The sequence below is a fragment of the Marinomonas profundi genome, from assembly GCF_020694005.1.
Classification (GTDB): domain Bacteria; phylum Pseudomonadota; class Gammaproteobacteria; order Pseudomonadales; family Marinomonadaceae; genus Marinomonas; species Marinomonas profundi.
Map to the genome: position 1 here is coordinate 2,708,708 of NZ_CP073013.1, position 57,671 is coordinate 2,766,378.

The window sequence follows — 57,671 nt, forward strand, 5'->3', positions numbered from 1 at the left end:
GAGTGGCCGAGTAGGTAGAAAGAGTCGATTTTATTAAGCGCTGTCCAGTCTAGTACGGCTCTTGCCATTTTCGGGTAGCTGGCGTCTGGCATGGCGTCTGATTTGCCATGATTGGGCAGATCAATACAGTATACCGTAAAGTGTTCAGCTAAGGCTTGGGCAATCGAGTGCCAGTTATCGGCGTTGCCAAATAAGCCGTGAATGACAATAAGATGGGGGCCTGATGAGCCATATTGTTTTGCGTGTATCATAGGAACCTTATTATGCTGCATAGTGAGTCGGTGACAGACGCTATTGAACGTCAGTATGTTTACATTGTATCAAGAGTTGGAAAGTTTCGTCCCTATAGAATCAAGGTAGTGATTGGCATGTTAGATCGATTTTTTATTAAACGTTTGAAACATCCCTTGCGATTGACCGCAAAGGGAATCGATAAATTGGGCATAAAAGCCAATTGGATCACCTTGTTTGGCTTTGCGCTGGGGATGATGGTGCTGCCTGCGTTGTATGCTGAAAACACCTCGTTGGCGCTGCTGTTGGTGATCATTAATCGTGCTTTAGATGGTTTGGATGGCGCGGTGGCACGAGTGCAAGGGCCAACGGATTTGGGCGGTTATTTAGACATTACCTTGGATTTTATTTTTTATTCGGCGGTGATTTTTGGTTTTGCTTTGATGAACCCCACTGATAATGCGTTGGCGGCGAGTTTTTTGATTTTTGCCTTTATGGGCACGGGCAGCAGCTTTTTAGCGTTTGCCATTATGGCGGAAAAACGCAAAATCGAGCGTTTAGAATACGGCCGTAAATCTCTGTATTTCTTGGGGGGATTGGCAGAAGGCACAGAAACCATCGCGTTTCTGGTATTGATTTGTTTACTGCCTAGTTACTTTGCGGTTATGGCGTATGGCTTTGGTGTGATTTGCTGGATAACCACGGCAACCCGAATTTATGCAGGCTACCGTACGTTACGTTAAAGCAGTAATAAGTCGTCAAAAAAATCAGTCGAAAAAAGCGATTTCAATGTCGCTTTTAACGATGGCGCAACAGGCCAACAAATAACCACTTTGTACCCATGCTAGAGGCTCGAAAGGGTAACAGACGTTACCCCACAAGAGCTTGATAGAGCAAGAAGAGCAATAACCCTCACGACACTGGTATTCAACGTGAATGCCAGCACGTTCAAGCTGTATCAGTAAGGGTTCATCTTCTGTTACCAGAATTTGCTTTTTCCCTAACAGTACTCGATGAACGACGTCGCTTTTGGTGTGTGTTGGGGGGTTAGAGATCGAAGTCATCGAAGTCTGAGTCGTCTAAATTGTTGTCCGTTTGACCAACCAGATAAGAGCTGATTTCCGCTTCTTGTGGTGCCACTTGAACATTGTCACTCACCAACCAAGCGTTGATCCAAGGGATCGGGTTGTGCTTAGTGGCAAAGCAAGTTTCTAGGCCAACCGCTTGCATACGCACGTTGGTAATGTATTCCACATACTGAGCTAGGATTTGCGCATTCAAGCCAATCATCGAGCCGTCTTTGAATAGGTAAGTGGCCCATTCTTTTTCTTGCTCAGCGGCTTCAATGAAAATCTGGCGAACGTCGTCTTGGCATTCTGTCGCAATAACGGCCATTTCTGGATCGTCTTTGCCCGAAGCCATCAGGTTCAACATGTGTTGAGTGCCGGTTAAGTGCAAGGCTTCATCGCGAGCAATAAGCTTGATGATTTTAGCATTGCCTTCCATGAGCGTACGTTCTGCGAAAGCAAAGCTGCAAGCAAAGCTCACGTAAAAACGAATCGCTTCTAATACGTTGACTGACGCAATCGTGAGGTAAAGCGCTTTTTTGAGCTTAGGCATGGAAATTTCGATCTCGCCTTTACCGGGAATAGTAAAGGTTCCCATGCCCATGGTGTTATACAGATTGACCATTTCGATGAGTCGATCATAGTATTTAGACACGCTGTCGGCGCGTTTGGTGATTTCCTCATTGGTGATGATGTCATCAAAAATCTTCGTTGGGTCGTTAACAATATTGCGGATAATATGCGTATAAGAGCGGCTGTGAATGGTTTCGCTGAAAGACCAAGTCTCGATCCAAGTTTCTAATTCAGGCAACGAAACAATCGGTAATAATGCGACGTTTGGTGAACGACCTTGCACACTGTCAAGCAAGGTCTGGTATTTCAGGTTGCTGAGAAAGATGTGTTGCTCATGTGCTTCGAGGCGTTGAAAGTCTTTGCGATCGGTTGAAAGGTCGACTTCTTCCGGGCGCCAAAAGAAAGACAATTGTTTTTCGATTAGCTTTTCAAAAATAGGATGCTTTTGTTGATCATAGCGAGCAACGTTGACATTTTCGCCAAAGAACATAGGTTCTTTCATACTATCGAAGTGCTTACGGTTGAAAGTCGAGTAACTCATGTCTTAGGGTATTCCTCAAAAGCGTAAGGCATTTCTTTGAAGAGCATGCCTTAAGTTATTAATAGATGTCGGTATTTCGTTGTATTGCGTTAAAGCCGTAAACGTAGCAAAGCCTCATGACGATGAGGCTTTGCTGGATTTGATAACGGCAGGGTTAGATCTTGCAAGCACCGCCGGCGCAATCATCCATGTCTTCTTGCTTATCATCGGCACCATCACGAGTATTGTGGTAGTAAAGTGTTTTCACGCCGAGTTTATAAGCCGTTAGTAGGTCTTTCAAAATCACCTTCATCGGGACTTTTTGTGACTCAAATTTTTGTGGGTCATAGTTGGTATTGGCAGAAATCGCTTGGTCGACAAACTTCTGCATGATGCCCACAAGTTGTAGGTAGCCATCGTTTGATGGAATGGTCCACAACAATTCATAGCTGTCTTTTAGACGTTCGAACTCAGGCACCACTTGTTTCAATATGCCGTCTTTACTGGCTTTGACCGACACAAAACCACGCGGAGGTTCAATGCCGTTGGTCGCGTTGCTGATCTGAGAAGAGGTTTCTGATGGCATCAATGCCGTTAGCGTTGAGTTGCGCAGACCGTGAGTCACGATGTCGCTACGTAAGGTTTCCCAATCGTAGAACAGTTCCTTAGAAACGATGTTATCGATTTCTTTTTTGTAAGAATCGATTGGCAAAATGCCTTTAGAGTAAGTGGTTTCGTTAAAGGCTAAACAAGGGCCAAACTCTTTGGCTAACTTGTTAGAGGCTTTCAATAAGAAATACTGAATCGCTTCAAAGGTTTTGTGAGTTAGCGCGTTGGCACTGCCGTCAGAGTATTTAACGCCATTTTTCGCCAAGTAGTACGCGTAGTTAATCACGCCCACACCCAATGTACGACGTAGTTCTGTGGCGCGTTGTGCCGCTGGAATCGGATAGTTTTGATAATCTAACAGGCTATCCAAGGCGCGAACGATTAGCTCAGCCAGTTCTTCGAGTTCGTCTAGGTTATCAAGGGCACCTAGGTTGAATGCCGACAAAGTACACAGGGCGATTTCGCCTTCTTGATCGTCAATGCTGTGTAGCGGTTTGGTTGGCAGTGCGATTTCCAAACATAAGTTGCTTTGTTTAACCGGCGCGACTTTAGGGTCGAATGGGCTGTGAGTATTACAGTGATCGACGTTCTGTAAGTAAATACGGCCAGTACTGGCGCGTTCAGACGCAAACAGGGTAAATAGCTCTGTGGCCTTGATGGTTTGCTTGCGGATAGACGGGTCTTGCTCATACAGGGTGTAGAGGCGATCGAACTCTTCTTGGTCGGCAAAGAAAGCGTCGTATAGACCGGGTACGTCCGATGGGCTGAACAAGGTGATGTTGCCGCCTTTGATCAAACGTTGGTACATCAAACGGTTAAACTGCACGCCGTAATCCAAATGACGTACGCGGTTTTCTTCGACGCCACGGTTGTTTTTCAGTACCAATAGACTTTCGACTTCCAAGTGCCAGATTGGATAGAAAACGGTCGCCGCGCCACCACGAACCCCCCCTTGAGAGCAGCTTTTTACCGCGGTTTGGAAGTGTTTATAGAATGGAATGCAACCTGTGTGGAAAGCTTCACCGCCACGGATTGGGCTACCGAGCGCGCGAATGGCCCCTGCGTTTACGCCAATGCCTGCGCGCTGGCTAACGTATTTGACGATGGCGCTGGAGGTGGCGTTAATAGAATCTAATGAATCGCCACACTCAATCAATACACAGCTGCTGAACTGGCGAGTAGGGGTACGGATACCAGACATGATAGGCGTTGGTAATGAAATTTTGAATTTAGAGACCGCATCATAAAAACGACGGATTAGGTTCAAACGTTCGGTTTTGTCATAACCAGCAAATAAACACGCTGCAACGAGAATGTAGATAAACTGCGGGCTTTCGTAAATGGCGCCCGTTACTCGGTTTTGTACAAGGTATTTGCCTTCAAGCTGTTTGACCGCCGCATAAGAAAAATCCATATCACGGGAGTGATCAATGAAGGCGTTCATTTTGTTGAAATCTTCTTCCGTGTAGTCTTCGAGAAGATGCGAGTCGTAGCGCTTTTGTTGAACGAGGCTTTTTACATGCGCATAAAGGTGTGGCGGCTCAAAATCACCAAAGGCTTTTTTACGTAAATGAAAAATAGCTAAGCGCGCGGCTAGGTATTGGTAATCCGGCGTGTTTTCAGAAATTAAATCGGCAGAGGATTTGATTAAGGTCTCATGGATATCTGTGGTACGAATGCCTTCGAAAAACTGAATTCGTGCCTTTAATTCCACTTGGGAAACAGAGACATTGTCTAAACCTTCAGCGGCCCACGCGATGACTTTATGAATCTTTTCTAGATTGATGTTTTCGGTCGACCCATTACGTTTAGTAACTGTGAGAGTGCTCATGCCTTAACTTCCCATTAGCGCATTTGAAAAAAGAGGTGATCTACACTATATAAAGAGACGATCTACACTATATAGTGTGTGTATTCTGTCTGACACTACTATATGTAGTGCTTTGTTGAGAATCTGTAGCGAACAATAGTGTGCATTGGATTGAAAATCAAGGCTTGAAAAAAACTCGAAAACAAGAAACAGAGGATGGCTAAGTGGTCACTTACTTTGCTTGCCAGAAGAAGCTTAAAGTTAGCAATTGGCAAGGCTATAAAATCAAATTTCATCTATTTTTTCAGGGGCAAGAGTGAAGGTTTGAGATGCACGAAAAGCGATCAAGAAAAAGCCATAAGCAGCATTTTGAACGCAGCAACCAGAGCAAATAAAATAAGTTGGTGACTCAGATAAATCGGCAGAGCATGGCGACCCATAAAAGCCAAAATAGAGATAGCAAGGTTATTTGGAGTCGGGCATTTATGCCAATTCAGATAGCCGAGCAAAGGGCCGATAAAAACCACGCCTATCCATGGGAAAGGAAAGACAATATCCAGCGTTCTTTCTGGCAGCGGGATATAGTGGGTAATGGTTGCGAAAGCATTAGGAAACTGTAGCCAGTGGGTGAGGTGATAAATCACCATGATAATGCCACCGACTAAGGCGCAAGCGATTGGCCATTTTGCCATGGGTCTGATGATCAGCGAGGCGACAAAAATAAAATGCAGAATGCCGAAATAAATCCATTGATTCGGCATGGCGAGGTAAGTGGCCAGTGAAATGGCGCCAGCGGAAATGAGCAGCTTGATGTCGCGTTGCCAAAATGAAAAAAACGCATGCGGTGTTTTGTTTAGGCTGATATAAGTAGACCAGCCGACGGCACTGAGAAACAGGGTGAGAATAAGGCTGCGAAAAGACAGCCAAAAAGGGCTGTAAACATCGAATTCGATAAAGCCAAAATGCCGTAAGTCCCAGCATAAATGGAATATCATCATTAACAATACAGCGGAGCCACGATAAACATCTAAAAATGCACTGCGTTTGACGGGCTCATAAATAGGTAAAGTTTGCATTGAAATCCAAGGAGAGTCATTAAGTGGAAGCTCGGCCATCATACCGATACTCATTTTCCAGCTCAAGTCCGCTGTCTCTTGTGCCGTGCCTTAAAGCGAATTTAGTGTGGGAGCGAGAGAGCTTATTGATGTTTGGTCGTCATGTGTTAGTGCCGCGACAAGTGGCGTTTGTGGCCGATCTTGGTGTGTGCTATCGCTACTCAGGAAAAGATCACTATGGTGCGGGTTGGCCTGATTGGTTACTGGCGATCAAGGAGGAAGCGGAACGTCTTGCCAAGCAGCCTTTTAATGCGCTGTTGTTGAACTGGTATCAAGATGGTGAGGAGTACATGGGTTGGCACGCCGATGACGAAAAAGCGTTAGGCCCAGCACCTGTGGTGGCGATGTTGAGCCTAGGTGCACAGAGACCTTTTGTGTTTCGTCTAAAAGCCAATCATCAGATCAAGCACAGCGTGGCGTTAGAAGATCAAAGTTGGCTGATCATGTCGGCTTCAACTCAAGTATTGTGGCAACACTCTTTGCCGGTGCGAAAACGCATCAAAGAGCAGCGAATCAGTTTAACCTTTCGGCTGCTTCTTTGAGGTGAGTGCGTTTGTTTTAGGCGTTTTCTCTGAAAGACTGAGGCTTAGTAGACTTATTCGCACTTTCTTTAAGGGGCCTTGCGTGTTCTTAACCAATCGCTGTCTTGCTGTGTGAAGCAGATTCGATCATGCAGTCGGCTTGGTCTGCCTTGCCAAAATTCAATAAACTTAGGCTTTAGCACATAGCCGCCCCAGTTTTCTGGGCAAGGCACTTCTTGCTCGTGAAAGGCTTGCTCTTCTTCGTTAAAGGCTGCTTGTAATACTTCACGATTGGCAATAATGGCGCTTTGTTTCGATGTTCTGGCCGCGAGCTGGCTGCCGCGTGGACGGCTGGCAAAATAGCTTTCAGAAACATCGCGAGCAACTTTTTCAACCGTCCCTTCAATGCGAACTTGGCGAGACAAAGCGGGCCAGAAAAAAGTCATACTGGCCTTATTGTTCAGGGCAAGTTGTTGGCCTTTTTCACTGTCGTAGTTGGTGAAAAAGGAAAAGCCAGAGTCGTTGCGTTGTTTTAACAACACCACGCGTGAGTGAGGCCAGCCATCACTATCGACCGTGCTCAATACCATGGCAGTTGGGTCATCAGGGCTGGCTTCTATGGCTTTTTCGAGCCAAGTATCAAACAGGGCAAGTGGGTCATTTCCTGCGTGCTCTTCTAGGAGTCCGTCGAATTGATAGTCGCGGCGAATAGAATGAAGGTCTCGATTCATGATTAAATCCGGTAAGTTGAGGTGGTCATGATTTTGGATACTTGGGTCATAATCGCCATAATAGGGGGTGGAAACTCGTATCCGCCAGCGTCCAACGCCATGGCTTTGTGTTTGGCTTCATCAATATACATTTGAGCCAAAACGGCTTTGCTTTTTTCATCCTGTGCTGGTAGTTGCGTCATGTGTTTACCAAGGTGTAAGCAGACTTGGTCTTCCGTGGCCGCCACGAAGCCTAAACTTAATTTGTCACTGATTAATCCCGCCCCCGCGCCAATAATAAAAGACGCGCTATAAAACAGAGGGTTTAAAAGACTGGGTCTGCTGCCAAGGTCGTATAACCTTTGCTCGCACCATACCAGATGATCTATTTCTTCGTCAGCCGAGTGTTGCATTTCTTCACGCACTGCGGGGAGCTTTGCGGTAGTGGCTTGCCCTGCATAAAGTGCTTGGGCACAGACTTCCCCAGTGTGATTGATTCGCATCAACCCCGCCGCGTGTTTGCGTTCATGGGTGTTTAATTCCGCTTCCTTTAAGGCGTTTGCCGGGGAAGGGCGCTGTGCCTTCGCCGCATGAGGAATCAAGGTTTGTAACGCTCGATCAAATTGTAATACGGCATTGTCTAAAAAAGAGATCATCTTGTTTCCTCTCGCTTAACCTGGCGGCCATGTCATCGCGCGGCCACCCAATACATGCATGTGAATGTGATAGACAGTTTGTCCGCCCATTTCGTTGCAGTTCATCACAACTCGGTAGCCCGCCTCGCTGATGCCTTTTTCTTTAGCTACTTTTGCGGCGGTAATAGGCAATTTTCCAACCACGGAAGCCTCGGCGTCAGTGAGGTCGTTTAGGGTACTAATATGACGCTTAGGAATGACCAGAAAATGTGTCGGCGCTTGCGGCATGATGTCTTCAAACGCAATCACCTCATCGTCTTCATATAAAATGGTGGCCGGAATGTCACCTTTTATTATCTTGCAGAATAAACAGTCCATATTTTCTCCTTTCATTGGCATTATTCAAGGTTGCTGGTATTGCTTCAAGGTCTTTTACGCAAAGGGTTGATCCGTGACAAGGCGCTATTTTTGAGTCTGTCTCCTTTTTGGATTAGGCGCGAAATTTGTGGGCCAAGCTGGCTTTCTAATTCGGCGCTGGACAGTAGCTCATCAAAGCCAAGTTTTTTGGCGTAATCATGGGACATTCTAACATCGTTACTGATTAGCAAGCATTGGTCTTCAATACGCATTAAAGGTAGTAGCTTTTGTTGGCTGATGTGAAGGATATGACCGCCGTTATCAAACATCAAGATGATGGAGCCGCATTTTCTTTTTTCGGGTAAGTCCAAATACTCTAAGAGATGCTCCAATCGGGTGAAGTGCTCTATTTTGTTGGGATAACTTTGCAGCAGTGTGAAGGTGTTTTGTAAATCGTCATCTTTTTGACCAAATAATATGATGTCGAAGTGACCTTGCTTAGTGGTGTCGATATTTGTATGGCGCACATGAGCACGGATCGGAATCTGTATTGTAAGGCGGCGTTGATGAGCGTCGTCTGACAAGTGGATTTTTCCATTCAGAGATTGAACGAGAAGGTGGATGTAGTTGATGCCAAGGTCAAACTCCATCTGGCTGTTGTGTATTCGTGTTGGAATCGGAAAACAGTTCAAATCAAGCAAGGTGATGCCGTCTCTTGATGCTTCATGACACGCGGCCTCAAGGGTGAGTGTTTGATCGGTGAAATGTTTGAATTCTTGCAAGATAGATTCTATTAAGTTTTGTAATGTGATGGCATCTTGTAACACTTCAATGTGCTCTGTTTTCTCGACGTTTAATTCAATAGAGGCGTTGTCTTGGTCCAAGCGCTGGATATTGTGATGGGCGTTGTTTAACAGTAGATAAAGGGAAATGGGGGCGTGTTGCTCTGGTAGCGTGCCGCTTTTTATATCGCTGAGTAGGTCGATTCTTTCGATGAGATTTTGGATATTGCTTTTGGCGGTAAGGCTACTGGTAATGAACTGTCTGGTGTCGTTTGACACCGCAGCTTGCTCGAGGTGGGTGAGGCTGCCAGAGATGATGTTTACCTGACGACGCAGGCGGCTGGATAGATCAAACAGAAGATCAAAGGTTTCAGTTTGAGACGAGTTGAGTGTATGAATGTGTTTTTTCAGCAAGGGCGTGGTTTGCACTATCATGCCAATAAAATGGATCATCGCTTCAATAATAATGGTGAGCGTTAACCCCCATTGGAATAAAAGCTCGCTCGGAATAACGCCGTATACAGACAATAGCCAAGTAAAGTAACCGGTAAACAGTATCAGCCTCGCAATCAAATAATAACCAGAGAAGGGCACTTCTTTGACAAAAGCAAGCACCGCATGCAAGGTTAATAAAATGAGCGTGCTCGCACTGATGACGGAGAGCACAGCAATGTTCAGGCTGTCTGGTGAGAAGGTGAAAATAACAGCAAAAAGCGCACAGATAGCCCCTGTTGCTATGAGTGCCGCATCCATTTTGGGTAGGTACTTTTTAGTGTCTAAATACAGTCTAGAAAATAGCACAATGGCGCATAAGCAGGATAAGGCCGCAAAGTTATAAATACGCTCTTGGATGCCTATAGTATTGGGAAAAAAGGGAGACATTAACCCGTGTAAGGAAAGGTGTAACGTGCCTATACCGATGAGCAAACCGCCGTATATGAGGTACATGGGGTGAGATGTTTTAATGAAAAAGAAAATGTTACTGATAAAAAGTGTCACCAAGACTCCAACGAGAAGCCCAGTTGTGACTGAATCTTGTTGGGCGTCGATGCTCATTTGTGACAGCGTTTTAATTTCAATTCCAGCGTTAATAGGTAGATGGGAAGATAATTTAATATACAGACTGAAAACGGGTGGCGCATTAGGGGGAATTGAGAAGACATAATTCGCCGATTTTATGGGTCTATTGTTGTAAGGTCTGGCGTCACCTAACTCTGCTTGAATTTGATTTTCATACAGATTGGGTAAATAAATGTCTAAATATTGCAGTCTAGGGGCGCTTATTTCCAGTAAAACGGGCATGTTGTCGGTGACTCTTATCGCAACATCGCTGCGAATCCACACGTTACCTTTGACCAAGCCAAACTGTAAGTAGTCCTTGTTGATAGGGCGAAAGCGCTTTGCGTAGTCATCCGACATGATGGTACTGAGTGAAAGGTTTTGTTCCTCATCAATAAAGTAGGCGCCACTTTTACCAATATTGAAAACACTATTTGTGTCGCCAATGATCGCAATAGTGCCTGAGCCCAACGCAGAGTTGGAGATGCTGAGTAAAAATAGTAAAATTAATTGATAAAACAAAACACTAGCCCAAGCAAATTCAATGAAGGCTATCATTATTAACTAGATAGGGGATCAAATGCTATATCCAATTTTGGTGGAGTATTATGTTTGGTTTAGCATGTTGTTGTTGGGCGTAACATGGTTTACGAGACAAGCAAAACCTAAAACACGGACGAACCTGATGTACGGCTATGGAATGATTGCTGCGTTGGGCTTTGTACTGGGGTTAGACTGGGTTTCGGGTGTTATATTTGGTTTGCTGGTATTGGAGATTGGACGCTTGTTTAAAGCCTGGCTAGACAAAAAAGAGTCTCAGTTGAAAAAATAACGTCTCATTTTACTTTAATGCTCAAACATAAAAAGGCCTCAATCGAGGCCTTTTTATTAGCTGCTTGCTATCTTATGTAACAGGTTGGTTACTGTTGCTCACGAGCAATGGCGCGGTGGCCAATGTCGGTGCGGAAGTAAACCTTATCCCAAGACAGTGTTTTAACCACCTCGTAAGCCGCGGCTTGGGCTTGTGCCACGGTATCGCCAAGGGCGACAGCACAAAGGACACGACCGCCGTTGGTTACTACTTGGCCATCTTTTAATGTGGTGCCCGCTTGAAAGACCTTCTGGCCTTCAGGTAGCACAGTGTCTAAACCAGAAATCACATCGCTTTTCGGGTAATCAGCAGGGTAGCCGCCAGCGGCCAGAACCACGCCTAAGCTGGCGCGAGGGTCCCAATCGGCTTCAATGGTGTCTAGCTTGCCATTAATGCCTGCTAAACACATTTGTGCCAAATCAGAACGCAAACGCATCATGATAGGCTGGGTTTCTGGATCACCAAAGCGACAGTTATATTCTAGTGTTTTTGGTGTGCCATCGGGTGCAATCATCACGCCCGCGTATAGGAAGCCACGGTAGCGATTGCCTTCCGAGTTCATGCCTTTCACCGTTGGCATAATGACTTCATTCATAATGCGATCATGGATTTCTGGCGTTACAACAGGGGCGGGCGAATACGCGCCCATGCCGCCAGTGTTTGGGCCTTTGTCGCCATTATCACGGGCTTTGTGGTCTTGGCTGGTGGCCATCGGCAGTACCGTTTCGCCGTCTACCATGCAAATAAAGCTGGCTTCTTCACCGACTAAGAACTCTTCGATAACAACACGGCTACCGGCATCGCCAAATGCATTGCCTTGCAGCATGTCTTCAACGGCTTCAATCGCTTCCGCTTCGGTTTGTGCCAAGATAACGCCTTTACCAGCGGCGAGACCGTCGGCTTTTACCACGATTGGAGCGCCATGCTGCTTGATGTAAGCGACAGCAGGTTCAATCTCGGTGAAGTTGCCGTAAGCCGCCGTTGGGATATTATGGCGTGCTAAGAAATCCTTGGTGAAGGCTTTAGAGCCTTCTAGTTGCGCGGCCGCTGCCGTTGGACCAAAGATAGCTAAGCCTTCTTTTTCAAACGCGTCTACCACACCAATCACCAATGGCGCTTCTGGGCCAACAATGGTTAGGTCAATATTTTCGCGTTTTGCAAAAGCGACAAGAGCGGCGATATCGGTGACGCCGATGTTAACGTTTTCGACTTTGTGCTCGGTTGCTGAACCGGCGTTACCTGGAGCAACGAAAACTTTTTCGACTTGGCTGGATTCAGCCGTTTTCCATGCTAAAGCATGTTCACGACCGCCATTACCAATAATTAGTACTTTCATTATCTAATCCTTTTAGTGGCTCGTTCTTAATGACGCTGCTTTTAATGGCGCTGTTTTTAATGACGGAAGTGGCGCATACCAGTGAAGACCATTGCCATGCCAGCTTCGTCAGCGGCGGCAATCACTTCTTCATCACGCATAGAGCCACCTGGCTGAATAACCGCGGTAATGCCCGCTTGTGCCGCTGCATCGATACCATCACGGAATGGGAAAAATGCATCGGAGGCCATAACAGAACCAACCACTTCTAGGTTCTCGTCAGCGGCTTTAATGCCGGCGATTTTAGCGCTGTAAACGCGGCTCATTTGGCCTGCGCCAACCCCAATGGTTTGTTCTGCTTTGGCATACACAATGGCATTGGATTTTACAAATTTCGCCACTTTCCAAGCAAACAATAAGTCTTTTAGCTCGGCTTCGCTAGGCTGGCGCTTAGAGACAATTTTAAGGTCGTCTAAAGTAATAACGCCATCGTCACGGTCTTGAACCAATAGGCCGCCGTTAACGCGTTTGTAGTCTAGCGCAGCGGGCTTGTCTTTTGCCCATTGGCCGCATTCTAGCAAACGAACATTTTGCTTTGTCGCCACGATGTCAGCGGCTGCTTTGCTCACGCTTGGGGCAATGATGACCTCAACGAATTGACGCTCGACAATCGCTTGGGCTGTTTTAGCGTCGAGTTCTTGGTTGAAGGCAATAATGCCACCAAAGGCAGACGTTGGGTCTGTTTTGAAAGCAAGATCGTAAGCTTCAAATTGCGTAGTCGCGGTTGCCACGCCACAAGGGTTAGCGTGTTTAACGATAACGCAAGCTGGTTTATCAAAGCTTTTTACGCATTCAAGAGCGGCATCGGTATCGGCGATGTTGTTGTAAGACAGTGCCTTACCTTGGATTTGTTTCGCGGTACTAATAGACGCTTCTTTAGGGTTGGCTTCAACGTAGAACGCGGCTTTCTGGTGTGGGTTCTCACCGTAGCGCATTTCTTCTTGCTTGTTGAATTGTAGATTAAAGGTACGAGCGAAGTCTTCGCTGCCGCCGTCTACTTTTTTGCCGAGGAAGTTAGCAATCGCACCGTCATAGTGAGAAGTGTGTTCGAAGGCTTTTACCGCAAGGTCGAAACGTTGTTCGAAGGTTAAACCGCCATCGGCTTTAAGAGACGCCAAGATGCCTTCGTAATTAGAAGGAGAAACCACGATAGCCACGTCTTTGTGGTTTTTCGCGGCAGAACGCACCATGGTTGGGCCGCCGATGTCGATGTTTTCAATCGCCATTGGTAAATCGCAATCAGGACGTTCAATAGTCGCTTCGAATGGGTAAAGGTTTACTACCACCATGTCGATTTCTTCGATGCCGTGTTCTTTCATGATGGCGCCGTCGATATCACGACGACCAAGAATGCCACCGTGCACTTTTGGGTGTAGGGTTTTTACACGGCCATCCATCATTTCTGGGAAGCCAGTGTAGTCAGACACTTCCGTTGCTGTCACGTTGCTGTCCAATAAAAGACGGTAAGTACCACCCGTTGAAAGAATTTCAACGCCTTGCGCGGTCAGTTCACGTGCGAATTCGACAATGCCTGTTTTGTCGGAAACACTGATTAACGCTCGTTTGATTGGAGTTACGGTATTTTGATTTGCCATCATGGTTCTCGCAATTAATTTAACACTACATAAAACAAGGGGAAGGTAAGACGAAAAAAAGGGCGAATTCGCCCTTTTTTCTTTGTGCTTATAGCATGCCGTATTGCTTCAACTTCTTGCGAAGTGTGCCTCGGTTTAACCCAAGGATAGTGGATGCTTTGGTTTGGTTATCCTTTGTGTAGCTCATGACAGACTCTAGCAAAGGCGCCTCAACCTCGGCTAAGACTAACTGATATAAGTCTGTTATTGGCTGCCCATCAAGATGAGCGAAATAGTTTTGTAGGGCTTTTTCAACATTGTCACGTAGGGTTTGTGACTGCTCTGAAGAAGCGGCTTGAAACGTATGAGTATGAGTTTGTTCTACCACAGAATGACCTTCTATTTTTTAAAGCTAACCATGTATTTTGACCATCATCGAGATGGGTGATTTCACCCTTCTTTTTGATTTTCACTACATTAAGTGTAAGGTTCGTTTGCCTATTGGCAAACAAAGAACTCTTGCAATTTATCAAGCTGTTCGTGCGTATTATCAATACGATTAAACAGGCTGCGAAATTGTGTTTTATCCGCTAACGTCTGCAGGTACCAACCAACGTGCTTGCGTGCAATACGCACGCCTAAGTAATCACCGTAAAACTGGTGCAAGGCGTTTACATGGTTAATAACCAGCTGTCTCACCTCTGATAAAGAGGGAGGTGCTAACAATTCGTTTGTTTCTAAATAGTGATTTATTTCGCGAAAAATCCACGGCCTTCCTTGGGCAGCTCGACCAATCATGATGCCATCTGCCTGGGTGTAATCTTTCACGAATTTTGCGGATTGCGCGTCTTTAATATCCCCATTCGCAAAAATAGGAATGCGTAAATGATGCTTAATCTCTGCAATCGTGTCGTATTCAACTTGTCCTTGGAATTTGCATTCTCGCGTTCGTCCGTGGATTGCCAGTGCTTGAATGCCGATGTCTTCCGCCATTTTGGCAATCGCCAAACCGTTTTTCTGATCCAGACTCCATCCAGTGCGAATCTTTAGCGTGACTGGAACAGAAACACTATTTACAACAGACTCCAGTATGTCTCGAACCAGTGTTTCATCTTTCAGTAATGCAGAGCCTGCCGCTTTGTTGCATACTTTTTTAGCGGGGCACCCCATGTTGATATCAATGATTTGTGCGCCTAGTTCAACATTCTGTTGAGCCGCTTGCGCCATCATTTGAGGGTCACCACCCGCAATTTGAACGGATCTCGGCGAGACTTCCATATCGTGAATTAAACGATGACGGCTTTTTGTCGAGTTCCACAGGCGAACATCAGACGTGACCATTTCTGATACGACTAAGCCTGCACCTTGATCATGACAAAGGCGGCGAAAAGGCAAATCGGTTACGCCAGCCATAGGGGCAAGAATAACAGGTTTGTCAACGCAATACGGGCCAATAGCAAATGCCATGATGTTCCTGAATACTGGATTGAATGTTAAAGATCGTCGACAGCGTCGAGCGGGCGTGAATAATACCTAGGCAATTGTTATTTTTGAAGTCTTGACAGGATAAAAACTGACTATTTTTTGTTCTTTTTATCCGATTAAAGCAATTTATACGATGAAAGCTAGTATGAGCGAGTATCCGCTGGGAAAGCTCTTAGCTGATGGGTGACTGCCCTAGCGCCGGGATCTTGTATTGGTATCACCAAGTGCACGGGGGTGTTGGGTGGCATATAGGTGATATCCATGAAGTCTTTGTGCAAATAATCGACGGGTGAAAAGAGTCGTGCGGCAACGGGGGCGCCATTTAAGTCAAAAAACTCCAAGGCAATTTTAGGCATGGGTTGGGAAAACTGGCTGGTGTTGGTGATGATGGCGTTAACCAATAATGAATTGGGTATGTTTGGGTGGCTCTGTATTCGAACGTGTTGAATGCCAATCGTTGTCACGTCCTGAAAGCCAGGTAAGGCACAGCCAGAGTAGGTGCATATTGTTCGGTAAATGGATCTGAAATTGGCTGAGCGGCTACCTTCATCAAAAAAGTGATTGGCAACTTGGCCAGCCAAGAGAGCAAGCCCTAGTAAAGAGGCAAAAAACCACAACCAAGGGTGACCGCTGGTGCGCTGCGAAGCGTTTTCGCCTTCCCCCATTAACGGCGCTAGGCTTTGTTGGGCCGATAATTGCTCAAGAATGCTGTGTTGATTTTTACTGTCGGATGGTCTGGTTTGTTCCGCTGCGGTTTGTGCTAAGGAATGCAGGGCGACCATGTAGTCTGGTTCGCTATCCGCTGCCACAGCAGGTTTGGTTGGAGGCGGGGGGCGATTGGTTGTGCTGATGTTTGGCTGAATCGTGCCAGTTGTGGGTGTGTTGTGGTGATGGGTTTTATCGTAGCCTGTTGTGTCACGTTGTGCCGTGTCACGAAGGGTACGGTCACGAAGGGTACGGTCGGTGACTTTAAGGGCTTCTTCTACTTCGGCAAGCTCTAGTTCCCAAGGGGCTGGGTCATCTTGCCTTTGGACTGTAGCGGTTGATCTGGTGTCTTTGTTGTTTGGAGTGGAATTGTTGTTTGGGGTGGAATTGTTGTTTGGTGTCAGGTCTTCATCGTCAAACAAGGTATGAAGCCAATCTGGGTTGACGATCTCTTCTGCTGGGGCAAGCCGTTTTTCTGTGTCGGTCTCTATGGTATCAAGAGAAGACGGTTTGGTTGTCGCAAGGGCTTGTGTCTCCGTATGGATTGTTGGGTTGACACTGTCTGGTTGCTTTTCTTGCTTTTCTTGCTGTGTGGGTGTGCTTGCTGGTGTTTGCTGTTTTGCCGCTTCACTGGCATTGAATATGTGAAAACATTGACCACATCTGACTTTGCCCTTGGCCATGCTTAATACTTCATCGTTCACTCGAAATGCAGTTGAACATTTTGGGCAACGGGTTATTAGGCTATTGGCCATGGGGGGTCATCTTCCTGTTTAATCTTTGCGAGACCTTTGGCTCGTGACTTTGTGCAAAGGCCTCTTTATATAAAGTTAAGTATTATGCGTGCTTGGTGCCGACAATACGAACCCATTCTTCTTTTTCAGTTACCGAGTCAATGGTAAACCATTCTTGATATGCCTCAATGACTTCTTGGGTTTGGTTGGCCAATATGCCGGACAGCGCCAGTTGACCGTCTTTTTTCACCAAGGCAGAAATAGTCGGTGCTAGGTTGGCAAGAGGGCCTGCCAGAATGTTGGCGACAACGATGTCTGCTTGTAGATCAGATTCGTAGGGTGGCAGTTTTACTTCTAAACGACTTGGGTCGATCTTGTTGCGTTGTGCGTTCGCTTCGGTGGCTTGCACGGCTTGTGGATCGATATCGATGCCCACCATGTTGTTCGCACCAAGTAGTAAGCCTGCGATGCCAAGAATGCCTGAGCCACAGCCATAATCGATAATGGTTTTGTTCTGACAATCAATGCTGTCTAGCCATTGTAAGCACAATGCTGTGGTTGGGTGTGTGCCTGTGCCAAAGGCTAACCCTGGATCGAGCATGAGGGTGACGGCATTCGGATCAGGGACGTCGCGCCAGCTAGGACAAACCCAAAGACGCTCACCAAATTGGATGGGATGATAATTGTCCATCCATTCTCTTTCCCAGTCTTTGTCTTCGAGTATCTCTATTTTCATATCGATATCGGTTTCGCCAAGGGACTCGGCTTTGTGTTCTACGACGGGGCGAATGTGTTCGATATCGGCATCGGCTTCAAACAGCCCGGTGACTTTGGTGTTCTTCCACAGTGGCGTGGTATTAAGATCTGGTTCGTATACGGGATCGTCATGAACGTCTTCAAAAGTGACAACCAGCGCACCGCAGTCAAGAAGCGTATCTTCGAAAGCTGGGACGTGATCGGGTGTGGTGTGAATACGTATTTGAAGCCAAGGCATAAAGTGGAGTCCAACAATAAAACAAACAGGAATAGAATAGCGAAGCTTGGAGCGAGAGGCGAGAGGAAAATGATAGCCCCTAGTGATTTATCTGTTCACTAGGGGCAAAACGACAGCCGTTATAGGCCGAGTTTTTTCTCCAAATAATGGATATTAACGCCACCAGTAATGAAATTAGGGTCATTTACTAGGTCTTTTTGTAGCTCTATGTTGGTTTTGATGCCATCGATGAAAGTTTCATCTAGAGCGCCAGAAAGGCGTTTTAGGGCAGCAGTACGATCAGGCGCATGACAAATGATTTTGGCAATCATGGAGTCATAGGTCGGTGGTACTGTGTAGCCACTGTACAAATGTGAGTCAACACGAACACCCATACCACCTGGCGCATGGAAATATTCCACTTTACCTGGGCAAGGCATAAAGGTTTTCGCGTCTTCGGCGTTGATACGAGATTCAACCGCGTGACCATTAAGCTTGATGTCTTCTTGTTTCAAAGACAGTGGTAAGCCGCTGGCGATACGAAGTTGCTCTTTCACAATGTCGACGCCCGTTACCATTTCTGTAACAGGGTGTTCTACTTGAACACGAGTGTTCATTTCGATGAAGTAGAAATTGCCATCTTCGTAGAGAAATTCGAACGTACCGGCACCGCGATAGTTGATCTTGATGCAAGCATCCACACACGCTTTCAAGCAAGCCTGACGGGATTCTTCGTTTAGCATTGGTGCTGGCGCTTCTTCCAATACTTTTTGGTGGCGACGTTGCAAAGAGCAGTCGCGGTCATATAAATGGATCGCGTTGCCTTGACCGTCAGCCAATACTTGTACTTCGACGTGGCGTGGGTTTTGGAGGAATTTTTCCATGTAAACCGTGCTGTCACCGAAGTAAGATCCCGCTTCAGACTGAGTGATGCTGATAGATTTTAGTAGGCTGCCTTCGTTATGAACCACGCGCATCCCACGACCACCACCGCCCGCGGCGGCTTTGACAATCACTGGAAAGCCAATTTCTTTCGCCACGCGTAGACATTCTACTGGATCGCTAGGCACAGGGCCGTTAGAACCCGGTACAGTCGGTACGCCCGCTTCTTTCATCGCTTTGATGGCAGACACTTTATCGCCCATTAGACGAATGGTCTCTGCTTTTGGTCCGATGAAGACGAAGCCAGAGTTTTCCACTTGCTCAGCAAAATCGGCATTCTCAGCAAGGAAGCCATAGCCTGGGTGAATCGCAGAAGTATCTGTCAATTCTGCCGCGCTAATGATCGCCGGAATATTTAAATAACTTTGAGCGGATGGGTTAGGCCCGATGCAGATAGATTCGTCTGCAAGGCGCACATGTAACAAGTCACGGTCAATCTTAGAATGAACCGCAACGGTTTTGATACCGAGTTCTTTACACGCACGTAAAATACGTAGCGCGATTTCGCCTCGGTTAGCAATCAATACCTTATCGAGCATGATGAAACCTCTGCGTTGGATTAAATGATAGTAATAAGAGGCTGGTCAAATTCAACTGGTTCGCCGTCTTCAACAAGAATAGCGCCAATGGTACCAGATTTATCGGCTTCGATTTGGTTCATCATTTTCATGGCTTCCACGATACAAATTGTATCGCCAGCATTCACTTTTTGGCCTACTTCGATGAAAGACTTAGCACCTGGAGCAGAAGACTTGTAGTAAGTGCCAACCATTGGAGAGTTTACCGTGTGACCCGTAATAGCCGCTGGTGCTTCTGGGGCGGCAGTAGAATTTGCAACAGGTGCAGCAGGCGCTGCCATCATTGGAGCGGCCATCATGGGTGCTTGAACTGGCGCACCACCACGACTAATACGAACGGCTTCTTCGCCTTCTTTGATTTCAATTTCGTAGACGTTAGATTCTTCTAAAAGCTCGATTAGTTTTTTAATTTTACGAATGTCCATGATTACTCTCTTTTGTCTGTATTGGTGGTTCAGTGATTGCATTCGTCACTGACTATTATAAATTCTGCGTGCTGCTTGCGTTACCTTGCAAACAGGGCTTTTATAAAACATCAGAATTGTAAAAGCTTGTAACTCGAAATTATCGATAAAAAGCGGGATATTGTCCAGTTATGCGGCAAAAAAACCTAAAAATGTTTGTGTTGGTTGATTTTTAGCCTTTAGTAAACTCGCTGATTTTTTCAACTAATTTATGGCTCAATAACAGCGCCCAACCTATCCATAAGCGCGGATTTTGTTGGTTCACCCATTAATGTGAGCGCTTTGCGTTCTTTGCCTTGCGCATCTAAGAACACCAGCGATGGCGGGCCAAATAAATTGAACTGCTTCATTAGTGCTTGGTTCTGCGCTGAATTTTTAGTGACATCGACGCGGACAAGTTGCACGTTATTAAGCAAAGGGGAAACGTCTGGTGACACAAACATCGCCTCTAGTACTTTGCAGCTAATACACCAATCCGCATACAGGTCTAACACAATGGGGCGAGTGTCTTGGTTTGCAACAATGGCCTTGAGTTCGTCTAAATTGGTAATGGTGGCGTCAAATATTACCCTGTCTTCTAGCATTACTGAGGGGGAGGATAGTTTTTTCAAGGGCTGTAATGGGTTAGTACTGCCCGTCGCACCGCCAATAAATTGAATGCTGCCGATCAGGAAAAAAGCCAAGGCAAAAAACCAACGTATAGGGTGCGAAGCAACTCGAAACGCTCGATGAATAAAATAGCCACTTATCGCCAGTGCAAGCGCGCTCCAGAGATACAAGTGGCTGCTCATCGGTAGCCAGCGAGTGAGTAACCAGATCGCCATAGCGAGTAGCCCAAACCCCATGAAGACTTTAGTATCGTGCAGCCACTCTCCATTTTTAGGCAACACTTTAGGGCCAAATAAACCCACGAGAAGCAGTGGGATCCCCATGCCAAGCGCCATCACAAACAGCATCATGGCGCCATACCACGCGTTGCCTTGGCTGCTTATGTACAGCAAAACACCAGCAAGCGGCGCCGATACGCAAGGCGAAACAATCAGCGTAGACAAAATGCCCGCGATAAAAATACTGATAGTGGACTGCCATGCCGACTTTGTTTGAGTGTTTGGCATTGTTTGATTGTTTGGGATTTGAAGGCGCTGTTGCCATGAACTTGGCAATTTTATTTCATAGACGCCAAACATGGCTAAGGCGAGCAGCACAAACAACAGAGCACTAATGGCCAATAGAATAGGGTTTTGTAACTGGGCTTGTAAGTTCAGCTGCGTACCAAACATTCCGACCAGCCCGCCCATTGCGGCATAGGTCAACGCCATGGCGAGTACATACACTGCACTGTAATAAAAGCCGCCCAGTTTTGAGTGGCGAGTACCAACCACAATCGCGCTGACAATCGGAACCATAGGCAAAACACAGGGGGTTAACGATAGCAATAACCCCAGCCCAAATAGCACGGTCAATGTGGTCCATAGGTTGTTAGTACTGATTAGCTGAGACACCGCTTGCGCTTCAGAAGGCGCAATAGAATTGATGTCAGCATAAGCATCAGCATCAGCATCAGCAGCTGAGCGGTTAGCTAGGGTGGCTATTCGTTGTTTTTCTGCCGCGGCTGACAGTGCCGGTACGATAAATTGGATAGGCATAGTTTGCGGCGCATAGCATAAGCCTTTATCCGCGCAACCTTGGTACGATAGAATGGCATTCACTTGAGTGCCCGGTGCAAGATTGATGTCGTAATAAATCGGCAGAGTGAATTGATCTCGATAAACGATTACGTCACCATAATAGGGGTCTTCTTTTGCCTCTCCAGCGGGAAAGGGAGAGAAGTGCAGTTTATCGGCGTGTTCACCCGATAGATTGAATTGTTCTTGGTATAAATAGTAGCCGTCGCTAATTTGCCATTTAGCGACAAATTGCCCCTCTTTGGCGGATGATATTGACAATTGGAAGGCTTGCGCAACCGGTAAAAACTCTGGTTCTGCAAGTCTCGATGTGGGGCCGAACGTAAACGCTTGGCAAATGCCGTGGAACATCAATAAGGACAGTAGAACGAGTAGGCGCATAAATATCTTCAATCAAGTTGAGCGTGCTGTGTAAATCCCTATTTCATCACGCTGAGTAGAGGAGGTAGACTACCAATCCATCGTTAAGTTGCCAATCGCAAGGGGATAAATTGAGTAAAAATCGAGTTTGTTTTCTAATTGTTGTGGTTTTTCTGACAGGCTGTCAGCAAAATGTCAGATCAACAGAGAAAAATCAGCCTGTAGCAGAAGCACAATCCCTCGAGGCGGCACCCGTAGAAGCTTCTATTCATAAACCAAAAACATTAGCGGCGATAAACGCACAGCAACCTAAGGTGCTAACAGCGGCAGAAAAATTGACTTTAGAGTTGATTAAACAGGGTGAAATGGCCTTGGCGGCAGATAGACTTCTGACGCCAGAAGGCGATAACGCGAATTTGTATTTTCAAGCCGCACTAGGGCGAGAGCCTGGTAATTATAGAGCCATTCAAGGCATTACCGCCATTGTCGACTTGTATACTCAATGGGCGTGGCAAGCGGCACAAAATAGAGACTATACGAAAGCGGCGCGCTATTTAGACTTTTCGCGTTCGGTGAATCCACAAGACCCAGTGATTGTGGAAATGACCTCGCGCATTGGCGATTTGAAAACCAAACGACGGCAGGTTAATAAGATTGCCACTCAAAAAACAACGCCAAAAACGGCGCAAAAAGGCCAATATTCACTGCCAGAAAACCTCTTTAATTTGAGTGAAGAGGAGATAATTGCAAAGATTCAGCCTATTATAGAAGAAGTGACAAAGACAAAGCAGTCAATCGAAATATACTGGCCAAATGATAAAGAAGCACGTTTGATTTATCAGATCATTAACAGTCATGTAACCGAGTTTCGTGTGCGTGCGATGACCTATCATCGTGCGGATTACAGGGTGGAATTACAACAAGATTAAGGTGGGTCAATAATGTCGCGGTTAACCAATAAATTACAGGGATTAAAGCCTAATATTAACGTTTCAGGCATGGGGAAAGTCATTGCCTCTGCTATCGTGCTGCTGGCGATACTACTGAGTTTTTTAGGCATGTACTGGAGCAGCGAACCAGATCAATTTGATGTTGTGGCAACAGCGAAAGACAAAGCCGCAGAGCGTGGTTATTTGGACAACAGTAAAAAACTGGCGGTTGGCTACACCACGGCCAGTGCCATGCATACCATTATAGAAACCTTATTGGATAAACCCGGTGGCTTTATTTCCAACGACATCATGCCGCCAGGCGTGTTTATGGACAACATGCCCGCTTGGGAGTTTGGCGCACTGGTGCAATCTCGTGATCTGGCAAGGGCTTTTCGTAAAGAATTTAGCCGTTCACAGTCTCAGTCCACCGAAGATGTGAATTTAAAAATTGCCGAACCGCAATTCAACTTTGACAACAAAAGTTGGGCCTTACCCTCTAGTGAAAGTGAATATCGCCGAGGCAATCAAGAGTTAATGGAATACCTTGATCGCTTAGCCAGTGAGTCAAACAACAAGGCGCAATTCTATGCCCGTGCTGATAACTTAGCCGATTGGCTGTCCGACGTTAGTACGCGGTTGGGCAGTTTGTCGCAACGTTTATCAGCCAGCGTGATTGATGATGAACCACAGCTGGAATCGGATGAAAACACTCGATACGTGCGGACGCCTTGGTCTAAAATCGATGATGTTTTTTATGAAGCGCGTGGTACCAGCTGGGCGTTGATTCACATGTTACGTGCGGTAGAAGTGGACTTTATCTTCACCTTGCAAGATAAAAATGCATTGGTTAGTTTACGCCAAATTATCCGCGAACTAGAAGCTACGCAAGTCAGTATCTGGTCGCCCATGATCTTAAATGGCAGTGGTTTTGGGTTATTAGCAAACCATTCCTTGGTCATGGCATCTTATGTCGCACGTGCCAATACGGCCGTGATAGACCTACGCCGTTTGCTTCAACAGGGCTAATGGGCAGGGTATGTCATGTTATTTGAGCAGGGGTATTCGTCGGGCAGTATTTGACGATGCCCCTGCTATCCTCAGTATTTTCCAGCATTGTGATCTTTTCGCGAGCACTGGCTATCGGCAAGCAAATATCAGCCTGATAGATGTAATGGATTGGCTAGAAAACATCACAGACCGACACCCCATCTTAGTGTTGGAAGAGCAAGGGGACGTTATTGCGTGGTGCTCCATTGAGCCTTTCTACGGACTGCCCGCCTTTGACGGCGCCTGTGAAATTAGCCTTTACGTATTGCCAAATCAACAAGGAAAAGGCATCGCTACGCGATTATTTCATGGCCTAGAAACAGAACGTCAACGCCTTGGTTTTACTCATCTTGTTGCCTACATCTACCTCAGTAATCTCGCTAGCCAACGCTTTTTTAAACGTCAAGGCTTTGAGCAATGGGGACGACTGCCCAACATCGCCCAGAATGAGCAGATCAAAGAAGACGTGCTTCTGCTGGGAAAAGAGTTCTAACGCTCTTATTTTTTCCCCTTATGGCGTTTATTTCTTCCCCCTTACGGCGTTGGCGCGCCGCTTTCATTCTGGGATAGATCGTGACTTTTCTATTTTGGTTAGAAGTCGTACGCGGCGGAGATATAGACACGACGACGTTCGCCAACGAATGAGCCGATTTTTTCAGTGAAGCCACTGACGGCGTATTCTTTATCAAGCAAGTTTTTGATGTTTAGCTGAAACTTCCAATCTTCATATCGGGTTTGCCAAGATAGGTCGTAAATCGTGTAAGGTTTGACGGTTTGGCCTTGGCGATTGATTTGATCGCTAACATGGTCTGCGCCAAAAGCAATGGACGAATCTATGCTAGGGAAGTCGTAGCGAGTCCACAGACCCAGTTGGTTATAGGGAGTATTGGCAAAGCGATCGCCATTGGCATACTGAATGCCGCTGGTGGCTTCTTTCACCACCGTGTCGTTGTAGGCGTAACTCACATTAGCGACCCAGCGTGGTGTGATGTCTGCCATGACATCGATTTCTATGCCTTGGCTTCGTACTTTTCCTACCGAGACAAGTAGGTCGTCGTCATTAGGATCTGTTTGTAGAATGTTTTCTCGAATGATGCGATAAGCCGCTAGATTGACGTTAAGTGTATTTTTCAGCCAGTAAGTACGTATCCCCGCTTCAATTTGGCGACTTTCTTCTGGATCGAAATAGCCATCTTTTGAGGATTCTTGATCGGCAGCAGATTGGGGGACGAAGCCAGTAGAGACGGATACATAGGGTTTCATATGTTCATTGAGTTTATACGTGGCGCCTAGACGGCTAGAGTAGCCAGTATCGTCATATTCGGTTGCTGTTTTGTCTTTGTAGTCAGTGTACTTTTCTTCGAAGCGATCAATGCGAGCGCCAGCGAGTATATCTAGTTGGTTAGTCACCTTCCACTGATCTTGCATATAAAAACCAACTTGGTCTGTCGTGGTGGTGTCATCCGCAAATGGCTTCATTGCATAATCACCAGTCGTATCTTGCCCATAAACTGGATTCGTTAGGCTGAGGTTGGATACCCCTTGGGCGGCTCCTGTGGCTCGATAATAGACATAGTCATTCACTTCATGAGTATAATCAGCGCCGACTAGAAGAGTATGTTCATCTAGCTCGGCGATGAAATTTCCATTTAAAGTCATGCCCTTGCGTGAACGAACCTGGTCACGAAATTGGCGTTTAGTTTCGTCGTATGTTCCATCGTTGTTGGTATCTACTAAGGCATTTAGTTCATGGTATTTCTGGGTTTCGGTGTTTTCGAAGTAACGAACAGAAGCATGGCTGTCGAGCCAAGGGTTAATGCTGTGATCTAGGCGGGCTTGTAAAACTTGCGCGTCTAGTTCTTGGTAGTCGGATTTCTCGTTGTTGTTCCATGACGTATCCGCCAGAAAATTGCCATCGTCATCAGTAGGAATACCGCGTAGGCGTGCGCCAGATATGTGCTGGTGGGTGTCTGTGTATTGCACGGTTAGAGTGTTGTTGGAATCAATGTCCCAAGCGTAACCTAGGTCAATAATGCGATTTTCTTCTTCGACGTTATTGCGATAGGAGTCTTGGCCGTCTGAGTAAATGCCAACACGGTAGCGTTGCGAGGCGTCTTCGTTTACGGGGCCTGAAGATTCAATGCTGCCGCTTAGAAAGTCTTTGTTGCCCGCGCTGATTTTCAGGGTGTTTTTCTGTTCATACGTCGGTTTTTTCGTCACATAGTTAATCACACCGCCGGGCTCGCCTGCGCCGTAAACCGCACTAGAAGGGCCTTTTAGTACTTGAATTTGCTCAATTGTAAACAGTTGAGGGATGGAGAAATCACCAAAAGGGTCGCCTTTCAAACCGTCATACAGTACTTCGTCTTGGCTAAAGCCCCTTAATGTCACCGTGGAGACGTTGTTTTGTGACATGCCAGAAATAGAACGGTACAAATCGGTTATTTGTCTGGCGGCTTGGTCTTCCATTAACGCTTCGGTGACCACTTGAATAGACTGTGGTGTTTCGTCAATTGGCGTTGTGGTGCGAGTCGCCAATGCGGCTTCGTCTTCTTTGTAATACGACAGAGCGCGGCCTGTTACTTGCAGCGGTTGAAGTTTGACATCGGATCCTTCCTCAATTTTTGTCTCCCAGTCATTGAGATAATCATCGTCGGTGATGCTGCTTGAGGCGTTTTCGGCGAAAAGTGCGCTGGAGAATGCCAGCACGCCACAAGCCTGCATCATCATTAAGGGAGTTCTTAGCGTCATAATGTAAACCGGATAGTAAATGAAAAGATTGCGTATATTAATGTTTATGATAGTCATTTTCAAATGAGAATTGACCTACATTACTTACAATAGGTAAATTGAGGGGAATGGGCACAGTGGGGTGTTTCTAAGGTGTTAAGCCTTGCTGAATCATAAAGACTGAGCAAGATTCAGCAAGGCTTAGAGAAGGTTAAGCTTTTGCAGCGGCGAGTATTGATGCTTTGATATAGCCGTAAAGGGTATCTTTGAGTTGTAAGCGTTGTTTTTTGAGTTTTTCTTCTTGTAACGTCGAAGATGGAATAATTTCCTGCTCCATTCTTTCGACTTCTTTGGTTAGGTGATGGTATTCGTCGTAAAGTTTTTTGAAGTGAGTGTCATGTGCTTTTAGCTCTTGGATATCTTCTTTAAACTCAGGAAATTCGTTGATTAAGCTGTGGTCTTCGATTGGCATAATGGACTCCTATTGTATTGGCTTAGTGCTCTTCTAGCTTATCTCAGTCTGGCTTAGTCTCTGTTGATATTTATCACCTTATGGTTGTTTTCAGCGGTGCCTTTAAGTCTATGCAACTTTTCAGTTTTTGCTGGTTTCTTTTGTTTTTTTGACAAGATGAAAAAAGCCGCGTCTGTTTTACCAGCGCGGCTTAATTTTATGTTTTAGGGCACCGTTGAGCGTTTAAAAATTCAACTCGATTCTCGGTTTACTGCGGCTGGATAAATCGATTTCAGGCGAGCAGAGAAAAATGCGTGACGAGGCAATGCCATCTTTCACTAAGTAGTCTTTTAGGTGTTCGGCGCGTTGTTGAGCCAGACTGATCGCCGCCGCTCTGGTGTTATCGTCAATTGAAATAGGCGGTTTTTCTAGTCCTAAATCCAAGTAACTGGCGATGCCACAGGCTTTAAGTTGGCTGTCTTTTTTATCTTTCATTAAGGCGGTAAGTTGCTTTAAGAAAATTTCTTGTGACTCATTTAGCTCGCTGTCTTCGGCGGTAAATATCAGCGGTTCAACCCGAATTCTGAGCAGCTGCTCGCCTGCAAACTGGGCAATGGTAATGACATTGGCATAGGGCACAAAGGTTTGCATTAAATAGCTACTTGATGCGCTATAAAGGGCTTTTCGCACCGGTAATAATAAGAAATCTTGCCAGCCAAATTCGGGGTTCTCTATATCGCCAGACAGGGGGATGTCTAAGTCAATATTATTATCGCTGTCTTTTAAAATGCCGACAGCAATGTTAAGAGGAACCGCGCCTGCACGGACAACCGAGCTGCTTTCTTTTTGGCCGCCCAAGTCAAACTCTCTTAATAAAATATTCGACTTTCCATCTAATATGCCGTTCTTTGCTTTGAGTTTTAGGTCTAGGTTGAGTTGTCCTGAATCAATTTGATAGCCAAGAACATTGGCTATATAAGAAGAATAGGGCGGCAGCTCGGCTTCTTTGATAATGAGCTCACTGATCATGGTTAATTTGTCGGCAAGAGGGTAAATGCTGACATCACTTTGTATCGTGGTGTATTTGCCATTGCGGGCCTTTAACGCAAAGACGGTAGCTTGATCTTTGTCGTGGGTATTAAGGTTGCGTAAAGACAATGTTTCTATGTCGAGTGAGCGCTGTAAAGCGGGAGAAATACTCTTGTCTTGCACATAAATGCTGGAGGAGCCCGTTGTGTCGTAGGCGTCTAAAATAACATAATAGGGGGCCTTGAAAGCCGGCTTTTGTTCCGCATCTTGAGTGTTGTTGATGGCATTTTGGGCGTCTTTTTCCCTAGGGATATTGGCGCTTTGCGGTATCGGTTCTGGTGTTTTTTGGGCTTCTTGGTCGATGAAAACAAGGTTCTCAATACGTTTTTGTGAGTCTAGAATCAGGCTGATATTCATCGAATTGGTGGTGATCTGTTTGATATCAGCGCCATCTTGATTGGCTTTTACTTGCTCAATTTTTAGGTTACCGATATGGCCCAATGGCGGAAGTGATTGCTCATTTTTGTCTGTTATGGCTTGAGAAACGCTTAGCTCTGTTAGCTCTAATTGCGCCAAAGCGAGGTCGAAAAGTTCGCCTTGTTGGCTAAAGGACAGGTTATTAATGTTGCCGTTTTTCCATGCCGCAATGCGTTTGTTATGCGTTAATAGACTGTCTAGTGATTGGCTTTTCACGTTCAGATTGACGCCTTTTATCGCAGGAGGTTGCTGATCAACTTGGTCAAAGTCTATTTGCTCTGCGGTAAAAGTGGCACCACCTAATGAAAACTGTTTCCCATCGTCTTGCGTGGCTTTTAACCCTGCAATCTTGATGTCTAACTGGCTATTTTGAGCCGAGATGTTGTCGCCTTGTTGCTGAAAATTAATGTTATTAGAGACACTAAATTCATCATAATTGGCGCTATTTCCGGCTTGTTGTACCGACAGTCCATGGCTTTGAATATCGACAAGCAGTGACGCGGTTAGGGCTTCTTTGGTGTCCATATTAAAAGCCACGTTATTCAGTGCAACGTGCAGCTGTTTGTTTTGCAGCGCTAGGCTATCTAGTGAAAGAACCAATTCATCCATGTCCAATTCTGTCGCGGCAACCTTAGCGGTGAGACCCTGTTGTTTATCCTGTTTTAGGTCGAACGGTGCATTCAGTGTCAGGTGAGCAAATTGCACTGTTTGTTCTGCCTGGGCAAAGAATACCTTTTTGAGCTGTGCATCAAGCTTTCCCGTTGTTGCTAGCCCAAGCTCATCCTGCTTTAGCTCGAATGGCGTTTTCAGTGTCAGACTATCAAATACGACTTCGCGCTCTGCTTGGGTAAAAGAGAACTGTGTTGATTGCAAATCAAGACTGCCGGTGGCCATTAATTTGTCAGCGGAGACGAATTGAAGAGTGGATTGTGACAGCGCTAGTGATGTGGATTGGGTAGCAACCTTGTCTTGCTCGTTTAAGCGCAAATCAAGCTCGCGGATTTGAGTATCTAGCGTTAGATTATTGACCTCATAAACAGGCACGCCATCGACTTGCGTTTGGCTAAACTGAAAGCGGCTCGTTAAGTCTAATTGGCCTTTGCCTTCATTATAAGGCGAGGGTAAAAAGTGGCGAAAACTTTCTATCGGTAAGCGGGCGTTGATGGCGTCGACATTTGCTGTGGTCTGTTCTGGCGAATAGTTAAACTGACTATTGAAAGACAATGTTGCTTGATTGACTAAGGCTGATAAAGAAACCTCGCCTTTCCATGCCATTCCCTGACCCGATACATCTTTAATGAATAAATGAGTTAAGGCTAATGTGTCTGATTTTGCGGGAATATTTAGATCGACTTGACGAGACAGATTCACTTGGCTGTTGGTGATCGCAAATGAAGGCAGCTGTATTGTCCAAGGCGAATGGTCTGCCGCTTTTGGCGGTTCTGCTGTTTCTTGCGTTGTTTCTTCTGTGGCATATTGCTCGGTATTGATGCCGGCTATCACCCAAGTATTTTCCTGTTGCGCAACCTGCAGCGTCAGAGCGTCGATTTTTGCCTCAGAAATACGCAGAGTTTTTTCAACAAGAGGCCACAGCTCTATTGCGAAAATGGCGCGCTTCAGTGTGAGAGTGTCTTGGTTTTGGTCATTAATGACCATGTCGTTAAGGTCAATTTTAGGGGGGAAGAAATCAACAGACAGCTTGCCAAGAGTCATTTCTTTGCCTTGTTGTTGAAAATAATCGCTTAAATAATGTTTCGCAATAAAAGGCGTGGCGATCCAGATACTGGTAATTAAAGCCGTAATAACCGCAAATGGGTAAAATATAAAAAGTCGAAAATGTCGGCGTGTCATCATATAAAACCTTTCAAATACCTTAGTAACGTTAACGGATTTTATCTTTGTCTTCTGAGCGTATTGGCATGCGCAGCAAATAGGTCATAACGCATAAACCTATGACAATCAAAGCAATAGTCGCCCAAAAACGCGACACGATAAAGATCGAAATTGCCATGCCAGCCCACATAAAAATAATAGCGCGGTTTCTTGCTTTGCGAGGGATACCATCGGAAGACTGCCAATCTCGCACAATCGGACCAAAGAATTTGTGCTCAATGAGCCAAGTGTGGAAGCGTTTTGAAGATTTAGAAAAACACCAAGCTGCCAATAAAACAAGTGGCGTTGTGGGAAGTAATGGCAGAAAAATACCAATAATGCCAATTATCAGGGAAAGCCAGCCAAACAGTAAATATAAAATCCGCTTTCCCTGCATAAAATGCCTACTCTCTGGGTAAAGAAAAACCTAAATTCAGGATGAATAAAAACCTAAACACACAAAACGAGACGGTTATATCACTGCTTGGCGCTGATTAAGCGGCTATTTTCCTGAATGGAAAATAGCCCCCATGCTTTCTTCTGGGCCATTTTCGACAAGTGGCCAGCCACCAAGCCGTTTTAAGCGATTCACCATTTCACAGAATAGCTCAGCGGTTTTTTCGGTATCGTATTTGGCAGAGTGCGCTTCTGAGTTGCTAAACGGAATAGACGCTGCTTCACAGGCTTTTGCTAAAACAGTCTGCCCAAACACCAACCCCGCTAAGCTTGCCGTATCAAAACTCGAAAACGGATGAAAAGGGTTGCGCTTAATCTCTGCTCTTTCAATCGCAGCGTTTAAGAAACCATGATCAAAAGCGGCATTATGGCCCACTAAAACGGCGCGTTTGCAGCCAACGGATTTTAATTCTTTGCGCACTTTAGTAAACATTTGCGTGATGGCTTCACTTTCTGGTATGTCTTGTCGGCCAGGGGCAAAAGGGTCAATGCCGGTGAAGTCGAGCGCGGCTTTTTCAAGGTTTGCGCCTTCAAATGGTTTGATCAAAAACTCGAGTGTTTCATGGATATACATGTCGCCATTTTCATCCATTCGAAGGATGCTGGCGGCCATTTCTAACAATGCGTCTGTTTTTTGATTAAAGCCTGCGGTTTCTACGTCGATAACTACGGGTAAGAAGCCGCGGAATCGATCTTTAATTTCATGGTTTGACAAAAGAAGGTCCTTAATTCTGCCGCTAGATCAACAGTGTCGGTGTACAATAGGATCGGATCATAACACAATTGATAATGCTTGAACGAGATGTCTAAATGGGAATTACCCAACAACTTCTAATTCGCTCTACGTTTTTATTGACGGCTTGCCTGCCACTTGGGCAGGCAAATGCCCTGACGCACTACCAGTCTGGTATCACGGACTCTGAGTGGCTGCTGTCTGGGGATATTTTTTCATGCAGTTTAACCCACCCGGTGCCGCATTATGGTGAAGGTCACTTCATTAAAGAAGCGGGTGAGCCAATGAAATTTATTTTGCAGCCGCAGAATGAAAAGCTGGGTCCAGGTCAGGTTTATATTATCTCTCAAGCCCCTGACTGGTCGCCAGGTATGAAGCCTGAAACCTTAGAAATTTTGCCTTATCCCGGATACGGTTTAACCGTTGAAGTGGGCGGAAGAGTCGCGGAACGCATGTTAAGCAGTTTGGATCGCGGGCGCCATCCTGTGGTGGCTGGGACGGCGTGGGAAAACACCCGAGAAACGGTCGAAGTGGGCTTGTCTAATATTAACTTTGCTCCTGCTTATAATGAGTTTCGACGTTGTTTGGCTGGTTTGCTGCCGGTTAATTATGATCAAATCGCACGAACAGCGGCCTTGTTTCCGGTAAATGGCGTAGACCTTAGCGATCGAATTAAATCCCGTTTAGATCTGGTGGCCTTGTATGTGTCTTCTGACCCGAGTGTCGAATACATTTATATTGACGGTCACACTGATGTGATTGGCTCGCGCCGAGATAACCGGGAATTATCCAAAGTACGGGCAGAAAAAATCACCGCTTATCTTTTGGATAAGGGCGTGCCAGCGGAGAAAATTATTTCCCGTTATCACGGTGAGCGCTATCCTGCGATCGCGAGCAATACGCCAGCAGGCCGTGAACGCAACCGACGAGTGACGATTCGGTTGGAAAAAATGGATGGGAATTAATCTAGACCGTTGTTGATTATTAAGTGATTGGCAACGGAGTCAGTACTTTTAGTTTAGGGGATCTGTTTGCTCAATAATCGCCTAGAAATGGGCTTTTTGCTTGCTAAGCAAGAATTGAGATCTTACACTTAACGCCCTTTTTTTAAATTATTTGCGCCGCCATGTACTGGTTTGAAAACATTGGTGTGGGAGCGCGAGCCCGTTGAGGAGAATAGAAATAATGTCTGACGTGAAGAAGGTAGTGCTTGCCTATTCTGGCGGCCTGGATACTTCCGTAATCGCGAAGTGGCTTCAAGAAGAGTATAACTGTGAAGTGGTTACCTTTACCGCTGATTTGGGTCAGGGTGAGGAAGTTGAACCAGCTCGTGCTAAAGCTCAAGCGTTGGGTATTAAGGAAATTTACATTGAAGATTTACGCGAAGAGTTTGTTCGTGACTTCGTTTTCCCTATGTTTCGTGCCAACACTATTTACGAAGGCGAGTACCTATTGGGTACGTCTATTGCGCGTCCTCTGATCGCTAAACGCTTGATCGAGATTGCCAATGAAACGGGTGCAGATGCAATTTCTCACGGCGCAACAGGTAAAGGTAACGACCAAGTACGTTTTGAGCTTGGCGCTTACGCCTTGAAACCGGGCGTAAAAGTCATTGCGCCTTGGCGTGAATGGGATCTAACGTCTCGTGAAACGCTAATGGCCTATTGTGAAGAACACAAAATCCCTGTTGATTTTTCGACTAAGAAGAAAAAATCGCCTTATTCAATGGACGCTAACTTGTTGCATATCTCGTTTGAGGGTGACCAGCTAGAAGACCCTTGGACAGAGCCAGAAGACGACATGTGGCGTTGGTCTGTTTCTCCTGAAAATGCTCCAAACGAACCAACTTACATCGAGATTGGTTACGAAAAAGGTGACCCTGTTTCTATCAATGGCGAAGCCATGTCGCCTGCTACTATCTTAGAAACGCTGAATAAGATTGGTGGCGCGAATGGTATTGGCCGCGTCGACATCGTAGAAAACCGTTTTGTGGGTATGAAAGCCCGTGGTTGCTACGAAACGCCTGGTGGCACCATCATGATGAAAGCGCACCGTGCCATCGAGTCTATTACCCTAGACCGTGAAGCGATGCATTTGAAAGATGAAATGATGCCGCGTTACGCGAAGTTGATTTACAACGGCTTCTGGTGGTCAGAAGAGCGTCGCATGATGCAAGCTTTGATCGACACGTCACAAAAATACGTTAGCGGTACCGTACGTCTTAAATTGTACAAAGGTAACGTTAGTGTGGTTGGCCGTCAGTCTGAAAACAGCTTGTTCGATAGCAAAATTGCGACATTTGAAGACGATGCCGGTGCTTACGATCAGAAAGATGCGGCAGGCTTTATCAAGCTAAATGCACTGCGCATGCGTATTGCCGCTCAGAAAGGTCGTGGTTTTCTAGATAACAACAAGTAATTGCCTGTTCATTTAGAAAAATAAGCTTTCAAACAACGCTCCGTTCTTGCAGAATTGGAGCGTTTTTTATTTTTGTACACTTGGTCAGTATTTGTTGCTCATCGACATAGCGTGTTGCTTTATGGAATGAACAGTGGAATGAAATGTGTCGATACAATAAACACGCTGATCTTAAAGGAAGAGAATTATGACGATTTATAACCTTGGCTCGATTAACCTCGACCACCTTTATCAGCTAGATCATTTTGTTCGACCAGGCGAGACCATGGCCTCCAATAGCTATCAATGTTTGCTAGGCGGCAAGGGCGCAAATCAATCGGTTGCATTGGCCAAAGCGGGTGCCAAAGTAAAGCATGTAGGCGCGATTCATCATAGTGATCAGGCGGTGATTGATCAGCTGGAATCCCTTGGTGTGGATACTGGGTTGATCAAGCGTATTGATGTCCCTACGGGGCATGCCATTATTCAGCTGACGAAAGCGGCGGAAAATTCAATCATCCTGTATCAAGGTGCGAACCATGCCTTAACAGAAGCGCAGGTTGATGAGGTGTTATCGCAGGCGAGCGCTGGCGATTGGGTGTTGTTGCAGAACGAAACCAATCTGATCGAATACACCATGCGTAAAGCGCAAGAAAATAAGGTAAAGGTTGCTTTTAATCCGGCACCCATGGACGCTGAATTGACCCAAAAAGTGCTTGGCTTTGTTGACTTATTAATTGTTAACGAGGTCGAAGCTATGGACCTAATTGGCACCACAGACATAGACAGCACCATCGCGGCTTTCCCTAAGGCTTACCCAGACTTAGCGGTATTAATGACGCTTGGTAAAGCCGGTGTATGTTACTTTGATGGAGAAGAGCGTCTATCGGTAAAAGCCTTCTCTGTCGAAGCGGTAGATACCACGGCGGCGGGTGATACTTTTATTGGTTTTTGTTTGTCCTCCCTAATGAAGGGCGAAAACATGAAGCAAGCGATTACCCGTGCCTGCGCAGCGTCTGCTATTTGTGTTACCCGCTTAGGGGCTGCGTCAGCCATTCCAACACAAGATGAAGTAACTGCTTTTCTTGCTAAAAACAGTTAGCGAAAAACAGTTAGCCAAAACGCACGGTTAAAAGAGGAAATACAACATGGCTCGTAAAATTATTATTGATACTGATCCTGGAATAGACGATGCAATGGCGATCTTCTTCGCCTTCCAAGCGCCGCAGCTTGAGGTGTTGGGTTTAACAACCACCTTTGGTAATGTATCGGTGGATTTGGCCACACAAAATGCCATTACCCTGACGGAAATTGCCAAGGTAAATGTCCCCGTTGCGAAAGGCGTTGCCGTACCCAGCAAGATCGCGCCTCGCCCACATCCTGATTTTGTGCATGGCAAAGACGGTTTCGGTAATATTGATTGGCCAGCGCCAAAAGGTAAGGCAATCGAAAAAAGTGCCGCGCAGTTTATTGTGGATATGGTGCGCGAGTTTCCGGGTGAAGTCACCATTATTGCCCTTGGGCCGCTAGGTAACTTGGCCAAAGCGTTAGAGCTTGACCCAGAAGTCGCCAATTTAGTCGATGAAGTGGTGTTAATGGGCGGTACAGCGATTGAATACGGTAACGTATCACCCGTTGCTGAAGCCAATATCATGAATGACCCTCATGCGGCAGATGTTGTTTTTACCGCGCCTTGGCAAGTCACCATGATAGGCTTAGATGTGACGCATCAGGTACTGTTGGATAACCGTATTTTAGAGCGTATAAAGCAAGCCAACCCGACTGAGGGCGGCTTCTTGTACGATTGTGCTCAGCACTACATTAATTTTTACAGCAGCCGTTTTGATATGAATGGCTGTTACTTTCACGATGCTTCGACCATTGCTTATGTAATGGACCCGAGTATTTTTGGCGTAGAACTTGGGGCGGTGCGTGTTGCCTGTGAAGGTATTGGCATTGGGCAAACGATTTTTGCACCACAAGGCATGAGTTTTCCAGAGCCACATTGGAATGATGTGCCCATGACGCAAGTGTGCATGGAAGTAGACAGTCAAAAATTGTTAACCTTGTTTGAGACAACCTTGTCTTAAATCGTTAGAATGACGTGATTAAGCACGAAGGCATGGCAAGTCACTGCCATGCCTTTTTTATTTTGAAAAAGAGAAAAATATGAAATTATTAGTAAGAAATTTGGCGCGTAACACCACAGAAGAAGAGTTAAGACGTTTGTTTGCTGTTCACGGTATCTTGCAATCTTGCGCGATTGTGATGGACAAAGAAACTGGCGAGTCAAAAGGTTTTGCTTTTATTGAAATGCCAAAAGTGGGCGAAGCAAAAGCGGCGATTAAAACCTTAAACGGCATGGACGTTGACGGTTCTAAAATCCGCGTGAAAAAAGCGGAAGAGGCGGTTAAAAAAGACGACAGTGAGGCGGAATAAAACCTAAAAAAGCCCCATTAATTGGCTGAGCTAAATCGATTAGCCTGTGAGCTAAGAGTGAGCGTCGGCAAACTCTTTGATAAACTCTCGGTCCTTATCTGAAATAGTATGATAGCTAAGCTTTATATAATGCTTATTATGCTCGTTAAACACGTCTAATTGCGGATCGCATAAGGCTTTGATGGTGGCGATTTTGCCTTCATGAATAGCCTTAAGCTCTAGCTTCACCAGTTTTGACCCTTGCAAGCCTTCAGCGGCTTCGACTTCTATTATTTGTGTTGATATGTGCGTGCAATGGATTGGCATTGCTCTGCCATTGGTCAAATACAATGTGCCGGTCCAAAAGCAGCGAACATAGGGCGAATGTGAAATAGACACGATGTTATCCTTTACTGATGACTTTGCTAGGGAGGTTATTATAGTGCAAGAGTGTCTTGCATGGGTAGCTTGAAAAAACTGATATGAATCAAGGTGTTGTTATTCTTCTTGGTACAACACCTTGACTGGGGCGGGTGTGATAGAAGGGTAAAAGAGGCTTAGTTTTGTTGTTTGAGGGTTTCTCCTAACGCATTGATTAAGCTGTCTATTTCGGCTTGCTCTGTGGTAAAAGGCGGCGCTAATTGAATGGTATCGGCCCCGTAGCGTACATAATAGCCTTTGTCCCACATGGCCATGGCGATTTGGAACGGACGCTTAGCAGGTTCGCCATCGATTGGCGCAATAGTAATGCCGGCAGCAAAGCCGTAATTACGAATATCCGTAATGATAGGGCTGGCGTCTTTGAGCTGGTGGACGCTATTTTCCCACGCTGAACTCATGTTGCTGACGCGTTCGATTAAACCTTGTTTTTTGATCTCATCAAGCGCGGCCAACCCCGCGGCACAGGCAATAGGATGGGCGGAATAAGTGTAGCCATGGGGAATCTCCAACATATAATCGGCGCCACCGTTATCCATAAAGGTGTCGTAGATTTCCTGCTTGAACGCCACCGCGCCCATGGGGATCACACCGTTGGTTACTTGTTTTGCTAGGGTAATCACGTCAGGTGTCACGCCAAAGGCTTCGGCGCCGGTTTTTGCTCCCATACGCCCAAAAGCGGTAATCACTTCATCGAAAATTAATAAAATATTGTGCTGATCACAAATCTCACGCAAACGTTGTAAATAGCCTTGTGGCGGCACAATTACCCCTGCAGAACCCGACATAGGCTCGACAATCACCGCCGCGATGTTCGACGCATCGTGCATCATGATGAGGTTCAGCAGATCATCTGCGCGCTCTTTACCTTGCTCCGCCATGCCTTTGGAAAATTCACTGCCCGGCACTTGAGTATGAGGCAAGTGATAAGATTCTAAACCTTGACCATACAGCGTGCGGTTCGCCGGAATACCGCCGACGCTGAAACCCGAAATGCCCGCGCCATGATAGCCTTTGGCGCGGCCAATGAATTTGGTTTTGGTGCCCATGCCTTTTTTACGCCAATAAGCGCGAGCGACTTTTAAAGCGGTATCAACCGACTCAGAGCCAGATCCGGTAAAGAAGATTCGATTTAATCCCGCAGGCATAAACTCGGCAATTTGCTCCGCCAACAAGAAGGATTTCTCATGACCGAATTGAAACGCTGGGGAATAATCAAGGGTTTTGACTTGTTGCGCCACGGCTTCGTTAATGGCGGGAACACTGTGACCCAAGCCACATGTCCATAAGCCAGATAAACCGTCAAAAATCTTTCTGCCATCACTGTCGGTGTAATAGTTGCCCGCCGCAGAGGCGATAAGGCGCGGGTCTTTTTTAAATTGACGATTGCCCGTGTAGGCCATCCAATGCGCATCAAGTTGAGCTTGGGTTAAATGGTGACTCATGGCATCCTCTCTATAAAGTGAAATATCAATAGAGTAAGCATGCCGAGCTGGAAAGGTTTAATAAATGCGAGGTTATTTAAATTTAGATTAGCCTTTAGTTAACTAAAGACGGTTAATTAAAGGTGGTTAATTAAAGTGAGTGAAGGGGGATCAAGTCGACGTCTTGTCTTTAAACTCGCATAAGTCTTCAATAATACAAGCGTCGCATTTGGGTTTACGAGCCACGCAGATATAGCGGCCATGAAGAATCATCCAGTGGTGAGCGTCCAAAAGAAACTCTTTTGGTACAAATTTAAGCAGTTTCATTTCCACTTCTAAGACGTTTTTGCCCGGTGCGACTTTGGTACGATTACCAAAGCGAAAGATATGCGTATCGACCGCCATGGCAACTTGGCGAAAGGCGGTATTAAGCACCACGTTCGCTGTTTTACGACCCACGCCGGGCAGGGCTTCTAATTCTTCGCGCGTTTCAGGAACTATGCTGTTGTGCTTCTCGATCAGAATTTGACAGGTTTTAATGGCGTTTTCAGCCTTGGCGTTAAACAAGCCAATGGTTTTGATGTAGCTTTTTAGACCGTCAACACCCAGGGCCAGCATGGCTTCTGGCGTATTGGCGACAGGGAAAAGTTTGCGTGTGGCTTTGTTAACACTCACATCCGTGGCTTGGGCAGAAAACAGCACGGCAATCAACAGCTCAAAAGACGAGTTGTATTCCAACTCGGTAACGGGATTCGGGTTTTCAGCTCGTAAGCGAGAAAAAATCTCGTAGCGTTTCTCTTTGTTCAAAATAAATAGCCTTTGTTCACTTTTTATATCTCTTGATCACAGTGGATAGCCTTTATTCACTTTAATATTCCCTCCCCTTGTGTCTTTGAAGAGGGCTAGGGTGGGGTTGTTTAGACCCCCTCCCAGGCTCCCCCTTAGCAGGGGGAGGCGCTAGGCTAGCTAACCTGCCCAGTCACACGAACCCGTTTTGACGCACTTGGGCCGTCTATGGCTTTTTGTGTGGCGACGCGCTTTTTCTCGCGCTCGTCTAGGTAGTTTTTTCCCGCAATCAATAAACCTAAACCAATGAAAGCGCCGGGCGGTAACACCGCGAACAAGACATTTGGGTAGTTTTCAAAAACAACGACTTTCCAACCAATTGCCATGTCACCAAACAACAACTGCATATCCGAAAACAGTGTGCCTTGGCCGATTAACTCACGCATGGCGCCCAGCGTGACGAGAATAAACATGAAGCCCAAGCCCATCATAAAGCCGTCTAATGCCGAAGGCAGTATAGGATTACGGCTGGCAAAGGCGTCGGCGCGGCCCAGAATGGCACAGTTGGTGACGATTAACGGGATGAAAATGCCTAGAATTTGATACAACTCATAAGTATACGCCTGCATCACCAGCTCGATACAGGTGGTGAACGAGGCGATGATCATCACAAAAGCCGGTAGGCGAACCGCGTCAGCAACATAGTTACGGATGATGGACACCGCAATGTTGGACCCCATCAGCACCACCATGGTGGCTAAGCCAAGCCCTAGGGCGTTTACCACAGTACTGGTTACCGCCAACATAGGACACAAGCCAAGCAACTGAACCAGAGCAGGGTTGTTTTTCCAAATGCCGTTGTAGATGATTTCGGCATAATTGGCGCTCGGTTTGCTTTCTAGCGTCGCGTCGATGGCGTCTGTTTCGGCACTCGTATTCATGACATTATCCTAATAGGCTAACAGCGTATCTTTGTGTTGATCAAAATAAATAAGCGTATTTTTCACGGCGCGAACCACGGCGCGAGGGGTGATGGTTGCGCCAGTAAATTGGTCAAAATCGCCACCGTCTTTTTTCACGCCCCAGCCTTTTAAATTGGGCTTGGAAAGAGAAGTATTGGCAAAGCTCAAAATCCAATCGTCTTTTTTCAAATCGACCTTGTCACCCAGTCCAGGGGTTTCTTTATGACTGATCACTCGGCTGCCAGTCACCATGCCGTTTTTATCAATGGCGACCAGCATGTCTAAATTACCGTTATAGCCGCGTGGCGCGATGGTTTCAAAAATAATACCCGTGACGTCGCCATTCTTGCGAGCGATGTGAATTTTAATGCCTTCATCACTGCCTAATAAGGGATCAGCAGGCAAAAAAGCCGTGTCCTTGGTTAAATCGTTATCGTACAAATTCGCGGGCAATATTTCGTTGAAAGCCGAAATTTGCGCATTTAAAATATTGTTTTTAATGGTGTGGTCGGTCAGCTGCTGAGTGATGGCAATCAGGCCTGCTGTCAACACCGCAAAAATAGCCAAACCTAAACTGTTACGACGAATAGAGGCGAACAATTCCATTAGTTATCCTCCCCGACTTTTAAGCCTGTTTTGGCTTTTTTATGACCGTAAGTTCTTGGTTGAGTGTAGTAATCGATCAATGGCGCGGCGAAGTTCATCAGCAATACGCCAAACGCCACCCCATCAGGGTAACCACCCCAAGCGCGAATAATGTAAATCAAGACACCAATGCCCGCGCCATAAATCAGTTTGCCACGATTACTGGTGCAAGACGACACTGGATCGGTAGCAATAAAGAAGGCGCCAAACATGGCGGCGCCCGTGGTGAGATGGAAAAAGGGCGTTGCGTTGTCACTTGGATCGAGTAAATGAAAGACGCCAGCCATCACCAATAAAGCACCCAAAAGCGCCATAGGTGTGTGCCAAGTAATAATACGCAACCAAATCAGAGCAAGACCGCCAACAAGATAAGCCAAGTTCACCCAAAGCCAGCTGTTTAAGCTTGGGCCTTGCAGTGCGGCAATACTGCTGAAAGCGGCTTGGGTGTCTAGTAAATCTTTGTGTTTAAAGCCATCTAGTGGCGTCGCCATGGTGTAGCTGTCGATCACTGGCAGGTGATGGAAAATCGCCTGCAAGCTCTGCATGAAAGACACCGTCTCGCCCGCTGTGACCATGTCTTGCACACCCAGCCATTGGCTCATGGGGACAGGAAAAGACACCAGCACAATGGCATAACCTACCATGGCAGGGTTGAATGGATTATTGCCCAAACCGCCATAAAGCTGTTTAGCAAAAATAATGGCAAAGGCGACTGCCGTTACCGTGACCCACCAAGGCACAATCGGCGGGAGGGCAACGCCTAATAGCACAGCGGTTAGCAGTGCGCTGTAATCTTTCAAGAAAAAGCCAACAGAACGACGACGAATCGCCAAAATAGCCGCTTCACTTAATAATGCTGTGATGCAGGCAATCATTAGGTTGATTAATGTGCCCCAGCCAAATAACCAAGTCTGTACCACAATGCCAGGAATGGTCGCTAAAATGACCATCTGCATCACCCAAGAGGTGCGACGTCCTGCACGTTGCGTGTGGGGGGAGGTAATCCTCAATAGTGCCATTTAACGATTCTCTTGCAGGTTGGTTTGCGAATGAATAGGTGCTTCTAACTCAGCGAGCTTTTCTTGCGCTTCGATGAGTTTTTTAGGCCATTCAGAGGCGGTTATTTCGCTCTCACCTTTGCCTTGCTCCTTTAAAAGCTGGAGGTTTTTCTCGGCTTTTTTGACGCCAGCTTTGGCAATGGCAAGATCGATTTTGCGTTTTTTGGCCGCGTCAGCCGCATCGGTATTCACCGGTGTTGCGGTGTTTTCTGCCTTGGGCACGTTTGTTTGCGGATTGGCTAAGGCTTTTTCCAGCTCGTCTGCTCGTTGCTGTGCTTCTTGCAATTGCTGACGAATCGCCTCGATTTCCGGTGCGTTGATTTCTTCCGCTTTCTTCAGGGCTTTTTCGACCTTCTTCACCGCGGCTTTGGCAATGGCGGCGTCGATTTTGAGCTTTTTCAGTTCATCACTGATCGCCGCTTTCGGTTCTACCGTTGTCGTATTTGCACTTGGTTGAGCGCTTTCGCCTAGTTTACTTACCGTGTCCTGAGCGGTTTTAAGATCGGCTTCAAAGCTGGCGATCTTGTCTTTTAATTCCTGATCATCCGCTGTATCGGCAAGTTGCTTTTGAAGTTTTTTCAGTTTCACGCCGATCAAGGCGACATCCACTTTGGCTTTTTTCAGCTCGTCGTTAACTGGCGCTGGGCTTGCTTTGGCCGTGCTTGTTGGCTGGGCAGTAGGCGCTGCGCTAGCAGCTTGAGTAAGCTGTTCTTCAAGGGAAGCGATGGCTTTTTCTTGATTGGTCACCTGAAGTTGTAGGTTGTTGATTTCTTCTACGTGTTCGTTTTCTTGTGCTTCAAGCAGCTGCTTTTGTAGCTTTTTCAGTTTGGATTTGCCAATGGCGATATCTACTTTGAGCTTTTTCGATTCGTCATTGATTGCTGGCGCGGCGGCAGTCGGGGCGGCTTTTGCTGGCGCGGCTTTTTTCGTGTCCGTGGTTTTGCTTGGCGTGGCTTTTTGACGAGCAAGGCGCTTCGCTTCTTTTTCAGCCGCTTCGGCGTCTTGGCGTGCTTTACGAGCCTCAAAGCGTTGCTTAGCCAAGTCCGATTTCACGGTGGCTTCACGGGCTTCACGGATGCTGCTCTTGCTGTGGCGATAATATTGCACCAAAGGAATGCTGCTTGGGCAAACATAAGAGCAAGCACCACATTCGATGCAATCGAATAGGTTATGATGTTCGGCTTTTTCAAACTCTTGGCTTTTACTGAACCAAAGCAATTGCTGAGGTAATAAGCTTGCTGGGCAAGCTTGTTCGCACATGCCGCAACGGATACAGGCTTGCTCTGGCGCGGGTGGCGGAAGCTCTTTTTTGCTGGCTGCCAGTATACAGTTGCTGGTTTTGACAATCGGCACGTCAGGCGAGTTTAAGGTGTAGCCCATCATGGGGCCGCCCATAATCAAACGACTGAGTTTTTTCGGCTCAGAGTCAGCGTAAGCCAATAAGTGTGCCACCGGCGTACCCAGTAAAACTTCGACGTTTTGCGGATTTTTTAACGCGTCCCCCGTCAAGGTGGTGAAGCGAGAAATCAGCGGTTTGCCGAGCGTAATCGCATCATGAACCGCGACACAGGTGCCGACGTTTTGACACAATATGCCGATGTCTGCTGGGTATTGTCCGCTTGGCACTTCTTTGCCCGTTAATAATTGGATTAACTGTTTTTCACCGCCAGAAGGGTACTTTGTCGGTACCACTGCGATTTGAATCTGACTTTTGCGCTTGCTCAGCAGTGCTTTTAAAGCGGCGATGGCAGTGGGTTTATTGTCTTCGATGCCAATAATAACGTTATCGGCTTCCACAAGGTGCTGCAGTATTTCGATGCCTAATACTAGTTCTAAGGTCTTTTCACGGATCAACATGTCATCGGCGGTGATGTAAGGCTCACATTCTGCCGCGTTGATAATGAAATGTGTGAGCGGGTTCTTGTGCGCGCCTTGTAATTTCACTTGAGTTGGAAAGCCCGCGCCGCCCATGCCGATGATGCCCATTTCAGACAAATACGCCAGTACGTCGGTTTTGCTGATCTCTTGCCAATGGCTCAATGGTTCTAATGTGGTCCAGCTGTCATCACCGTCTGGCGTGAGGATAATACAAAGGTCGCTTAAGCCAGATGGATGGGCAATCAGGCGTTCTTCAATGGCGGCAATGGTGCCAGACGTGGGCGCGTGTAAAAAGCTGCTCAAAAAACCATTGCTAATGGCGATAGTTTCGCCTTTTAGCACCTTGTCGCCGACCTTGACTAAAGGACGAGAGCTTTGACCAATGTGTTGGCCAAGCGGCAAAATAAGCTCGCTTGGTAGGCTGGGGCGTCCCAAAGGCAATTGCAGTGATTGGGCTTTGTTTTCTGGTGGATGAATGCCACCATGAAACGAAAAAGTGTTGGCTGTTTGCATGTTTGTTGTTGGCATGTTTACTGTTGGCATTAGTGTGCAACCTCCGCTTGGCGGTCGGTGGCAATAAGGTTTAATGAGGTGGCCGCAATACCCTGCGGTTTGTCCCAAGACCAGGTTTTCGCTGTCACGCCTACTTCTACCATATCAATACAATCTACAGGGCAAGGCTCGACACAAAGGTCGCAGCCTGTGCATTCATCGGCAATCACTGTGTGCATTTGCTTTGCTGCCCCTAAAATCGCGTCGACAGGACACGCTTGGATGCATTTGGTGCAACCGATGCATTCGTCTTCACGAATCACCGCGACACGTTTTGCGCTTTCTGTGCCGTGATCGCCATCCAATGGGACGGCTTCCACATCTAATAAGTCGGCTAAGGCTTGAATCGTCGCTTGGCCACCTGGAGGACAATGGTTAATAGCTTCGCCATTGGCAATGGCTTCGGCATAAGGGCGGCAACCGGGGTGACCACATTGGCCGCACTGGGTTTGCGGAAGCAGGGCGTCGATTTGGTCAACAATCGGGTCACCTTCTACATGGAAGCGCACCTTGGCGTAACCTAAAATGGCGCCGAATATAAGCGATAAAAGCACTAAGATTCCGATGGCGAGTAAAACGGTAAACATCATTGGTCTCCTAAATCTGCACAAGGGCGGTGAAGCCCATGAAAGCCAGAGCCATAAGACCCGCGGTGATCATACCAATGGCTGAACCTTTAAACACTGTTGGTACATCCGCAACGTTAATGCGTTCGCGCATGGCAGAGAATAGAATCAACACGAATGAGAAGCCAACAGCAGCACCAAAACCGTACAGAATGGATTCGACAAAGCCGTTTTGCTTGCTGATGTTTTGCAGCGCCACACCCAATACCGCGCAGTTGGTGGTGATTAAGGGTAAGAAAATCCCCAGTACTCGATAAAGCAGAGGGCTGGTTTTATGCACCACCATTTCAGTGAATTGCACCACTACCGCGATCACCAAAATGAAAGAAATGGTTTGCAGGTATTCAAGCCCAAATGGCTGGAGTATGTAGGTATAAGTGAGATAGCTGCAAAGGCTCGACAAGGTCAACACGAAGGTCGTGGCCATTGCCATACCAATAGAGGTTTCTAGTTTCCCAGACACGCCCATGAAAGGGCATAGACCCAAAAATTGTACCAATACAAAGTTATTAACCAGAATGGTACTGACCAGTATCAGGAGATATTCAGTCATCCTACGTCCAAAAGTGTTATAGGAAATCCTTCCTCGCGACATCGCGGGCAAAGATTTCGTAAGGTGAATATGGTGATTGTAGACACTTTTAGAGAAAAGCATCTGTGAGCGTAACTATACCAATCTGCTTATAACTAACAAGACTAAAGCTTTTGTATTTCTAGTCCGATTTAGTATATAGATAATAACTTATGCTTATATAAGTTCGCTTTATGATTATCAAACAATGCCAACACCCACCTTATTAAGAATCTTTCTTATTTACTAAGGTGGGCATTGGTTTTATGGCGTTTTTTCAGCGCTTTGAGCTCTGTGTTTTGAGTGATGGCTTACATCACTCGTTGGCCAGGTTTCGCACCAGCGTGGGGTTCTAATAGGTAAATTTCTTCACCACCAGGGCCTGCTGCTAATACCATGCCTTCTGACAAGCCAAACTTCATTTTGCGTGCGGCAAGGTTGGCCACCATCACAGTATGTTTGCCTTCTAAGTCTTCTGGCTTATAAGCAGACTTAATACCAGAGAACACGGTGCGCGTTTCGCCGCCGATATCCAAGGTCAGTTTGAGTAGCTTATTGGCTTTTTCAACATGCTCGGCTTTGACGATCAAGGCAATACGCAAATCCACCTTTGCGAAGTCATCAAAATTGATTTCCTCAGCGATAGGGTCTTTGCTTAGCTCGGTTTCCGTTGGAGTAGGTTGGGCGGCTTCTTTTGTCGCGGCTTCTGCCTCCGCTTCCACTTTGCCTTCTGCAATCATGGCGTCGATTTGTGTTTGTTCAATGCGCCCCATTAGCGGTTTGAAGGTATTCACTGTGCGACCGAAGAGCAATTCACTGCGATTGTCCCAGGTTAACTCTTTACCTAGGAAGGCTTCTGCATCCGCCACCATGTTTGGCATTACAGGTTTTAAGTAGGTTGCCAAAATACTGAACAAGTTCAACGCAACCGTACAAACGTCCTGCACTTTCGGCAAGGTCGCTTCGTCTTTTGCCAATACCCAAGGCGCTTGAACGGCAATGTATTCGTTTGCCACATCGGCCAAACGCATCACTTCACGAATGGCTTTACCGTATTCGCGGCTTTCAAAATGCTGAGCAATAACGTCACCCGCAGCAATGAAAGATTGAATCATTTCCGCTTCGCTCACGTCTTTGGCCAATTGGCCGTCGAACTTCTTGCCGATGAAGCTGGCGGTGCGGCTGGCAATGTTGACTACCTTGCCGACCACATCTGAGTTGACGCGCTGAAGGAAGTCTTGCAGGTTCAAATCGATGTCATCCACGCTGGCGTTCAATTTCGCGGCGAAGTAGTAGCGCAAATATTGTGGGTCCAAATGGTTCAAGTAAGTGCGGGCTTTAATAAACGTCCCGCGCGACTTAGACATTTTGGTGCCATTTACCGTGACGTAGCCATGGGCGTTAACGCCGGTTGGTGTGCGATAACCGGCGCAATCTAACATCGCAGGCCAAAACAAGGCGTGGAAGTTGATAATGTCTTTACCGATGAAGTGATACAGCTCGGCGTCAGAATCTTTTGCCCAGTAATCGTCAAACTCCAAACCTTCGGTACGATCACAAAGGTTTTTAAAGCTCGCCATGTAACCGATCGGCGCGTCTAGCCAAACGTAGAAATATTTGCCTGGCGCGTCTGGGATTTCAAAGCCGAAGTAAGGCGCATCACGGCTGATGTCCCATTCTTTTAAACCAGAATCCAACCATTCAGACAGCTTGTTCGCCACTTGGTCTTGTAAGGTGCCACTGCGTGTCCATTTCGCTAGGAAGTCTTGGAAATCTGGCAGTTTGAAGAAGTAATGCTCAGATTCTTTCTCAATTGGCGTTGCGCCCGAGTAAACCGAGCGCGGGTTGATCATTTCCATTGGCGTGTAGGTTGCAGAACAGACTTCGCAGTTGTCGCCGTATTGGTCTTCTGCTTTACACTTAGGGCAGGTTCCCTTAATGAAACGATCCGCTAGAAACATCTCTTTTTCAGGGTCATAAGCTTGCACAATGGAACGCACCGCAATTTTGCCATTGTCACGCAAGGCGGTGTAAATGCGGTTTGAAATCTCACGGTTTTCGTCAGAATGGGTAGAATAGTAGTTATCGTAACCGATCAAGAAGTCGTTAAAATCTGTCATGTGTTCTTGGCGGACGCCGTCAATCAACTCTTCAGACGTCATGCCTTGTTGATCGGCTTTGATCATGATCGCTGTGCCGTGGGCGTCATCCGCACACACTGCAGTACAAAGATGGCCGCGCATTTTTTGAAAACGCACCCAGATATCGGTTTGGATGTGTTCCAGCATGTGCCCCAAATGGATAGAACCATTGGCATAAGGAAGGGCGCTGGTGACTAAAATTTTGCGTTGCGGTTGTGCCATTTTTGATAAGCCTGCTGGATTAAAAAAGGTCGGGTATTCTATCAATAATTTGGTGCCGATGACGAATAAATAACGCGCCCAAAGCTGAGATAGCTTTAAAAAGGCGTCATTATAGGCCCCCGTCGTGCGTGTGCAAGGGCGAGTCTTCTCTCCTAGTCTTGCTTTTCCGCAATTTGCCCCCACACTTGGCACAAGCTTAAAACGTTAGATATTATTCGACATCACCGCCTTACTAGGAGCCCCCATGTTAACTGATGCCCAACCATCATTAGAGTTACAGGCAAAATTAGAAACCTTGATCGATGACAATAGCGGTCAACCTTATGGCGCCGTTTGGCAGGTGGTGGGCGATGATCATCGTGCCCACGTCACCTTGACCTTGGGCTATCCTGCGCAAACAGAACAAACCGCACTAGAAGCCAAGATAAAAGCCACCATGGCAGATGCACGTGAATTGGTGTTGGACATTGAGTGTCAAGTCAAAAGCCACGCCACACAAGGCAACATCGCTGGCTTAAAAGGTGTGAAAAATATCATCGCCGTAGCGTCAGGCAAAGGCGGCGTGGGCAAATCCACCACCACGGTTAACCTGGCGCTTGCGATGGCAAAAGAAGGCGCTCGCGTCGGTATTTTGGATGCGGATATCTATGGCCCAAGTCAAGGCATGTTGCTCGGTTTCGCCGACGGCACTCGTCCGCAAGTGCGTGAAGACAAATTCTTTGTGCCACCTACAGCGTTTGGTGTGCAAGTCATGTCTATGGCGTTTCTGACCACCAAAGACACGCCCGTGGCATGGCGTGGCCCCATGGTGACGGGCGCTTTGATGCAGATATTGACGCAAACCGATTGGAATAATCTCGACTACCTATTCATCGACATGCCACCGGGCACAGGCGACATTCAACTGACTCTGGCGCAAAAAGTGCCCGTTGCCGGTTCCGTGATTGTCACCACACCGCAAGACATCGCCTTGCTGGATGCGCGTCGCGGTATCGAAATGTTCAACAAGGTCAAAATCCCCGTGTTAGGTGTAGTGGAAAACATGTCGACGCATATTTGCTCCAACTGCGGTCACCACGAAGCCATTTTTGGTGACGAAGGCGGTGCCAGCCTTGCGAAGCAATACAATGTTAATGTATTGGGCAAACTGCCATTAAGCCTAGCGATTCGTGAGCAGAGCGACGCAGGTCGCCCCATTGTCGTCAATGCCCCAGAAAGTGAGACCGCTGGTATTTATCAGTCGATTGCACGCAAGCTTGGTGCTACCCTTGCATCCCAACAGAATGAACAAATAGCCATGCCAATCATTGGCATGAGCGACGACTGAGGAAAAGTAATGCGTTTGTGTGACCGAGATATTATAAAAGCCCTAGATGAAGGTTCTATTGTCATCGAGCCTCGCCCTGATAACAGCGTCATCAGCGGAGTGTCTGTGGACTTACGATTGGGCAACTCGTTTCGAGTTTTTCAAGGTCACCCAGCGCCTTACCTCGACCTAAGCAGCTCAAAAGCTGACTTGAGTAAAGTCATTGAATCCGTGATGAGTGAAGAAATCCTCGTCGAAGACGGCAAACCTTTCTTTATTCATCCGGGCGAACTCGTACTGGGCGTCACCAAAGAATCCGTCACCTTGCCAGACAACCTAGTCGGCTGGCTCGATGGGCGTTCTTCCTTGGCTCGCCTTGGTTTAATGGTTCACGTCACCGCACACCGCATCGACCCAGGTTGGAGCGGCGGCATCGTATTAGAATTCCTCAACGGCGGCAAACTGCCCATCGCCCTAAGCCCCGGCATGACCATCGGCGCCATCAACTTCGAAACCATGTCAGGTTCCGCTGATCGCCCTTACAACAAACGCGCCAACGCCAAATACAAAGACCAAACCTCCGCAGTGGGCAGCCGAATCTCCGGCGAGAACTAGTTTTCAGTGTCTTCCCCTTTTTCAAGAGGAAGACGGCTGTTCTTTGTTCCCTCCCCTTATGTCTTCCAAGGGGAGGGTTAGGGTGGGGTTAATCTTTGGGCTTCAAGTGTATTTGTTTCTTCTCAATTGCTTTTAGCTGCAGGTTTTTTCCGCTTTTTAATTCAGGAAAAAGCTGAGCGGGTAACTTTTTGCAAGCGCCCAAAAACCTCAGTTTAAAGGAAAGCAAAAATTCGCTTTAAGATCTTTAATGCCTAGTTTTCTTTATAGGCTCATGATTGCCACCTACGCTCTAGGGCAGTAAGGCATAGATTGTTTATTTAGTCAGAGATAGATCGTCAAACAATGACCCTGAAACTCCATAAAGTCGCGCAACTTCGTCGCGTCGAACGGACTTCTTCGTAGCTAATCGTTGATGCTCTGTTGCAGTGCACTGAATTCATCGTAGCTAATCTTAGGGAATCATTAGCGCAGCGTAATGTGCAGCTGAAAGCGAAGCTTTCATTTTCTAAAGTAGGTCGCGGCTTTAGCCCGACGCGGAATTTAGGTTCCATTCAAACGCTTTGTATTCCCAACCTTTTTTCCGCTCTGCTGAGCGGGTAATTTTTGTCCAGAGCCACAAAAACTTCAGTTTAAAGGAAAGCAAAAATTCGCTTTAAGATCTTTAATGCCTGATTTTCTTCATAGATGCATTATTACCGCCTACGCTCTAGGGCAGTAAGGCATAGATTGTTTTTGATGATTTTAGGAAAGGTATTTTTAACTGACCCTGAAACTCCATAAAGTCGCGCAAGGCGAAAGCCCGAGAAAGATACCTTTTGATAACTTCTGATTTTTATCTATAAAAAATCTCTTTTGGTCATTGCCTAACTAGTTTTAGTTGGCTATTTTATCGCCCCTTAAAAAGGGATTAAAGTACAAGGCGGTATAATGAAGCGTTTTTTAGTTATTTCGATGTTAGTTTCAGCATCAGCATCAGCATCAGATTTTTTTGGTTTTTTTACCACTGACTTGTATCCTGTAGATGGATGTAAAGTTATAAAAGCCGATTCAATGTATTCAATGAGTCAAGCTGGCACTTATAACCAGTATAGTGATGGACGGCATTCATATCTAAATGAGATCGATGAAAGGCCACTTAAATCTGATATGCTCAAAAGAGCAGTTGGAAATGGTTTTAATGCAATTTTGGGTTATCAGTTTAATGTTTACGGCGGCTTTTCTGGAAATCAAGGACAGCTTGTCAATGGGTCTTTGGGTGTTGGTGTTTATACTGCCACAGCACGTGGAGTTCCAGTAAACATTATTTGTAAATAATGAGAATGAGACGTTTGGGCGATAGCCCGACAAGAAAACAACCCCATCCTAACCTTCCCCTTGGAAGACAAAAGGGGAAGGAACTAAGCCCACGCCCAGCAGGGCGGAATAAAGGTCGAGAATCCAAAGGGTTTGAATGGAACCTAAATTCCGCGTCGGGCTAAAGCCGCGACCTACCTTAGAAAATGAAAGCTTCGCTTTCAGCGGGCCTACAAGATCGACAGAAGTCGTTCTTGAGGGGAGGGGGCTAAGCCCCGTTGAGCAGAGAGGTGAAGGCGCTCTGGATTGACACAGAGCGCGTTGTTACGGAAGGTGGGTTTTGTTTGGTGTCGTGTTTGATACGACGTTAGGCGATTTGGGCGTTTTTCACTTCGTGTTCGATGTTTTGGCGTAGGTCGGTTGGTAGGTGTAGGGCGTCGCCTAGACGGTCGAGGTAGCGTCGTTCTTCTTCGGTGTCGATATCGATGGCAAGCATGGAGACGAGGTAGATTTCGGTAGCTTGTTCTTCGCTTTCGGACAGGCGTGCGATGGTAATCGGGTCGCTGGTGGCGCGCAGTTGTTCTATTAAGAACTGCTGTTCTTCGGCGCTGATACCAAGGTCGCTGATTTGCTGTTCGATTCGAGCCCGTTCGCTTGTGTCGATGTGGCCGTCGGCTTTGGCAGCGCTGATCATTGCCCGTATTAGAATCAGGTGTATATTTTTGGCCTGTTTGCTGGGTTGCTCTTCGGCGAGGTCGAAGATGCTACCGGCGGGCACGGTCGGTAGGGCGTTTGATGGGGCGGATTGGAAGCTTTGGTTAGGCGCGCTGTTGGTCGTTTGTGACGTGGGTGCGTTTTGGCTTTCTTTGTGATCGCGCCACGCTTTGTACGCCATTCCGCCTATGGCTGCCATGCCGCCATATTTGATGGCTTGACCGCCCATTTTGCGGGCTTTTTTGTTGGTCAATAACATGGCCGCTAATCCGCCAGCCGCAGCGCCACCCATTAACCCACCTGGCATAGAGCCCGATTTTGCTTTGGTGACGGCTTTGTCAATGCCCGAGCCTGCGCTTCCCATAATACTGCCTAAGAGTGAGTTAATATTCACAATCTAGAACCTCTTGTTAATTTATCTGTTAATGATTCAGACCTAATAAATGCGGGAGAGTTCACTTGTGTTCAATCTTTGTCCTTTAATGATTACTTGACCATTACAGTAAGTGCGCTCTGAGGTTTTCGATGGTTGAGTATGTATTGCTTGCTTGAGATGAGGAGCTAAGAAGCGTGTTAATATGGTTTGATTTTTTAAGCAGAAGACGCCTTTTTTATGCCAACAGAATACCTTGTGTTGTTGAGTTTCTATGGCTTGTTAAGCCTAGTCATTTTTTGCTTTTATGGCGTTGATAAGTTTGCTGCAATACGGGGGAAGCAAAGAATTCGGGAGTCGACTTTGCATATTTTGTCGTTAGTAGGGGGTTGGCCCGGTGCAATGTTGGGACAAGCTGTGTTTCGTCATAAGACGAAGAAGTTGCGTTTTTTGGTGGTGTTTTGGCTGACCATTATGGTGAATCTTGTTTGCTTGGCTGGTGTCGTTTTTTTAACTTATTGATGAGCGTTTTCTGTGTTGTTATGACACCCACTTCCCTGTCGATGTCATTCCATTCAACTCCGTTTTTCCTGTTTTAGCTGCTTTCCCTGTTTTAGTAGGAGAAGCGGTATCCTGTCACATTGGCTCAAACACTGAGCCTAAGCTCGGTACAAACAGTTTATTGTACATGCGGCTGGCGTAGTCGTCGGTCATGGAGGCCATGTAGTCGCAGATGATGCGCAGTCCGTTTTCTCCTCGTTCTTGGCTTCTTTGCCATTCGTTGGCGATTTCTCTGGGCAGCAGGCGGGCAGGGTCGGCGGAGTAGGCTTCGAACATTTCCAATAGCATTTGTTGGCCTTTGTAGACGAGCATTTGCACTTCTGGGCGCTGGATAATGTGTTGCATTTCAAATTGTTTTAAGAGGTTCAGTGCTTGGCGCAGGCCTTCTGGCAAGCCGACTTGAAAGCGCAGTAATGGGTGTTCAAATTGTGGTTTTTCGATCACTCGACAAGAGGTGATGAACCAGCTGACTAGGCTGCCGATGGCTTCTTTGCGGAGGTGGCTTTGACGGCTGAAAAGTTGGGTGCGAATGTCGTTTAGGTTTTCCGCTAAAAAAGGTGAAGCCAAGGCGGCGAGTTTGGGCTCTAGGTGTTCTAACCACATGTCTTTGGTCACCATGTTAAGAACAATGGCGTCTTCTAGGTCGTGAACACCGTAGGCGATGTCGTCGGCGAGGTCCATGATGCTGGTGTCGAAGCTGGCGTGTTTGGCTTTGGCGTGGCTGTCTGGGTTTGTTTGGTTTACTTCTTGTAATAGGGCTCTATCGGCTTGGCTAAAGGGTTCGATGATCCAGTTGAGCAAGTCCTGTTCTTCTTGATAGACGCATTTTGGTGGTGCCCAGTGGGACGCTTTGAATTGACGAAAGTTAGCGAGCTTTTCTGGGTATTGACCAACGACGCTGGCGTGTAAAACGGGGTATTTTAAAATGCCTAATAAAGTACGGCGTGTGACGTCCATGCCATAGGTGGGTGAGTAAGAGCCGCGTTTGCCTAATATTCTCAGCGACTGTGCGTTGCCTTCAAAGCCACCATGCGTTTGCATCATGTAGTTGAGGGCGACTTCGCCGCCATGGCCAAAGGGTGGGTGGCCGATGTCGTGACTTAGGCAAACGGTTTCAATTAAAGCGTCGTCGGCGAGCCAAGGCTGAAAGTTGGCGTTTGCAGGGTTGCTGTGTTTTAGCTGATGAACAATGCCATTGCCGATTTGGGCGACTTCTAAGGAGTGCGTTAAGCGTGTGCGGCTGTAGTCATTTTGTCGAATGGCGAGAATTTGTGTTTTGGATTGCAGGCGACGAAACGCGGCGCTGTGGATGATTCTGGCGCGATCCCGTTGGTAAGGAGTGCGATAGTCGTTGTCGCGGGATTCTTGATGGCCAGATTGTCTTTCGTGCCAAGGTAGCATCTCGTTGTGTGCGTTTGTCATGCTGTCATCCACTGATGTTAATAATTTTTAGTCTTTCATGAAAACACGATATAGGTCAATGTTCGTAAAAAACGCCTTGGGCATAATGCTTTTTATTATAAGGAATCTTTATGCTTAATACACAACACTTGGTGACATTTAAAGTCTTAGTTGAAACGGGGAGTTTTACCAAGACGGCAAAGCTGTTGGGGTTAACTCAGCCAGCAGTGAGTCAGCATATCCAAAAGTTAGAACGCTGTTTAGGTGAGCCACTGTTACTTCGACATGGACGAACCACGGATGTGACGCCAGCAGGGGAAATCTTGCTGCAACATATAAAAGAGCTTGAAATCTGTTACGAAGGCTTTATTGCGTCGTGGCAGAGTTATCTAACGGTGAAGTTGAGTGAAGCTTGCTGCGTAAATAACTAAAATCCAGCTTTGTTATTCCCGCGAAGGAGAGTGTCGCTAAACGACTTTCGTTGATCTTGTAGGTCGCGATTTATCCTGAAAAAAGTAGGCCGGCAAAAAATTCATCACGACAAATTACGCCTTGTCGGGCTAAAGCCACGACCTACAAAAACAATTGCAGGCTAAATAACGTCACACGCCTGATCACGGTCGTGCCTTCCTCATCAGGCCTACAAGACGTATCCAACCTTCGCGGGGATGACGTTCCTGTCATAAAGTCTATTACTGTTGTGCGGTGGGGATGAGGTTGCCAATGTGTAAGCCACATTCTTTGTGTTCAGATTCTTCCCACCACCAGCGGCCTTCCCGTTCGTGTTGATTCGGTAAAATAGGCCGAGTGCAAGGCTCGCAGCCGATGCTGGTAAATCCTTTTAAGTGCAATTCATTGTAAGGCACATCAAACATTTTGATGTAGTTCCAAACGTCTTCGGAAGACCAGTTTGCCAATGGGTTGAATTTAAACAAGGCTTTTTCGTCCGTGCTAAAGGCGCTGTCTTTTTCGGCAAAGGCGAGTACGTTGCGTGTGCCTGGACTTTGGTCTTTGCGTTGTCCGGTGATCCATGCGTCGACGGTGGCGAGTTTGCGCTTCAGTGGCTGCACTTTGCGAATGCCGCAGCATTCTTTGTGTCCATCTTCAAAAAAGCTAAACAAGCCTTTTTCGCGGGTGAAGGTTTCGAGGGCTTCGCGGTCAGGGGAAAGAATGTCTATGTTGATCTTGTAGTGTTTGCGGACTTGTTCGATAAAGCGGTAGGTCTCGGCATGAAGGCGACCGGTATCCAGAGAAAAGACCTGAATGTTTTTGTTCGCTTTGACGGCCATGTCAATGAGGACAACGTCTTCTGCACCGCTGAAAGAAATGGCGATGTTGTCGAATTCTTTCATCGCGTTGTGGATGGTTTTTTGCGCTTCGTCTTCTTTGTTGTTGGCAATAAAAGACGCTAAATCAAATGCTGACATAGGAGTATTTACCATGGTCTAAGTTACGTTAGCTGTACCATATCAATTTGTGCCGCCGAAAGAAAAGACGAAAGCACACTAACCTTATAATGCTTAACGTATGTGTCTGGCGAGTGTTTGATAGAGTCCATATAAAATGCCAGCAGTGACGCCCCAAATGCGGATTTCTTGGTATTCAATTTCAAAGTAGCCGCGTGATATGGTGTCGAGTTTTTTCTTTCTAAAGCGGTAGTTTTGCGGGGTGAGTAAATGGCGCAAAGGCACCCAGTGAACCGATTTGACTTCGTCTTCACACAGGCTCAATTCACTGCGTCGGGTCATTTCAGCGACGATGGGTTTGATGCAGAAACCAGAGATGGTGCAATACTCACCCAGTTCGCCTAATAAATCGAAACAGTCGGGCGATAGGCCCACTTCCTCTAATGTTTCACGCAGTGCGGTGTATTGAATGCTGGCGTCGTCTGGGTCGTGTTTGCCACCCGGAAAGGCGATTTGCCCCGGGTGATTGCGCATGTGTAATGCGCGTTGGGTTAACAGTACATACAGTTCGCCGTCTTCTGGCTCTCGCCAAATAGGGATGAGCACCGCCGCGGATCGGTAAGTCAAATCATAACCGCTGGGAAACATTTCCTCATCTGGGTTATGGATTTGTTGCGCATAGGGTTCTCTGTCTAATGCTGCGCGAATATCATCCAAGCTCAGGTCAATGGGAGGAGCATTCAAAAACTGCTCTATGTCAGACATGATACGGCCTATTTCAAAAAGTCTTGTTCTAGAGTATGGGTTAACTTGTCCACTTTGGTAAAGGTTTCTTGGTATTCTTCTTGGCACTTAGAGTCCGCGACTAATCCACCGCCCGCCCAGCAATGTAGCTTGCCATGGTCTGCAACCAGTGTGCGAATGGTGATGCTGGAGTCCATCTGGCCGTTTGCGCTGAAGTAAGCAACGGAGCCGCAATAGGCGGAACGTTGGTGCGGTTCTAATTCATCGATAATTTCCATGGCGCGAATCTTCGGCGCGCCTGTAATCGAGCCACCGGGGAAGCTTTGATGAAACACGTGAATTGCTTGATCGGCTTGATCAATTCGACCTTCTACCGTTGACACCAAATGGTGCACGTTAGCGTAACTTTCCAAGGCGAACAGTTTAGGCACCTTGATGCTGCCGGTTAAACAGGTGCGACCCATATCGTTGCGCAGTAAATCGACAATCATTAGGTTTTCCGCGCGATCTTTTTCCGACGCGAGCAACCATTCGGCGTTGGCTTTGTCTTCTTCGGGGTTTGCGCCACGGGCGACTGTGCCTTTGATCGGTTTGGATTCCACTCGGCCTTGGTCACACAAGAGGAATCGCTCAGGTGAGTGGCTCAACAAGCTTTGCCCAGACGAAAATTCCATATAAGCCGAAAAGGGCGTTGGGCAAACCTCTCTTAACCTCTGATACGCGGTGAAGGTGTCGCCTTGGTAAGCGGTTGAAAAACGCTGCGCCAAATTAACCTGATAACAATCACCAGACTGAATATAGTCTTGCACCGTGGCAAATTTTTGTGCGTATTCGGCTTCTGTCATGTTGGAAGAAAAGGGCGCTTGCAGTCGAAAAGGGCGCGCTTCGTTTAAGTCGTGTTTTACCAGTATATCATCACCGACGCTGGTGAAACGATGGATCAAGTCGGCAACCTCTTCTGAATCACACCATGGCGAGGTAATCAATTGGGTGGTTTTTTTCTGATGGCAGCTAATCACTGCCCAGCCATATAAGCCAATGCTGAGTGTTTCTAGCTGTATATCGTGCTCTACCGTGTCGGGTAATTGCTCAACAAAATGCCCGCTTTCATAGCCATAATAGCCCAATAAGCCGCCAATAAATGGCAAGTCTTTTGGGGCAGATTGTGCCCAAGGTTCTTGGCAAATCAGGCGCATTAATTCATTCAGCAGCGTCATTGGGTTATCGGTCGTACTCAGCTCATAAAGCGGTTTGCTGTACCAAGTAATAGGCTGGCTATTGGCGACAGGATGAATACGAGCAATAGGATTGGCGACCAAAATATCGGCGTTGGTATCAGGGAAATGCTCGTGATTACTGTCGAGTAAAGCGGGATAAGATAAGTCTCGTACAGCAGAAAAGAAAGACAGTAACGACGCCTGATAAGGGAGATTTACCTGTTTGATTTCTGACATTTATTTTAATACCTAGTAATATGACACCTTCACGAAAGGTCTCAATGTATTCGTTTTGCTTATCACAGCATTGTATTCTTTTAATAAGGCTCCTCACAGGTTAATTACAAGTGTCTGACATTTTTTTTCTTTCTTTACCCAATGCGCGTATTGCCTATCGTCTTTACGAAAATCCACAGGCCAAGAGCGACCGAGTGTGTCTGTTGTTACACGGCGCAGGCGTC

The 57,671-nt window shown here is 46.6% G+C and carries 55 protein-coding genes (2 of these 55 running past the window's edge); 17 read left to right on the forward strand and 38 right to left on the reverse strand.

Annotated elements, in window-relative coordinates; all coding sequences use genetic code 11:
* On the reverse strand, positions 1-251 hold the beginning of the coding sequence (locus J8N69_RS12645; RefSeq protein ID WP_168826060.1) for an alpha/beta fold hydrolase. The gene continues 511 nt to the left of window position 1, outside the view; the window shows 251 of its 762 coding nt (coding positions 1-251); its start codon is at positions 249-251; its stop codon lies off the left edge, out of view.
* Between the two features lie 117 nt (positions 252-368).
* Here J8N69_RS12645 and J8N69_RS12650 point away from each other — a divergent pair, with 117 nt between their 5' ends.
* On the forward strand, positions 369-974 hold the full coding sequence (locus J8N69_RS12650; protein WP_168826163.1) for a CDP-alcohol phosphatidyltransferase family protein: 606 nt from the start codon (positions 369-371) through the stop codon (positions 972-974).
* A 24-nt stretch (positions 975-998) separates the two neighbouring features.
* Here the strand turns inward: J8N69_RS12650 and yfaE are convergent, their stop codons facing one another.
* The 4 genes from yfaE to J8N69_RS12670 all read right to left on the reverse strand — a co-directional run bounded on the left by yfaE (position 999) and on the right by J8N69_RS12670 (position 5,940).
* Positions 999-1,295 carry a class I ribonucleotide reductase maintenance protein YfaE gene (gene yfaE, locus J8N69_RS12655; protein ID WP_227803890.1) on the reverse strand — a complete coding sequence of 99 codons (297 nt, stop codon included), beginning with the start codon at positions 1,293-1,295 and terminating at the stop codon, positions 999-1,001.
* Complete coding sequence (gene nrdB, locus J8N69_RS12660) at positions 1,279-2,412, reverse strand: class Ia ribonucleoside-diphosphate reductase subunit beta (protein ID WP_168826062.1); 1,134 nt, start codon at positions 2,410-2,412, stop codon at positions 1,279-1,281. Before nrdB ends, yfaE begins: the two co-directional genes overlap by 17 nt.
* A gap of 154 nt (positions 2,413-2,566) precedes the next feature.
* Positions 2,567-4,831, reverse strand: coding sequence for a class 1a ribonucleoside-diphosphate reductase subunit alpha (gene nrdA / locus J8N69_RS12665; RefSeq protein ID WP_168826064.1), 2,265 nt, complete (start codon positions 4,829-4,831; stop codon positions 2,567-2,569).
* Positions 4,832-5,154: 323 nt separating this feature from the next.
* Positions 5,155-5,940, reverse strand: coding sequence for a heparan-alpha-glucosaminide N-acetyltransferase (locus J8N69_RS12670; protein WP_227803891.1), 786 nt, complete (start codon positions 5,938-5,940; stop codon positions 5,155-5,157).
* 74 nt (positions 5,941-6,014) lie between these two features.
* On the opposite strand from J8N69_RS12670, the gene J8N69_RS12675 reads away from it, so the two are divergent.
* Positions 6,015-6,467 carry an alpha-ketoglutarate-dependent dioxygenase AlkB family protein gene (locus J8N69_RS12675; protein WP_227803892.1) on the forward strand — a complete coding sequence of 151 codons (453 nt, stop codon included), beginning with the start codon at positions 6,015-6,017 and terminating at the stop codon, positions 6,465-6,467.
* A gap of 68 nt (positions 6,468-6,535) precedes the next feature.
* On the opposite strand, the gene pdxH is transcribed toward J8N69_RS12675, so the two are convergent.
* Genes pdxH through J8N69_RS12695 form a run of 4 tightly spaced genes read right to left on the reverse strand, consistent with a single transcriptional unit; the run spans position 6,536 to position 10,511 of the window.
* Positions 6,536-7,177, reverse strand: coding sequence for a pyridoxamine 5'-phosphate oxidase (gene pdxH, locus J8N69_RS12680; protein ID WP_168826068.1), 642 nt, complete (start codon positions 7,175-7,177; stop codon positions 6,536-6,538).
* A 2-nt stretch (positions 7,178-7,179) separates the two neighbouring features.
* Entirely contained in the window at positions 7,180-7,812 is a 633-nt protein-coding gene (gene coq7 / locus J8N69_RS12685) for a 2-polyprenyl-3-methyl-6-methoxy-1,4-benzoquinone monooxygenase (protein ID WP_168826070.1), read from the reverse strand.
* 15 nt (positions 7,813-7,827) lie between these two features.
* Positions 7,828-8,169: a histidine triad nucleotide-binding protein gene (locus J8N69_RS12690; protein ID WP_168826072.1), complete on the reverse strand. Its 342-nt coding sequence runs from the start codon at positions 8,167-8,169 to the stop codon at positions 7,828-7,830.
* Positions 8,170-8,213: 44 nt separating this feature from the next.
* Positions 8,214-10,511, reverse strand: a complete 2,298-nt coding sequence (locus J8N69_RS12695) for a 7TMR-DISM family protein (RefSeq protein ID WP_168826074.1) — start codon at positions 10,509-10,511, stop codon at positions 8,214-8,216.
* 58 nt (positions 10,512-10,569) lie between these two features.
* Between J8N69_RS12695 and J8N69_RS12700 the strand changes: the two genes are divergently transcribed.
* Positions 10,570-10,821 carry a hypothetical protein gene (locus J8N69_RS12700; RefSeq protein WP_168826076.1) on the forward strand — a complete coding sequence of 84 codons (252 nt, stop codon included), beginning with the start codon at positions 10,570-10,572 and terminating at the stop codon, positions 10,819-10,821.
* A gap of 88 nt (positions 10,822-10,909) precedes the next feature.
* Here the strand turns inward: J8N69_RS12700 and purD are convergent, their stop codons facing one another.
* The 9 genes from purD to dsbD all read right to left on the reverse strand — a co-directional run bounded on the left by purD (position 10,910) and on the right by dsbD (position 21,756).
* A complete protein-coding gene (gene purD, locus J8N69_RS12705) occupies positions 10,910-12,196 on the reverse strand; it encodes a phosphoribosylamine--glycine ligase (protein WP_168826078.1) in 1,287 nt (428 codons plus the stop codon).
* 56 nt (positions 12,197-12,252) lie between these two features.
* The gene (purH, locus tag J8N69_RS12710; RefSeq protein ID WP_168826170.1) at positions 12,253-13,830 is read right to left on the reverse strand and encodes a bifunctional phosphoribosylaminoimidazolecarboxamide formyltransferase/IMP cyclohydrolase; all 1,578 of its coding nucleotides are present in this window, start codon (positions 13,828-13,830) and stop codon (positions 12,253-12,255) included.
* Between the two features lie 88 nt (positions 13,831-13,918).
* On the reverse strand, positions 13,919-14,197 hold the full coding sequence (gene fis, locus J8N69_RS12715; RefSeq protein ID WP_012070668.1) for a DNA-binding transcriptional regulator Fis: 279 nt from the start codon (positions 14,195-14,197) through the stop codon (positions 13,919-13,921).
* A 110-nt stretch (positions 14,198-14,307) separates the two neighbouring features.
* Positions 14,308-15,276 carry a tRNA dihydrouridine synthase DusB gene (gene dusB, locus J8N69_RS12720; RefSeq protein WP_168826080.1) on the reverse strand — a complete coding sequence of 323 codons (969 nt, stop codon included), beginning with the start codon at positions 15,274-15,276 and terminating at the stop codon, positions 14,308-14,310.
* Positions 15,277-15,434: 158 nt separating this feature from the next.
* Positions 15,435-16,754, reverse strand: a complete 1,320-nt coding sequence (locus J8N69_RS12725) for a DUF3426 domain-containing protein (RefSeq protein ID WP_168826082.1) — start codon at positions 16,752-16,754, stop codon at positions 15,435-15,437.
* 82 nt (positions 16,755-16,836) lie between these two features.
* Positions 16,837-17,727 carry a 50S ribosomal protein L11 methyltransferase gene (gene prmA / locus J8N69_RS12730; protein ID WP_168826084.1) on the reverse strand — a complete coding sequence of 297 codons (891 nt, stop codon included), beginning with the start codon at positions 17,725-17,727 and terminating at the stop codon, positions 16,837-16,839.
* Positions 17,728-17,846: 119 nt separating this feature from the next.
* The gene (gene accC, locus J8N69_RS12735; protein ID WP_168826086.1) at positions 17,847-19,187 is read right to left on the reverse strand and encodes an acetyl-CoA carboxylase biotin carboxylase subunit; all 1,341 of its coding nucleotides are present in this window, start codon (positions 19,185-19,187) and stop codon (positions 17,847-17,849) included.
* 20 nt (positions 19,188-19,207) lie between these two features.
* Positions 19,208-19,651 carry an acetyl-CoA carboxylase biotin carboxyl carrier protein gene (gene accB / locus J8N69_RS12740; RefSeq protein ID WP_168826088.1) on the reverse strand — a complete coding sequence of 148 codons (444 nt, stop codon included), beginning with the start codon at positions 19,649-19,651 and terminating at the stop codon, positions 19,208-19,210.
* Positions 19,652-19,899: 248 nt separating this feature from the next.
* On the reverse strand, positions 19,900-21,756 hold the full coding sequence (dsbD, locus tag J8N69_RS12745) for a protein-disulfide reductase DsbD (RefSeq protein ID WP_168826090.1): 1,857 nt from the start codon (positions 21,754-21,756) through the stop codon (positions 19,900-19,902).
* A 110-nt stretch (positions 21,757-21,866) separates the two neighbouring features.
* Here dsbD and J8N69_RS12750 point away from each other — a divergent pair, with 110 nt between their 5' ends.
* From J8N69_RS12750 to J8N69_RS12760, 3 genes are read left to right on the forward strand one after another with little or no spacing between them, the layout of a single operon-like run.
* Positions 21,867-22,664 carry a hypothetical protein gene (locus J8N69_RS12750; RefSeq protein WP_168826091.1) on the forward strand — a complete coding sequence of 266 codons (798 nt, stop codon included), beginning with the start codon at positions 21,867-21,869 and terminating at the stop codon, positions 22,662-22,664.
* A gap of 12 nt (positions 22,665-22,676) precedes the next feature.
* Positions 22,677-23,693, forward strand: a complete 1,017-nt coding sequence (locus J8N69_RS12755) for a DUF2333 family protein (protein WP_168826093.1) — start codon at positions 22,677-22,679, stop codon at positions 23,691-23,693.
* Positions 23,694-23,703: 10 nt separating this feature from the next.
* Positions 23,704-24,207, forward strand: coding sequence for a GNAT family N-acetyltransferase (locus J8N69_RS12760; RefSeq protein ID WP_168826095.1), 504 nt, complete (start codon positions 23,704-23,706; stop codon positions 24,205-24,207).
* 98 nt (positions 24,208-24,305) lie between these two features.
* Here the strand turns inward: J8N69_RS12760 and J8N69_RS12765 are convergent, their stop codons facing one another.
* The 5 genes from J8N69_RS12765 to rnt form a co-directional block, all read right to left on the reverse strand.
* Entirely contained in the window at positions 24,306-26,465 is a 2,160-nt protein-coding gene (locus J8N69_RS12765; RefSeq protein WP_168826097.1) for a TonB-dependent siderophore receptor, read from the reverse strand.
* A 190-nt stretch (positions 26,466-26,655) separates the two neighbouring features.
* On the reverse strand, positions 26,656-26,916 hold the full coding sequence (locus tag J8N69_RS12770; protein WP_168826099.1) for a YdcH family protein: 261 nt from the start codon (positions 26,914-26,916) through the stop codon (positions 26,656-26,658).
* A gap of 222 nt (positions 26,917-27,138) precedes the next feature.
* Positions 27,139-30,255, reverse strand: coding sequence for a DUF748 domain-containing protein (locus J8N69_RS12775; RefSeq protein WP_168826101.1), 3,117 nt, complete (start codon positions 30,253-30,255; stop codon positions 27,139-27,141).
* A gap of 28 nt (positions 30,256-30,283) precedes the next feature.
* Positions 30,284-30,670 (reverse strand): YbaN family protein, encoded by a 387-nt coding sequence (locus J8N69_RS12780; protein ID WP_168826103.1) that lies wholly within the window; start codon positions 30,668-30,670, stop codon positions 30,284-30,286.
* Between the two features lie 105 nt (positions 30,671-30,775).
* Complete coding sequence (gene rnt / locus J8N69_RS12785) at positions 30,776-31,444, reverse strand: ribonuclease T (protein ID WP_168826105.1); 669 nt, start codon at positions 31,442-31,444, stop codon at positions 30,776-30,778.
* Positions 31,445-31,539: 95 nt separating this feature from the next.
* On the opposite strand from rnt, the gene J8N69_RS12790 reads away from it, so the two are divergent.
* The 5 genes from J8N69_RS12790 to J8N69_RS12810 all read left to right on the forward strand — a co-directional run bounded on the left by J8N69_RS12790 (position 31,540) and on the right by J8N69_RS12810 (position 36,298).
* Complete coding sequence (locus J8N69_RS12790) at positions 31,540-32,427, forward strand: flagellar protein MotY (RefSeq protein WP_168826107.1); 888 nt, start codon at positions 31,540-31,542, stop codon at positions 32,425-32,427.
* A gap of 220 nt (positions 32,428-32,647) precedes the next feature.
* The gene (locus J8N69_RS12795) at positions 32,648-33,880 is read left to right on the forward strand and encodes an argininosuccinate synthase (protein WP_168826109.1); all 1,233 of its coding nucleotides are present in this window, start codon (positions 32,648-32,650) and stop codon (positions 33,878-33,880) included.
* Between the two features lie 187 nt (positions 33,881-34,067).
* Positions 34,068-34,961, forward strand: coding sequence for a ribokinase (locus J8N69_RS12800; protein WP_168826111.1), 894 nt, complete (start codon positions 34,068-34,070; stop codon positions 34,959-34,961).
* A gap of 46 nt (positions 34,962-35,007) precedes the next feature.
* Entirely contained in the window at positions 35,008-35,949 is a 942-nt protein-coding gene (locus J8N69_RS12805; protein ID WP_168826113.1) for a nucleoside hydrolase, read from the forward strand.
* Between the two features lie 79 nt (positions 35,950-36,028).
* Entirely contained in the window at positions 36,029-36,298 is a 270-nt protein-coding gene (locus J8N69_RS12810) for an RNA recognition motif domain-containing protein (protein ID WP_168826115.1), read from the forward strand.
* Positions 36,299-36,349: 51 nt separating this feature from the next.
* On the opposite strand, the gene J8N69_RS12815 is transcribed toward J8N69_RS12810, so the two are convergent.
* The 10 genes from J8N69_RS12815 to metG form a co-directional block, all read right to left on the reverse strand.
* Positions 36,350-36,676 carry a hypothetical protein gene (locus J8N69_RS12815; RefSeq protein WP_168826117.1) on the reverse strand — a complete coding sequence of 109 codons (327 nt, stop codon included), beginning with the start codon at positions 36,674-36,676 and terminating at the stop codon, positions 36,350-36,352.
* 158 nt (positions 36,677-36,834) lie between these two features.
* Positions 36,835-38,160: an aspartate aminotransferase family protein gene (locus tag J8N69_RS12820; RefSeq protein WP_168826119.1), complete on the reverse strand. Its 1,326-nt coding sequence runs from the start codon at positions 38,158-38,160 to the stop codon at positions 36,835-36,837.
* Between the two features lie 150 nt (positions 38,161-38,310).
* Positions 38,311-38,946 carry an endonuclease III gene (nth, locus tag J8N69_RS12825; RefSeq protein WP_168826121.1) on the reverse strand — a complete coding sequence of 212 codons (636 nt, stop codon included), beginning with the start codon at positions 38,944-38,946 and terminating at the stop codon, positions 38,311-38,313.
* Positions 38,947-39,101: 155 nt separating this feature from the next.
* Complete coding sequence (locus J8N69_RS12830; RefSeq protein WP_211085095.1) at positions 39,102-39,866, reverse strand: electron transport complex subunit E; 765 nt, start codon at positions 39,864-39,866, stop codon at positions 39,102-39,104.
* A 9-nt stretch (positions 39,867-39,875) separates the two neighbouring features.
* Positions 39,876-40,493: an electron transport complex subunit RsxG gene (gene rsxG / locus J8N69_RS12835; RefSeq protein ID WP_211085097.1), complete on the reverse strand. Its 618-nt coding sequence runs from the start codon at positions 40,491-40,493 to the stop codon at positions 39,876-39,878.
* Positions 40,493-41,551, reverse strand: coding sequence for an electron transport complex subunit RsxD (gene rsxD, locus J8N69_RS12840; RefSeq protein ID WP_168826123.1), 1,059 nt, complete (start codon positions 41,549-41,551; stop codon positions 40,493-40,495). The genes rsxG and rsxD overlap by 1 nt, the downstream gene beginning before the upstream one ends.
* Positions 41,552-44,011 carry an electron transport complex subunit RsxC gene (rsxC, locus tag J8N69_RS12845; protein ID WP_227803893.1) on the reverse strand — a complete coding sequence of 820 codons (2,460 nt, stop codon included), beginning with the start codon at positions 44,009-44,011 and terminating at the stop codon, positions 41,552-41,554.
* A complete protein-coding gene (gene rsxB, locus J8N69_RS12850) occupies positions 44,011-44,607 on the reverse strand; it encodes an electron transport complex subunit RsxB (protein WP_168826176.1) in 597 nt (198 codons plus the stop codon). The genes rsxC and rsxB overlap by 1 nt, the downstream gene beginning before the upstream one ends.
* A gap of 10 nt (positions 44,608-44,617) precedes the next feature.
* A complete protein-coding gene (gene rsxA, locus J8N69_RS12855) occupies positions 44,618-45,199 on the reverse strand; it encodes an electron transport complex subunit RsxA (RefSeq protein ID WP_012069258.1) in 582 nt (193 codons plus the stop codon).
* 329 nt (positions 45,200-45,528) lie between these two features.
* The gene (gene metG / locus J8N69_RS12860; RefSeq protein WP_168826178.1) at positions 45,529-47,580 is read right to left on the reverse strand and encodes a methionine--tRNA ligase; all 2,052 of its coding nucleotides are present in this window, start codon (positions 47,578-47,580) and stop codon (positions 45,529-45,531) included.
* Between the two features lie 244 nt (positions 47,581-47,824).
* On the opposite strand from metG, the gene apbC reads away from it, so the two are divergent.
* The 3 genes from apbC (at position 47,825) to J8N69_RS12875 (ending at position 50,815) form a co-directional block, all read left to right on the forward strand.
* Positions 47,825-48,907, forward strand: a complete 1,083-nt coding sequence (apbC, locus tag J8N69_RS12865; protein ID WP_168826125.1) for an iron-sulfur cluster carrier protein ApbC — start codon at positions 47,825-47,827, stop codon at positions 48,905-48,907.
* 9 nt (positions 48,908-48,916) lie between these two features.
* Positions 48,917-49,501, forward strand: a complete 585-nt coding sequence (gene dcd, locus J8N69_RS12870) for a dCTP deaminase (protein WP_168826127.1) — start codon at positions 48,917-48,919, stop codon at positions 49,499-49,501.
* Between the two features lie 927 nt (positions 49,502-50,428).
* Positions 50,429-50,815: a hypothetical protein gene (locus J8N69_RS12875; RefSeq protein WP_168826129.1), complete on the forward strand. Its 387-nt coding sequence runs from the start codon at positions 50,429-50,431 to the stop codon at positions 50,813-50,815.
* 346 nt (positions 50,816-51,161) lie between these two features.
* On the opposite strand, the gene J8N69_RS12880 is transcribed toward J8N69_RS12875, so the two are convergent.
* The gene (locus J8N69_RS12880) at positions 51,162-51,902 is read right to left on the reverse strand and encodes a tellurite resistance TerB family protein (protein ID WP_168826131.1); all 741 of its coding nucleotides are present in this window, start codon (positions 51,900-51,902) and stop codon (positions 51,162-51,164) included.
* A gap of 219 nt (positions 51,903-52,121) precedes the next feature.
* Here J8N69_RS12880 and J8N69_RS12885 point away from each other — a divergent pair, with 219 nt between their 5' ends.
* Positions 52,122-52,403, forward strand: coding sequence for a DUF1294 domain-containing protein (locus J8N69_RS12885; RefSeq protein ID WP_168826133.1), 282 nt, complete (start codon positions 52,122-52,124; stop codon positions 52,401-52,403).
* A gap of 114 nt (positions 52,404-52,517) precedes the next feature.
* Here J8N69_RS12885 and J8N69_RS12890 read toward each other — a convergent pair whose 3' ends face one another.
* A complete protein-coding gene (locus tag J8N69_RS12890; RefSeq protein WP_168826135.1) occupies positions 52,518-53,864 on the reverse strand; it encodes an anti-phage deoxyguanosine triphosphatase in 1,347 nt (448 codons plus the stop codon).
* Between the two features lie 110 nt (positions 53,865-53,974).
* Between J8N69_RS12890 and J8N69_RS12895 the strand changes: the two genes are divergently transcribed.
* Entirely contained in the window at positions 53,975-54,274 is a 300-nt protein-coding gene (locus tag J8N69_RS12895) for a LysR family transcriptional regulator (protein ID WP_168826137.1), read from the forward strand.
* Between the two features lie 261 nt (positions 54,275-54,535).
* On the opposite strand, the gene J8N69_RS12900 is transcribed toward J8N69_RS12895, so the two are convergent.
* The 3 genes from J8N69_RS12900 to pabB all read right to left on the reverse strand — a co-directional run bounded on the left by J8N69_RS12900 (position 54,536) and on the right by pabB (position 57,447).
* On the reverse strand, positions 54,536-55,270 hold the full coding sequence (locus tag J8N69_RS12900; RefSeq protein WP_168826139.1) for a phosphoadenylyl-sulfate reductase: 735 nt from the start codon (positions 55,268-55,270) through the stop codon (positions 54,536-54,538).
* A 93-nt stretch (positions 55,271-55,363) separates the two neighbouring features.
* Positions 55,364-56,014 (reverse strand): NUDIX hydrolase, encoded by a 651-nt coding sequence (locus J8N69_RS12905; protein WP_168826141.1) that lies wholly within the window; start codon positions 56,012-56,014, stop codon positions 55,364-55,366.
* A gap of 8 nt (positions 56,015-56,022) precedes the next feature.
* Entirely contained in the window at positions 56,023-57,447 is a 1,425-nt protein-coding gene (gene pabB, locus J8N69_RS12910) for an aminodeoxychorismate synthase component I (RefSeq protein WP_168826143.1), read from the reverse strand.
* Positions 57,448-57,557: 110 nt separating this feature from the next.
* Here pabB and J8N69_RS12915 point away from each other — a divergent pair, with 110 nt between their 5' ends.
* Positions 57,558-57,671 carry the start of an alpha/beta fold hydrolase gene (locus J8N69_RS12915; protein WP_168826145.1) on the forward strand. 777 nt of this gene lie beyond the right edge of the window, so 114 of the gene's 891 nt are visible here — the first part of the coding sequence; it begins with the start codon at positions 57,558-57,560; the stop codon falls past the right edge of the window.

Bases quoted from the DNA above. Each gene is read 5' to 3' on its own strand.
- J8N69_RS12650 (WP_168826163.1), top strand. From the start codon at position 369: ATGTTAGATCGATTTTTTATTAAACGTTTGAAACATCCCTTGCGATTG.
- yfaE (WP_227803890.1), bottom strand. From the start codon at position 1,295: ATGACTTCGATCTCTAACCCCCCAACACACACCAAAAGCGACGTCGTT.
- nrdB (WP_168826062.1), bottom strand. From the start codon at position 2,412: ATGAGTTACTCGACTTTCAACCGTAAGCACTTCGATAGTATGAAAGAA.
- nrdA (WP_168826064.1), bottom strand. From the start codon at position 4,831: ATGAGCACTCTCACAGTTACTAAACGTAATGGGTCGACCGAAAACATC.
- J8N69_RS12670 (WP_227803891.1), bottom strand. From the start codon at position 5,940: ATGAGTATCGGTATGATGGCCGAGCTTCCACTTAATGACTCTCCTTGG.
- J8N69_RS12675 (WP_227803892.1), top strand. From the start codon at position 6,015: ATGTTTGGTCGTCATGTGTTAGTGCCGCGACAAGTGGCGTTTGTGGCC.
- pdxH (WP_168826068.1), bottom strand. From the start codon at position 7,177: ATGAATCGAGACCTTCATTCTATTCGCCGCGACTATCAATTCGACGGA.
- coq7 (WP_168826070.1), bottom strand. From the start codon at position 7,812: ATGATCTCTTTTTTAGACAATGCCGTATTACAATTTGATCGAGCGTTA.
- J8N69_RS12690 (WP_168826072.1), bottom strand. From the start codon at position 8,169: ATGGACTGTTTATTCTGCAAGATAATAAAAGGTGACATTCCGGCCACC.
- J8N69_RS12700 (WP_168826076.1), top strand. From the start codon at position 10,570: ATGCTATATCCAATTTTGGTGGAGTATTATGTTTGGTTTAGCATGTTG.
- purD (WP_168826078.1), bottom strand. From the start codon at position 12,196: ATGAAAGTACTAATTATTGGTAATGGCGGTCGTGAACATGCTTTAGCA.
- purH (WP_168826170.1), bottom strand. From the start codon at position 13,830: ATGGCAAATCAAAATACCGTAACTCCAATCAAACGAGCGTTAATCAGT.
- dusB (WP_168826080.1), bottom strand. From the start codon at position 15,276: ATGGCATTTGCTATTGGCCCGTATTGCGTTGACAAACCTGTTATTCTT.
- J8N69_RS12725 (WP_168826082.1), bottom strand. From the start codon at position 16,754: ATGGCCAATAGCCTAATAACCCGTTGCCCAAAATGTTCAACTGCATTT.
- prmA (WP_168826084.1), bottom strand. From the start codon at position 17,727: ATGCCTTGGCTTCAAATACGTATTCACACCACACCCGATCACGTCCCA.
- accC (WP_168826086.1), bottom strand. From the start codon at position 19,187: ATGCTCGATAAGGTATTGATTGCTAACCGAGGCGAAATCGCGCTACGT.
- accB (WP_168826088.1), bottom strand. From the start codon at position 19,651: ATGGACATTCGTAAAATTAAAAAACTAATCGAGCTTTTAGAAGAATCT.
- dsbD (WP_168826090.1), bottom strand. From the start codon at position 21,756: ATGCGCCTACTCGTTCTACTGTCCTTATTGATGTTCCACGGCATTTGC.
- J8N69_RS12755 (WP_168826093.1), top strand. From the start codon at position 22,677: ATGTCGCGGTTAACCAATAAATTACAGGGATTAAAGCCTAATATTAAC.
- J8N69_RS12760 (WP_168826095.1), top strand. From the start codon at position 23,704: ATGTCATGTTATTTGAGCAGGGGTATTCGTCGGGCAGTATTTGACGAT.
- J8N69_RS12765 (WP_168826097.1), bottom strand. From the start codon at position 26,465: ATGACGCTAAGAACTCCCTTAATGATGATGCAGGCTTGTGGCGTGCTG.
- J8N69_RS12770 (WP_168826099.1), bottom strand. From the start codon at position 26,916: ATGCCAATCGAAGACCACAGCTTAATCAACGAATTTCCTGAGTTTAAA.
- J8N69_RS12775 (WP_168826101.1), bottom strand. From the start codon at position 30,255: ATGATGACACGCCGACATTTTCGACTTTTTATATTTTACCCATTTGCG.
- J8N69_RS12780 (WP_168826103.1), bottom strand. From the start codon at position 30,670: ATGCAGGGAAAGCGGATTTTATATTTACTGTTTGGCTGGCTTTCCCTG.
- J8N69_RS12790 (WP_168826107.1), top strand. From the start codon at position 31,540: ATGGGAATTACCCAACAACTTCTAATTCGCTCTACGTTTTTATTGACG.
- J8N69_RS12795 (WP_168826109.1), top strand. From the start codon at position 32,648: ATGTCTGACGTGAAGAAGGTAGTGCTTGCCTATTCTGGCGGCCTGGAT.
- J8N69_RS12800 (WP_168826111.1), top strand. From the start codon at position 34,068: ATGACGATTTATAACCTTGGCTCGATTAACCTCGACCACCTTTATCAG.
- J8N69_RS12805 (WP_168826113.1), top strand. From the start codon at position 35,008: ATGGCTCGTAAAATTATTATTGATACTGATCCTGGAATAGACGATGCA.
- J8N69_RS12810 (WP_168826115.1), top strand. From the start codon at position 36,029: ATGAAATTATTAGTAAGAAATTTGGCGCGTAACACCACAGAAGAAGAG.
- J8N69_RS12820 (WP_168826119.1), bottom strand. From the start codon at position 38,160: ATGAGTCACCATTTAACCCAAGCTCAACTTGATGCGCATTGGATGGCC.
- J8N69_RS12830 (WP_211085095.1), bottom strand. From the start codon at position 39,866: ATGAATACGAGTGCCGAAACAGACGCCATCGACGCGACGCTAGAAAGC.
- rsxG (WP_211085097.1), bottom strand. From the start codon at position 40,493: ATGGAATTGTTCGCCTCTATTCGTCGTAACAGTTTAGGTTTGGCTATT.
- rsxD (WP_168826123.1), bottom strand. From the start codon at position 41,551: ATGGCACTATTGAGGATTACCTCCCCCCACACGCAACGTGCAGGACGT.
- rsxC (WP_227803893.1), bottom strand. From the start codon at position 44,011: ATGCCAACAGTAAACATGCCAACAACAAACATGCAAACAGCCAACACT.
- rsxB (WP_168826176.1), bottom strand. From the start codon at position 44,607: ATGTTTACCGTTTTACTCGCCATCGGAATCTTAGTGCTTTTATCGCTT.
- rsxA (WP_012069258.1), bottom strand. From the start codon at position 45,199: ATGACTGAATATCTCCTGATACTGGTCAGTACCATTCTGGTTAATAAC.
- metG (WP_168826178.1), bottom strand. From the start codon at position 47,580: ATGGCACAACCGCAACGCAAAATTTTAGTCACCAGCGCCCTTCCTTAT.
- apbC (WP_168826125.1), top strand. From the start codon at position 47,825: ATGTTAACTGATGCCCAACCATCATTAGAGTTACAGGCAAAATTAGAA.
- dcd (WP_168826127.1), top strand. From the start codon at position 48,917: ATGCGTTTGTGTGACCGAGATATTATAAAAGCCCTAGATGAAGGTTCT.
- J8N69_RS12875 (WP_168826129.1), top strand. From the start codon at position 50,429: ATGAAGCGTTTTTTAGTTATTTCGATGTTAGTTTCAGCATCAGCATCA.
- J8N69_RS12885 (WP_168826133.1), top strand. From the start codon at position 52,122: ATGCCAACAGAATACCTTGTGTTGTTGAGTTTCTATGGCTTGTTAAGC.
- J8N69_RS12890 (WP_168826135.1), bottom strand. From the start codon at position 53,864: ATGACAAACGCACACAACGAGATGCTACCTTGGCACGAAAGACAATCT.
- J8N69_RS12895 (WP_168826137.1), top strand. From the start codon at position 53,975: ATGCTTAATACACAACACTTGGTGACATTTAAAGTCTTAGTTGAAACG.
- J8N69_RS12900 (WP_168826139.1), bottom strand. From the start codon at position 55,270: ATGTCAGCATTTGATTTAGCGTCTTTTATTGCCAACAACAAAGAAGAC.
- J8N69_RS12905 (WP_168826141.1), bottom strand. From the start codon at position 56,014: ATGTCTGACATAGAGCAGTTTTTGAATGCTCCTCCCATTGACCTGAGC.
- pabB (WP_168826143.1), bottom strand. From the start codon at position 57,447: ATGTCAGAAATCAAACAGGTAAATCTCCCTTATCAGGCGTCGTTACTG.